The sequence below is a fragment of the Floridaenema flaviceps BLCC-F50 genome (assembly GCF_041929275.2).
GTDB lineage: Bacteria > Cyanobacteriota > Cyanobacteriia > Cyanobacteriales > Aerosakkonemataceae > Floridanema > Floridanema flaviceps.
The window spans coordinates 288,358-344,952 of record NZ_JBHFNR020000003.1; the positions used below are offsets into that span (position 1 = coordinate 288,358).

The following is a 56,595-nucleotide window of genomic DNA, read 5'->3' on the forward strand; positions in this document are numbered from 1 at the left end:
TAGTTGACTTAACTGTGAAGCAAACTTACCATGAACTAGCTAAGATTGCTAAAGATTGTGCAGCGGGTGCTGTGCTAGTTTCCGCTCTGGCAGCTATTTTAGTGGCAGGTTCGTTGTTGTTGCCGCCTCTGTTTGCGCTGGTGGTGCAATCAAATCTGTTTTCGATTTTTAATTAACTGTTTTAGGTAGGAAAATCTAAAATTGTCTCTGTTTTCTCGATCTCTAGCTTTAGCGATCGGGTCAATCTAAAATTGGAAGTCGGAAATGGAAAATTGCTTGGCTAAAGGAGTATAAAAATTTGATTCTAGTAATTGATAATTACGATAGCTTTACTTACAATCTGGTGCAGTATTTGGGAGAGTTAGCTTCTGAGTTCCCTGTAGCTGCTGATATTCAGGTTTACCGCAATGACCAAATTACTTTAGAGCAAATTCGCGAACTCAAACCAGATGGAGTGGTAATTTCTCCAGGACCCGGAAGACCTGAAGATGCGGGAATTTCTCCAGATTTGATTCGAGATTTGGGTACAACTTTACCAATTCTCGGCGTTTGTTTGGGACATCAGGCAATGGGTCTGGTGTTCGGTGGTAAAATCGTTTCTGCGCCTGAGTTAATGCACGGTAAGACTTCTCCGGTTTATCACAAGGGCGTGGGAGTTTTTCAAGATGTGGAAACTCCGATGACTGCTACTCGTTATCACAGTTTAGTTATTGAGAAAGAAACTTGCCCGGAAGTTTTGGAAATTACTGCTTGGGTAGAAGATGGCACAATTATGGGTGTACGCCATCGTGATTATCCTCATATTCAAGGAGTTCAGTTTCACCCAGAAAGCATTCTCACCAATTCGGGAAAGCAACTGTTGCGGAATTTCCTAAAGTCTCTTTAGCGACAGAGCAAGGCTATTACTTCATTTGTCGATCGTTTCTCATTGCTTCAGGACTTACGCAAAGCCTAATTCTGTAGGGTGCGTTAATGCTAATGTAACGCACCATTCCACCATATTTAGCCTTAGTGCGTAAGTCCTGTGCTTGTTTGTTTGACCAAATTGTTTCACAATCTAAAACCATTTAGAACAGAGGAAAGGGCACAATGCAAGTTCAAGGCGCGATCGCATTAGTAACAGGTGCAAATGGCGGGATTGGGCAGTACTACATTCAAGGCTTACAGGCTGCTGGGGCTACTCGCATTTATGCAGGCGCACGTAATCCTGATAGCTTGAAGGAAATTGCTGCCACAGACCCCGATCGCATTATTCCAATTTCACTGGATATCACTGATGAAGTTTCGGTGAAAGCGGCGGCTCAGGCATATTCAGATGTCAATCTTCTCATTAACAATGCCGGAGTTGGATTTAATCAGCGATTGGTGGCAGATGTGAATTTTGACAAAATGCGATCGGAGATTGAGGTAAATTACTTTGGTACTTTGCGGATGTGTCTAGCTTTTGCTCCAGTTCTGAAAGCCAACGGAGGAGGAGCGATCGTCAATATGCTAACCATTCTGGCAAAAGTCAATTTTCCACTCAACGCCTCTTACTGTGCCTCTAAAGCAGCGGCTCTATTGGCAACGCAGGGCATTCGAGCCGAGCTTGCCTCACAAAAAACCCTGGTGGTTGGAGTGATGCCTGGAACAGTTGACACGGGCATGAGTAAACATTTCCCGCCCCCAAAAGTAGCTCCTGAAGAAGTGGTGCGGGTCGCACTTCAAGCAGTTGTAGATGAAGTTGAGGATGTTTATCCAGGGGAGCAGGCACAGCAGATGCAGGAACAATTATTGCGTGACCCGAAAGCTTTGGAAAAGTCGATCGCAAGTACTTTATCAAGTTAAACCTGTGTTAATCTGACAGCTTATTTCTGCCACCCTGCACTAGATTGTCCGATGTCCCTTAAAATCACTATGGTTGTGTAAAAAATAGGGAATCATGAAACGGCGAAAGTTGCTACGTTATACGGGGGCGAGTTTGCTTACAGCTTTTGGTACTGCTATTGCTTCGGGATGGCAAGCAACGCAAGCCCAAACGGGTAATTCGCTGTCAATTAGATGGCTGGGGCACACTTGTTTTTTGTTTACTGGTAGTAATCAGCGTGTATTAGTGAATCCTTTTCGCCCAATTGGTTGTACTGCTGGTTATCGTTTGCCAAATGTACAGGCAGATTTGGTTTTAATTAGTAGTCAATTGTTTGATGAAGGTGCGGTCGAAGGATTACCAGGTAATCCTAAAATACTTTATGAACCGGGAGTTTATCAGTTTAACGGTATTCAGTATCAAGGTATTCGTACTTATCATGATACGTTAGGTGGACGCAGGTTTGGGACGAATGTAGCTTGGCGTTGGACTCAAGGTGGTCTGAATATTTTGCATTTAGGAGGGGCGGCAGCACCAATTGAAATTGAGCAAAAAATTCTCATGGGAAAACCAGATTTGTTGCTGGTTCCTGTAGGTGGTGGCGCGAAAGCTTATAATCCAAATCAAGCAATGGATGCGATTAAATCTTTGAATCCAAGGTTGGTAATTCCTACTCATTACCGGACTCAGGCTGCTGATGCTAATAGTTGCGATATTGTGGGTGTGGAGGAGTTTTTGAAGTTGACGGATGGTAGTGGTATGCCTATCCGCAATATTAATAGCGATTCTGTAACTATTAGTGCTGCTGATTTGCCTCCTAATGGTTCTACTGTTAAGATTTTGAGTTATCAGTTTAATTCTGTTCCTATTGAGCCTAGAAGGAGTAGTTAAGCGATTTACGAATTAATCCAATTTTTGAGTTTGTAGTAAAAAAACGACTAAAGTCGTTACTACAAACTTAGTATTTATCGTTTGAGTTTGATTGCTGGTAGTTCGATTAGGTAATAGGTTGCTATGGCTAGTAATGTTGATAAGGTTAGGGTTTCTATGAATCTTAGGAAGAAAGCTTGTAGAGGATTGTTTGAGGTAAATAAAATCCGTGTTAGTTTCGTAACTATTGGGTAATGCCAAATGTAAATGCCGTAAGAGAAGTTGCCTATGTAACCCAAGATTATGAAGGGCAATTCCCAATAGGATTTTTGCGGAAAGTGATAAGATTTTGGGTAACGATCGCATTCTATTAAGTAAAGGAATGTTGATGTTAATATTGCGGTTATCGTGGGAGCAATAAATAATAATTGGAATTGATTGTAATATCTATAATAAGCTGTGAAGAGATAAAGAAGTAAAATTAATAAAAATGCTAATTTTGGTTGGGATATGAATCGCATTTTGGGCTGATTGACTGGTTGTTTAGATTTTTGATTGATAATTAGGGAATTGACTAAAAATCCACAAAGGAAAGAGTCTAAGTTGGTAATTAGGGGGATGTAAATATAGCTGACAAAACTGTTAATTTGTTGTTGGGTTATGGAAGTTTGAGTGGTGATAAATGTCCAGATTAATACTCGCAGACAAAAGGAAAGGAGGATGAAACTGAAAAATGCGGTGATTATTTGGTTGAGGTTGGTTAGGCGATCGCGCAAGAAAATATAAATAAACGGAATTACTAAATAAAACTGTACTTCTGTTGATATGTACCAAAATGCTCCATGAAAATCTACAGGTAAGTTATAATCGTAAGTAAAAGTTAAAATTCTGAATAAATATTGTCTGTTTTCTGATTGCCAAATTTGGGGATAAAAAATTAAACCTAAAATTATTACAGAAAGGTAGTACAGGGGAAGAATTCTGAGGGCACGGTTGCGCCAAAATTTAATTAATCCACTTAATTGGGTGGTGTAACGTTGATTATAAAACGCTTTTCCGATTAAATAACCTGAAAGACAAAAGAAAATTCTGACTGCTACACCTCCAGCGCTAAATATTAACCAAGTTAAATCATAATTATGATAGTAAATTGTGGATTTAGGTGGGATAGAATGTGCCATAACCACCATTAAACAGGCAAAACCTCGCAGTGCAAGTAAAGGATCTACGAGTAATCTTGGTTTGATTTGCCAAGCAAAAAGTACCATTGTTGTTTGGTCTAAATAAATACAGAGTTTGGTTGATGAAAGTCAGGGAAAATCTGGAAAGGCTAAATGTATTTAAAGTTTCTCTGGTTAATTAGCTAAAGTTAGAATATCATAGTAGTTTTTAGATAGTCAGCACTTATGCAAACAGAGTACCAAAAGCGTCGGGAAGAGTTAATGGCGAAAATTGGCAATGGTACAGCTATTTTTCGCAGTGCGCCTGTGGCAGTGATGCACAATGATGTAGAGTATGCTTACCGACAGGATAGCGATTTTTATTATTTGACGGGGTTTAATGAGGCGGATGCGGTAGCAGTTTTAGCACCTCATCATGCGGAACATCGGTTTATTTTGTTTGTGCAACCAAAAGATAAAGAAAAGGAAGTTTGGACGGGATATCGGGTAGGTGTGGATGCGGCGAAGGAAAAGTATGGTGCTGATGAAGCTTATCCTATTACTGAATTAGATGAGAAGTTACCACAATATTTAGAAAAAGCTGACAAAATTTATTATCATTTGGGACGCGATCGCAAATTTAATGAAACTATCCTTTCCCTTTGGCAAAGGTTAATTGCTACTTATTCTAAACGGGGTACAGGTCCGATCGCAATTGAAGATTCTAATTTTATACTTCATCCGATGCGCTTGATTAAAAGTGAGGCGGAATTAGAATTGATGAGAAAGGCGATCGCAATTTCTGTAGAAGCACATAATCACGCTAGAGAATTCGCTAAACCAGGACGTTACGAATACGAAATTCAAGCAGAAATGGAACATATTTTTCGCTTGCGCGGTGGCATGGGCCCAGCTTATCCTTCGATCGTCGCTTCGGGTGCGAATGCTTGCATTTTACATTATATTGAGAACGATCGGCAATTACAAGAAAATGATTTGCTGTTAATTGATGCAGGTTGTTGCTATCAATATTATAACGGCGATATTACCCGCACATTTCCGGTAAATGGCAAATTTACACCCGAACAAAAGATAATATACGATTTAGTTTTGACTGCACAGTTAGCTGCGATCGACCAAGTAAAACCGGGAAATCCTTGGAACTTAGGACATGATACCGCCGTGCGAATTTTGACCGAAGGTTTAGTTGAGTTGGGATTGTTAACAGGTGACATCGAAGAAATAATTAAAGAGGAAAAATACAAGGCATTTTATATGCACAAAACAGGACATTGGTTAGGTTTAGATGTGCATGATGCAGGCATTTATAAACATGGTGAAGAGACTTGGCAAACTTTACAACCGGGACAAATTTTAACTGTAGAACCAGGAATTTATATTTCACCTGATTACCAACCAGCAGAAGGACAACCTGAGATAGATGACAAATGGCGCGGTATTGGAGTTCGTATAGAAGATGATGTGTTAGTCACCGAGTCAGGAAATGAAATTTTGACTGCTGGTGTACCCAAATAAAACCACTTTCTATGATGGATTTACTGTTTAAGATTGATTGGTATAAGGTATTCGTTCCCAGTACCTCAATTGCCGAACTTTTTGTGCGTGGAACGCTAGTTTATTTGATGTTATTTGCGATTCTGCGCTTTCTTCCTAACCGTCAAATTGGTACGGTGGGAATTTCCGATTTGCTAGTAGTAGTGTTGTTTGCTGAAGCGGCCCAAAATGCAATGGCAAGCAATTATACGGCGATTTCTGATGGTGTAATTTTAGTAAGTACAATTATTTTCTGGAGTTACACATTAAATTGGTTAGGTTTCAAATTTCGACCGTTTCAACGTTTTTTAAATCCTCCGCCAACACCATTGGTAGTTAATGGCAGAATGATGCGGCAAAATTTGGAACAACAATTAATTAGTCAAGATGAATTAATGAGTATGCTGCGGAAACATGGAGTGCAAAAAATGAGTGAAGTAAAATTAGCATTTATGGAATCGGATGGCAACATTAGTGTAATTACTAACGTACCAAAATCTACTATTCCTAAAGTATCAAATGATGAATCTGAAGCTTATGCGACAGAATAAATAACTAGATGTGCCAGAATTTTGAGCGATCGGGCTTTTTCGGTTGCTACTGAAGCAGGGTAAGTTGAGTAAAAGTACTTAACTTCTCTGCTAAACTATTAATTTACTATCTTTTAGATAGATGCGGAAAAGTTAGATAAGTTCATAAAATTAATTATTGTTACTACTGTTAATCGCTGATATGGCTAGAGATAATAATTTTTTTTACTGTTTCGGTAAAATAGTTTGCAACGGACGGAAAATTAAGTAACGCAAGTTGCTAGTTATTTACATAAAGGTACGTTGTTGGGCTTTAGCCCTATAATGCCACGTTTCCTAAGAGGGCTAAAGCCCAACAACGTACAAAGAATCAGACTAATCTTATAACTAGCAACTTGGGTTAAGTAAATTACTGTTATTGAAACTTGGGTGGGGCTGGGGCAATGCAAGTTGTAGATTTCTCTGTAGATTCTCATGGGGAAAAGTTTCGGTTTCTGCAAGGTCAATTGCGCGATCGCTGGCAGAGTATTGAAGGTACTAACCTGGGAGATTATGATATTTTAGTGATTCCTTCTGTGAGTTTAGATCAGCAGGAACTACAGAAAGTGGAAGGATTTTTGAATTACGAAGAACGATTACTTTTTTCGTTAATACGGTTGCGAAATCCGCGAACCAGAGTAATTTACGTAACTTCACAACCTTTGCCACCAATAGTAATAGATTATTACTTACAATTGCTGCCGGGAATTCCATTTTCTCATGCACGCGATCGCTTAATGTTATTTTCCACTTATGATTCTTCTGCCAAACCTTTAACCCAAAAAATATTAGAACGTCCCCGGTTAATGCAGCGGATTCGTCAAGCATTAAGACCAGATAAATCTTTTATGATTTGTTATAACGCTACTCAATTAGAAAAAGATTTATCTTTGCAGTTAGAAGTACCTTTATTAGCCGCAGATCCAGACTTACTTTACTGGGGAAGTAAAAGTGGAAGTCGGCAAATTTTTGCTGAGAGTGGCGTACCTTATCCTGATGGAAGCGAACTGGTAAATAATGCTGATGATTTAGCAGAAGCAGCTGCGGAACTTTGGGAACGTCAACCACATTTACTAAGGATGGTAGTTAAGCTAAATGAGGGTTTTTCGGGGGAAGGAAATGCCGTTTTGGACTTGAGAGAAATAGCTAATATGGCACCTGGTACTGTTTCCCATCGAGAAAGAGTGGGGGTGATTAGCGATCGCTTTTCTTCCATGAGTTTCCAAGCTAAAAATGAAACATGGGAAAACTTTTCTAGTCGCATTCCTGAACTAGGCGCAATTGTCGAAGCGTTTGTAGAAGGTGAAAAAAAGCACAGTCCTAGTGTTCAAGGTAGAATTACCCCCGAAGGCGAAGTAGAAATTCTCTCAACTCATGACCAAATTTTAGGCGGTTCTGACGGTCAAATTTACTTAGGTTGCTATTTCCCTGCCCAAGAATCTTATCGCTTAAAGTTGCAAGAATTAGGATTAAGAGTAGGGCAAAATCTCGCCGAAAAAGGCGCATTAGAAAGGTTCGGCGTTGACTTTATTGCTGTACGCCAACCTGATGTAGCAGGTATACCACAATGGGATTTACAAGCAATTGAAATTAACCTGAGAAAAGGTGGTACTACTCATCCATTTATGACGCTGAAATTCTTGACAACTGGGCGTTATGATATGGCGACTGGCGTTTTTTATAGTCAGCAAGGTAGCCCGAAATATTATATGGCTACTGATAACTTACAAAAAGAACGTTATCGCGGGTTATTACCAAATGATTTGATGGATATTATTGCCGATCATCGATTACATTTTGATACGAGTACGGAAACAGGAACAGTATTTCATTTAATGGGTTGTCTCTCAGAATTTGGTAAATTAGGATTAACTTGTATTGGTAATTCTCCGCAACAAGCTAAAGATATTTACAACAAAGTAGTCAATGTCTTGGATGGAGAAACAAAAGAGACAGGGATTGACGCTTATGCTTTATCTTAAGTGTCACAATTCATCTCCCGGTAAGCTGCGCTGTACCGGGAGATGAATTGTGACAAATTAACTCAGACTGAGCGCAGCGAATCAATATAATTTGACAGTGGCATCTAACGGAGATATCAATCCAGGGCGATGGTTGCGCCCCAACGGTCTTGGGGTAAAAATGCCCGATCGATCGGAATAGGGGCAACTCTTTCGGTTAAGGTGAATTTTCCAGCACCGATCCACTGTTTGAGTTCGGCGGCGACTTGCCGGGACAGATAAATGCTGGCGAGGGGAGCAGTTCTTATTTGTTTGCCTTCAATGGTGATCCGACCGGATTTTAGTTGGGCGTAGGTGACTAGTCCAAAGGTGGGACGCACGCGCCGGGGAATGGAGAAATCAACTACTGGTGCGACTAGTTCTTTGTCTTGAACGGCACATTTTTGGATGACTTCTTCGTGTAAAACTGGGATGGGGACACCGACTCCGAGCATTAGGGAAGGGCCGTAGTTTTTAAAGTAGCAACCGCGCACCCATCGTCGCTCCATTTGTTTGGCATCGCCGATTAAGGCGAGGGTGGCAGCAGGACCGATCGGGGTTTGATTAGGTAAGCGTTTTTGTAAGGTAAAGTTTTGTGTGCCTTCCCAGGCTATGTATCCAATGCCACCACCGAGGAAAATGCGGGTGCCGATGCCAATAATTTCTAAGTTGGGGTCGTTGAATAGGGGAGATATGGCTCCCGGGTTGGAATAGACGGCGTTACCCAGTCGGGGTTGTAGTGGGCCAAGGTAGGTGTAAAGTGGTCGATCGCCTCCGTTAACTCCGACAATAAAATTTTGGTAGATATTTCGCGGATTATATAGATAAAATTGGTTGATTGTATCGCGGGTGATTGTGGTTTCAAAGGAAGCGCGGGGATAACAGTCGGTGACTTGTCCGATCGCTCTTAAATGTACAGTTTTTCCGGCAATTAAATCTTCAATTACATGACCACCACCCCGTTCTTTTGATTCTTCTTCAGGACCATCACCACGTTCGTAATCAACGCTTTGGGTGGCTCCTAAATACAAATCTACTGCTCCAAAACCAGAATAAGCCAAAATTCCATCTAACCAACAGGAGCGAATTTTAATCGGTGGATCGGTATGACCTAAGTTGATAATCGCCCCTGATGATTCCATTGGTTCAAAGGTGCCAGTGGTAATTACATCCACTTCTTTTGCGGCTTGGGTGACACCAACTTCTGCAACTCGGACTTTTAATTCTTCTGCTGTCCACACCACTACAGTTTGATTGTTTATTTTCTCGTTAATCTCAGCAATAGTTCGCATAAAATACCAATTATCTAACTTTTCAATCAGGAGCGAAACTTCATCAGAGAGAATCTTTTTTAAGGAAGGCGATCGTCTTTTGTACCGCTGCATTTCTCTGTTTTACTTTTGCATATTTGAATTATCGCTGAATCGCCATAAATAGCAAAAACCTCAGCTGTTAAGCTGAGGCTCATATAGGAGAATTCCGATAATCGACGCGATTCACTTTGGTTCAAATCTTTTTAATCCTTAGCTAACCCCAAAAGCAGTCAAAACTAACAGGCTAACCAACAGAACTGCTACCGCACCTTGGAAAAGGTAACGTTGCTGTTGCTCTTGTGAAGGGTACTCAGCATAGTAAACGGTGGGTTCAACAGCGTAGTTGTTCAAAATCCCTCTGTCATCAGTAGTGTACATTTGTTTCTCTCTCTCTCTTTTATTACCTTATGTAAATAAGTGTAACGAATTGTTTAGGATATGTCAACAAATTAAACGAGTTATGGTATATGTCTTGCTGACAGTGGAGATAAGTTTTGGCTATGGTCAGTTGACCTGTGGGGGTTCCAGAAGTAGGAATTAGAGTTGTGAAAGGTGTAGATTATTTACGATCGCTTATGTTCTTGGGTTATCGCCTAACCGGATATGAAGGTTTGTATGGAACAACTGCACATCAATCAGCTAATTAAGACTATTCACACTGAACTACTACCTGGACTACAAATTGAGAGCATCGATCCCCACGATCCAGTAGTAGTGAATCATTTGCCTGCACCCTGGCAACTTATTGGTACGGGGAACTATGCCGCAGTCGTCTGTCATCCCAATTATCCAGAAGTAGTGGTCAAGATTTACGCACCTTCGCGTCCGGGTTTTGAAGAAGAGTTAGAAGTCTACCGTCGCTTAGGTTCTCATCCAGCATTTTCTGAGTGTTTCTATGGGGAAAATGGCGTTTTAGTCCTCAAGCGGTTGTATGGAGTCACGCTCTACGATTGCCTTCACAAAGGTATCCCAATTCCCAAACAAGTGATACAAGATATTGATGCAGCCTTGGACTATGCTAGGAGTCGCGGACTTTACCCACATGATGTTCATGGTCGCAATGTGATGCTGTATGAAGGAAGAGGATTAGTTGTAGATATTTCTGACTTCTTGCATCTGGAAACTTGTACTAAGTGGGACGATCTCAAACGAGCATACTATTGGCTATACCTTCCCCTGTTCTATCCACTGCGGTTAAGAGTGCCTTATTTTCTGCTAGATGTTATGCGTAAAACTTATCGTCTGGCAACTTCTGGCATAATTTTCATCTCTCGGTTAGTGGGTCAGGCTTTTGCTAAGAGGAAATTTATCAAAGCGGTGAAAAAATAAATGAGTTTCAATTTTTCCAACGCTAAAGACTCAGTAACTAACCCTTTGAGTTACTTTTGTAATTTGGGTGAAGATTACGAAAAATATCGTCCTCTTTACCCAAGTTCAGCAATTGACAAAATTTTGTCAGGTTTAAACCCTCCGAATCAATTATTAGCTGCTGATATTGGTGCTGGTACAGGAATTGGTTCGAGGTTGCTGGCAAATCGAGGTGTTCGGGTGTTGGCGATCGAACCTAATGCTGATATGCTTAACGCTGCAACATCTCATGAAAGGCTGGAGTTTTTGACTGGAACTGCCGAAGAAATTCCTCTTAAAACGGCATCTGTAGATTTAGTAGTTTCTTTTCAAGCATTCCATTGGTTTGATTTGATGAAAAGCCTTGAGGAGTTTCATCGAATTCTTAAACCTGGGGGAAGATTGGCTTTAGTTTGGAACTTTTGGGAACAAAAAGATATTACTTCTAAAGCTTATACTGAGTTACTGTTTGCGGCAAGTAGCGATCGCCAAAAGCAAACCTCATCTCCACCATCAATAAAAGCTCTATTCAAAACTTTACGCTATCAACTATTTTGGCAAGGATTGTGGCTTCCCTATTTTAAAGATCTGCATCGTTACACTTTTACTTTTGAGCAGCATTTGCACTTAGCCGGATTAGTTGGGTTAGCGAGAAGTCAAGGTTTTACTCCTCAAGGGGGTACTGCTTTGGAAAAGTTGATTTTACAGTTGGGGGAATTTCGCGATCGGTTTTGTGACAATCAAGGTCGAGTTCGCCTCATTTACTCCACAAAATTGTACTTAGCAACTTCAGCTAAAAACTAAGCCACAAATGATAAAGATAAGTAAAAGCTCCCGGTTGAGCGAAATAATCGATTTTTTGACCTATGCGATCGAGTCGAGGTTCAACTATCTCTTTTCTTTTATCTTTTAACCCAATTCCAGAGAACAAAAACCACACTCGCGGTTGATTTTGTAGTTGACTAAATTGCCGTCGGTAGTCTGTCCAAACTTGGTCAGATATTGCCTCTTTTTTCAAAAAGTCATTATACCCAAGCACATATTGAGATTTAGAATACCCATATTTCCCTGCATAATATTCCAACTGCGCTGAAGTTCCTCCCCCATCAGCAAACAGCACATCTTTCGGTTTTTGATGTTCTTTGATATAGGCAATGACTGAACGAACTTCGTATTTAGTTTCTGGTTTAATTAAGAATCCTCCAGCTTCAAATACAGGGGTTAAAATTAGTAAACAACTAATAATTATACCGCAGATTCCCACATACTTTCGTCTCAGGTTTTGGTTAAATGTGGCAAAATTCACCTGAGACAAAAGAAAAGCCGCACCTTCAGCAATAATTAAGATAAAATATGGTGTTAAAAACAAAATTAAGCGAGTCCGAAAGGGATATTTATGTAAATAAGTAGCAGTTAAAGTAGCCAGTATAGGAGAAATTAAAATTAACAACTTAATCCGGTTTTTTCTATATAAAATAATGCCACCAATAACCAAGGTGAAAATAGCAATTCCATCTGCTATGCCAGCAAAACCTAATGGTTTATGAAAGAATCTGCCGAAAGAGTCTAGCAACCAAAGGATATCAAAAATACTTTTGGGATATTCTGGACTCCAAGAGGATTGTAGCGACTCATTTTTCATCGATTTGGAGATGATGAAAAAGTAGTAAAGTGCAAAACCAATTAGCCAAATTAAATAAGCTGGTAAGCGATTAATTACGATCGCTTTTCGTTTTTGAGCAGAACTAGTAATTAGACAGGCTAACTCAACTCCTCCTAATGGGAAAATAGCAGTATGAGAAAACCACATCGCAAGTATTCCCAGGAATCCGAGTAAGAAAACTTTACTTTTTTTCAGAATCCGATCGCGCAACGGAATCAACAACAAACAAAGCAACAATCCTACCATGAGATCGCTAGAATATTGCTTAACTTCGGTAGCATAGTAAAGCGGATATTTCAAACAAGCGAACAAAATTAAGGCAATGGGTAGAGCGATCGCAGATACAGTCCATTTTCCTAGTTGATAAAGCGCCAATAAAGAAACTATTCCTGCAATCAAAGGAAACAATCGCAGTGAATATTCATTATTACCAAATAACTGCACTACCAACTTTTCTACCCACAAAAATCCCGGAGGGGCTGCTTGATCGTAATCCAAAGGTTGCAGTAATTCTAAGTAAGAGCGATTGACGATGTTTAGAGCGATATATGCTTCGTCTCCCCATAAAGAACGGTTGCTGATGTACTGCGCTAAACGGATAATGATGCCATAAGCGATCGCAAAGAAAGCCAGTAGATTAATAACTTTCCAGGTTTTCGGCTGCAACTTGTTGGTGTCTGCGTAGTTGTCAGGTAAAGTATCCACTATTTTCAATTTTCCTGGTAAAAATAGAAATTAATGGAAGACATGATACCACAAAGCGATCGCTTCTTTTTTTGCTGAAGTATTAACTATAGGAATAAAATTAGTTACTCAATCCTCCAACCATAGATCTTACTCTCTTGTCCAGACTGATTATCGATCGTTGTTACAAAAAGATTTTGACCTTTAGCATTCCTAAATTGAAACAAACAAAGCCCTAATCCTGTTCCTGAACAATCAACAATTTCGGTATAGCCTTTTTTGATTAAAGAATCGATCGTGCTGTTCGGAACTCGATTATTCACTTGTTCGGAATTAACTACAGGTTGCCAGCCACGCTGAATTAACATAGTTCTGACTTGAGCATAATTCATATTTCGCCGCAATCTAGGCAATGATTGGGCAAATGATGAATTTTGAACTGAACAAATTATAGCTAGAAGTACGCTGGAAAAAAATAGTTTATTCATATCTGATCTTTTACTTGGTTATTTTAGCCCTTTTGCCTTTAGCTGATATTAATTTGTGATATAAATTTGGCTCGTCCTGTTGGAAAGGTTGAGGCATAGCATCAAATGTTGCCTCTCCGATACTCTACATAGACCTTAGCTTCTACAACTGACATAGTTTGATTTTGTTGGCTCTAGGTGGATTATAGGCGATCGCCTTTTTTATTGGTGAAGTTATGGAAGTGCGATCGCTAAAACTGACTGTCAATATCTCTTGCTTGATGTAAAACCCTGACAATTTCGATACCATCTGCAATTTTATTGTAAAAAATAATGTATGGCTTAACAGGAAAACTCCTGAGTCCTGTCATCAAATCGTCTCGTTGCTTACCCATATTAGGAAATTGAGACAGCATAGGGAATCGATCCAAAATTTGGGCAATTTGTTTGTCAGCTAAGAGTTCATCTTGCTGTGTTATATAAACCCAAATATCTTCTAAGTCTTGCTCTGCTTGTCGTGACAAACGATAACGGTTCACTGGGATTGCTCCTGCTGAAGTCGCTGCTTGCCCCGCATTTTGATGTTATCAAGTAAATTGGGTAAAGTGGAATCATCATACTCAGTGTATTCTCCATTCTTAAGTTGTTTCACACCTAGAGCAATGTCACGCTGTAAAACTTCCCTTTTATTTTGAAGTTCCTCATTAGATAAAGATGGATACTGAATTTTTTGGGCTAAAAGTTGCTGTTCCTCGTCGGTAAGAGAGAGGATAATTTGAGCAAGAGAGTCAATCAATTTTGTGTTGATCGAGTTAGTAGTTTGGCTCATGATCCGAATTTTTAACTTGTTTTCTTATTGTACTGAAAGCGGAAATCCCTGACCTGAAACTTCCAAGTCAGGGGTTAGCTTTTCTACTTCCGCTTGAGAAAAATCAATTCCAGCGAATTTACCGCTTGCTGGCATTACTGTTTTTTCTGTTGCTTACGACGATCGGCAATTCGTTTTGCTGTGGCTATAGCTGCATCGTTAGCTACATAACCACTTGATTTAATAGCATCAGCTATTTTTTTAGCCTCACTACCCACAACTGGTTGTGAGATCGTGTTGAGGGGATACTGCTTAATAATAAGATTTTTTTACTCATTTTTATTATAGTATCGCCTTTTTTTGGGTGAATTTAGGGAAGTGCGATCGTTATCGCTATTTCCTCGATAACGATTACTGAGGCGATGGACACCTACCCATATACCGCATAAAGTCGGCTGGGTTTGCTACTAATTACACCAACATTAGGTACTCTGTAATAACTTTGGTATTCGTTATATGCGTCAGGGTTCCTAAAACCACAGAATTTACCATCCCCAGCAGTATAAAACACTGAACCTCCTTGTGCAAAATACGATGCTGGAGTTGGACAATGCCCGATATACCTGTAAGAAGTAAAGTTTGTTATATTTATATCTGGTGCTGGTGGATTTGCTCTTCTATAAATTTCAAGATGTCCTGGTTTTTTAAATCCGCAAATTATACCACCCGATCTAGCATAAACTGAGCCTTGACGGGCAAAATAACCATCAGGAATACCCATTCTTTGAGCAAGACTGGGTTGTTGTAGCAAACCAAATGTTGTAGTGGTAATAACAACTGTGGCAAAAAATTGAATGTTTATCTGCTTCATACTCTGGATTTAAGTTAATACTGAAAGGTTCGATCAAGTAATCTTTTTTACTTTATTCTCAGCAACTCAAAGGTGTCATCACTTATGGCTGGCGGAAAAAGACGGAAAAAGACGGGAGTTATATTAAATATGTTTACAAGGGGCGGATTGTAGCGGATAATGGCGGATAAATTAGGTTTTAATGCTCAGACTATGGACGTAACAGAGGTGTTGAAATATTTGGATGAACTGATGTTCGCTCAAACTGGTAAACATCTTGATAGTCTGCAAAGAGCAATTATTAAAGGCGTTCTCAACAATCAGAAATATGCTGAGATTGCTAAAGAATATCAGTGTACGCGAGGTCATGCAAAAGATGAGGCTTATGCACTTTGGGAAATTCTTTCTGAAGCTTTGGGAGAAGAGGTGAATAAGTCGAATTTTCGGGCTTCTGTTGAAAGATTAGGAATTGATAAATATCAATATAAAATTATTGGAAATTCACTTATTGGTGGTAACATTAATCTTTGTCGTAATACTTCACAAGTTAACGAAAAATCAGAAAACTTAGAAAATTTAGAATCAATTATTTCAGAAAGTCCTACAAATATTAATGGCACATCTAACAATATTGAAACTGGACGAAAACTAGCTAAATTGGAAACGATACCGAAATTAGTAAAAGTTGGGTTAACAGCAGAGCAAATTGCCCAAGTTCTCGATTTGCCTTTGGAGGAAGTAGAAAAAAAGTTATGATAATAGAGGTATAAATTGAGTTAAGAGATATCCTAAAGCCATGAAGACATCAACTCAGGTAAATGATATTTTGCAAGCTATATCTAATCTGGATTTTGAGGAGCAGTCTTATATCGCTGAAATTCTTAGCAAAAGGATGATCGAATTACGAAGGAGTCAAATTGCATCAAGAGCTAAAGAAGCTGAAGAGAATTATAGATTGGGTAATGTTTTTACTTATACTGTTGAAAATTTGATTAAAATTATAATATAATTATATATATCGGCTATCAAGATTTGAATAAAAGTATGAATATTAGTATCCCACCAGAACGAGAAAATTTTATTCAGTCTCAGTTGGCAACAGGTAAGTATAAAAGTGCCGAAGAAATCGTAGATGAGGCACTTAAGCTACTCGAAAGACGAAATGAACAAGCAAAACTTTTAGCAGAGATACGCCAACACCAATGGCAACCTCTGGAAGAAATTCCAGATAGCGTCACTTTGCTAAGAAAGCTGCGGGGATATGATGACTGAATACTCATTTGAATGTGTTCTTGATGCTAATGTTGCAGTGAAACTTTATATTAATCAGCCTTTTTCCGATAAAGCGATCGCATTACTCGATTTACTACAAGCCAATAAACCAGCTAAGTTTTATATTCCAGAATTTTTTTATGCAGAATGTGCCAACGTTCTTTGGCAGTACGTTCGCCTTGCTGCGTATCCTCCGCAAGAAGCGAAAAATAGCTTAGAGAATTTGAAACAACTTGATTTACAAGTTATCGATACTTTCAGTTTAATTTCAGAATCTATGGAAATAGCAATATCTTGTGGAATTGCTGTTTATGATGCTTGCTATGTAGAACTAGCAAATCGTTTAAATATTCCCCTAGTGACTGCCGATCAAAAGCTGATTAATGCTTTGTCGTCTAGATCGTACATAATTCAATCGCTAGAAACACTGGTTATCCCATCTTTTTAAAGAAGATGAAGCAGACTATAACTGAATATAAATCATAAATTAAGTTGAAGAGGTGAAAAAATATGACACAAGAACTGATAGATTTAAGAACCAGTATTTTAGAGGGGCGTTACAGCGATGCTTTGGCGATCGTAGATGAGTTAGAAGGCATGAGTAAACAAGCAATTTTGCGGACAATTCAATCTCATCTAGTCATTTTGTTAATTCATTTGATTAAAAATCAAATTGAACAACGCTTAACAGGTTCTTGGGCGAATTCAATTCGTAACTCAATCCGCGAAATTAAAAAGTTGAATCTTAAAGATAATAAAACTTCTTACTATATTAATGAAGATGAATGGGAGAATTTGATTGAGGAAGAAGTGTTGGAAAATGCGATCGCAGATGCCAGCGAAGAAGTACTCGAAGGAAAATATACCCGCTCTCAACTTTCGGAAATGTTAAATAAATCGCAACTGCTGGAAAGAGCGATCGAACTACTCACCCTCACCTATACCCATTCTGCCAAAGAACTACCAGCCCTAATTGAAGAAAAATTAGCACAGCTACCAGGTGGCGACGACTGGCTCAACCGGAGAAAATAAAAATCAACGTTTGCTCACCAACTTAGGTTAGCACTCTGACGCTGAGAGTGCTAAATTGACTAATGGAAGTGAGAATGAAATAAATATGGCAAAAATCGTAGCATTCAATGAAGAATCAAGACGGGCATTAGAACGGGGTGTGAACGCCCTGGCAGATGCTGTGAAGATTACCTTGGGGCCAAAAGGTCGTAACGTTGTATTAGAGAAGAAGTTTGGCGCACCCGATATCGTTAACGACGGGATTACCATTGCTAAGGAAATTGAATTAGAAGATCCCTTAGAAAATACTGGTGCTCAACTGATTCGGGAAGTTGCCTCCAAAACCAAAGACACTGCTGGAGATGGTACCACAACCGCGACTGTTTTGGCACAGGCGATGATTCGTGAAGGCTTGAAAAACGTTGCTGCTGGGGCAAATCCGGTGGCGATTCGTCGCGGAATTGACAAAACTGTTGCTAAATTAGTTGACGAAATCGCTGCTGTTGCTAAACCTGTAGAAGGAACTGCGATCGCACAAGTTGCCACCGTTTCCGCAGGTAACGACACCGAAGTTGGGGAAATGATTGCTTCAGCGATGGAAAGAGTCACCAAAGATGGCGTGATTACCGTTGAAGAATCCAAATCTTTGACTACAGAATTAGAAGTAGTAGAAGGGATGCAACTCGATCGCGGTTATATGTCTCCCTACTTCGTCACCAACGGCGAAAGAATGATGGTGGAATATGACGATGTTCGCATCTTAATCACCGATAAAAAAATTAATTCCATTCAGGAATTAGTGCCTGTTTTGGAAAAAATTGCTCGCTTAGGTAAACCATTATTGGTAATCGCTGAAGATGTGGAAGGTGAAGCTTTAGCAACTTTAGTGGTAAACAAAGCTAGAGGTGTTTTGAGTGCAGTAGCAATTAAAGCACCGGGATTTGGCGATCGCCGCAAAGCAATGTTACAAGATATCGCCGTTCTCACTGGCGGACAAATGATTTCCGAAGAAGTAGGATTAAGCTTAGATACTGTTACTTTGGAAATGCTGGGAACTGCCCGCAAAATCACCTGTGATAAAGACAGCACTACGATCGTTGCTGGAACAGAAACCAAAGACGACGTACAAAAACGCATCGGGCAAATTAGAAAACAACTAGCAGAAACCGACTCCGAATACGACAAAGAAAAACTACAAGAACGGATTGCTAAATTAGCAGGTGGTGTAGCAGTAATTAAAGTCGGTGCTCCTACCGAAACTGAATTGAAAAACCGCAAATTACGCATTGAAGATGCTTTGAATGCTACCAAAGCGGCGGTAGATGAAGGCATTGTTCCCGGAGGCGGAACCACCTTAATTCATTTGGCTAAAAAAGTCCATGAATTTAAAAATGGTTTGGATACCGAAGAAAAAATTGGCGCAGAAATTATTGCCAAAGCATTAGAAGCACCTTTGCGTCAAATTGCTGATAATGCTGGTGTTGAAGGTTCAGTAATTGTCGAAAAAGTGCGCGAAACCGAATTTAATGTTGGTTACAATGCACTGGATGACAAATTTGAAGATATGATTGCTGCTGGAATTATCGATCCGGCAAAAGTAGTTCGTTCTTCTGTGCAAAATGCCGCTTCTATTGCAGGCATGGTGTTAACAACTGAAGCTTTAGTTGTAGAAAAACCTGAGAAAAAACCTGCTGGTGGTGCGCCTGACATGGGCGGCATGGGCGGCATGGGCGGCATGGGTGGCATGGGCGGCATGGGCGGCATGGGCATGATGTAATGTCGCCAATGTTTGAGTAAAATCGCTACTCCTCAGATCCCCGACTTCTTGAAGAAGTCGGGGATCTAGTCTCCTCAGATCCCCGACTTCTTCAAGAAGTCGGGGATCTAGTTGTAAGATTACGGTCAGGTACTATTTATTTGATCTGAACCGATATGGTAGAAAGAACCTTTGCATCAGCAACGCTGAATATAAATCCTGATATAGAAGAGGAAGAGGAAGAAGATTACTTTGATTACAACTATGATGAACCAGGTAGTCTGCCGGGAACGATCGATCTACCCTCCGATGCACCACCGCCAGATATTGTGTTAATAGATTACAGTGAAGCTTCAGCCACTAGGTTAAAAATTAACAACCCAGAAGAATGTGCGCCTTATTTAGATACTCATTCTGTTTCTTGGGTAGATGTATTAGGATTAGGCAATGAAGAAACTTGGTTGAAACTAAGTAAAGTTTTTCATCTACACGCCTTAGTTTTGGAAGATGTAGTTAATGTTCCCGAACGTCCGAAAGTTGATGATTTTGACTCGCAAATAGTGATCATTGCTTGGATGGTAATGCTCAAGGATAACAGTCATGGGTTTTATATTGAGCAAGTGAGTTTTGTGTTAGGAGAAGATTATTTACTTACTGTACAGGAAGAACCAGAACGAGATTGTTTTGCTAAAGTGCGCGATCGCATTCGTTACAACAAAGGCATCATTCGCCAAAGAAAAGCCGATTATTTAACATACGCCCTTTTAGATGCAATTATTGATGGTTATTTCCCCGTTTTAGAAGCTTACGGGGAACGTATTGAAGAATTAGAAGATGAAGTAGTTAGCAATCCATCTCGACAAACTTTACAAGAAATCTACAAAATTAGGCGAGAATTATTAGCGCTGCGTCGCGCCATCTGGCCCCAAAGAGATGCACTCAACACTCTAATTCGAGATGGTAGCAACTTAATTAGTCCAGAAGTGAGGATTTACCTGCGAGACTGTTACGATCACGCAGTCCAAGTCATCGATATTGTAGAAACATACCGAGAATTAAGTTCAGGACTCATGGACGTTTATCTCTCCTCCATTAGCAACAAAATGAATGAAATCATGAAATTATTAACCGTAATTTCTACGATCTTTATTCCCCTAACTTTTATTGCTGGAGTCTACGGGATGAACTTTAATCCAGACAAATCTCCCTGGAATATGCCAGAGTTAAATTGGTATTGGGGTTATCCAGCTTGCTGGGCTGTAATGATAGCGATCGGTGCTGGTTTAGTTTACTTCTTCTGGCGCAGGGGTTGGTTCGAGAATTTCTCCACAATTAAAGATGACTCAGAAACAGAAATAAACAGTTCAGTTCCCATACCCAAAATGCAACGAGTTGTTGGCAATAGATATGGAAGTGGGGAGATGGGGAGGTAGGGAGGTGGGGAGGTGGGGAGATGAGGAGATTGGGGAGAGTTTTGAGTTCATTAATTTCCCAAAAGTCCCAAAAGTCCCAAAAGTCCCAAAAGTCCCAAAAGTCCCCCCATCTCCCCATCCCCCCATCCCCCCATCCCCCCATCTCCCCATCTCCCCATCTCTTCTTCCCCGTTCCCCAGTAAACTAGATAAAGGAGAGAGTAGGGGTAGGCGGTTGCGGAATAGCGAAAGCTATGCTGAGGAAAGTCCGGGCTCCCGAAAGACCGAACTTGCTGGGTAACGCCCAGTGCGAGCGATCGTGAGGATAGTGCCACAGAAAGATACCGCCAAGAATAGGGACTGGGGGCTAGGGACTGGGTGCTAGGGAAGAATTTTCCCAATCCCCTATCCCCAATACCCAATCCCCTATCTTTGGTAAGGGTGCAAAGGTGCGGTAAGAGCGCACCAGCAACGTCGAGAGGCGTTGGCTCGGTAAACCCCGGTTGGGAGCAAGGTGGAAGGAACTATGGTTGGTCTTTTACCAGTTCCGTCATTAAGTACCGCTAGAGGCATCTGGTAACAGGTGTCCCAGATAGATAACTGCCCTCTTAGCTTGTATAGTTAAGAGAACAGAACCCGGCTTATGACTTGCTCTCTCCATTTTTTTTTGGAAAGGAAACAACAAACAGTAGTAATGAATCTCAGCTATCCCCGTCGCCAAAGTCAATTAGAAAGCTTGGTGCAAAAACTGGGAATACCTGAAACTGCACCAGTTAAATGGCAGTTATTGGACTTGGCGCTGACTCATCCGACTTTCTCAGCGGAAGCTAATTATGAGCAATTAGAGTTTGTGGGTGATGCGGTGGTGCGGTTAGCAGCGGCAGAGTTTTTGTGGGAGAATTACCCGCAATCTTCTGTAGGTGATTTTTCTGGTATTCGTGCGGAACTGGTGAGCGATCGCATCTTAGCAAAAATCGCTGACAGTTACGGATTAGAACGGCATTTACTATTAGATAAAAGTGCCTCTGGCGATGTCGCCGGAAGGGAAACTAGATTAGCAGATGCTCTGGAAGCAGTAATGGGTGCTCTCTATTTGAGTACACAAAATTTACAATTAGTTCGTCCTTGGATCGATATTCATTTCAAAGATTTAGCCGCAGAAATTATCTCCGATCCGGCTCGTCATAATTATAAAGCTGCATTGCAAGAACTTACCCAAAGTGTTTACAAAGTTTTGCCTATATATGAAGTTATGGAAATGAAACGAATTAAGGGTAATGCTCAAATGTTTAAAGCAGTGGTGAAAGTGAATAACAAAGCTTATGGAAGAGGAGAAGGACATTCCAAAAAAGCGGCGGAACAAGCTGCTGCTAAAGTAGCTTTTGAGCAATTAAAGGAAGCAAATGACCATTAACATTGCGATTTTAGGTGCTGGACGTTGGGGCGTACATTTGGTGCGAAATTTTTTGGCGCTTCCTGAAGTCCGTTTAGCTGCTGTAGTCGATCCGAATTTGGATAGATTGGAGGAATTGCGATCGCGCCATCAATTCGACGATAGCGTAGTTTTAGCAACCCAATGGTCACAAGTGCGACAATTACCCCAATTAAATGCTGTAGTAATTGCAACTCCTGCCGTTACCCATTATGAATTAGTAGCAGATGCTCTCAATTTAGGCTATCACGTTTTAGCCGAAAAACCCTTAACTCTTAATCCTCAAGAATCTTTAGAACTTTGCCGTTTAGCAGAACAGCAACAACGCCAACTTGTAGTCGATCAAACTTACCTGTTTCATCCCGTAGTAGCTGAAGGTAGAAAAGTGATGGAACAAGGAATTTTAGGAGACTTACGCTATGGTTATGCTACCAGAACTAATTTAGGCCCTGTGCGTTACGATGTTGATGCCATGTGGGATTTAGCAATTCATGATATCGCCATTTTAAACAATTGGTTATCAGAAACTCCCTCTCAAGTGCAAGCTACTGGTAAACTTTGGTTGCAACCAACAGAGGCAACAGAAAATCCACTTTATGATTTAGTTTGGGTAACTCTTACTTATCCTAGCGGTTTCCAAGCATTTATCCATGTTAGTTGGCTGAATACTGATAAACAGCGGCGTTTAGGTGTAGCTGGTAGTCAAGGTACATTAATTTTTGACGAGTTATCTACAACAGCACCTTTGTCAATTCAAAAGGGAAACTTTGCCGTAGTTGGTAACAAATTTAATCCAGAGAATCTTAGTTTTGAAGTTGTTGATGTCCCTAAAGTAGAACCCCTAAAACAAGTGTGCCAACATTTTATTACTTGTGTTCAAAACAATCAGCCTTCTTCCGTTTCCTCTGGCTGGATAGGAACAAAATTAGTAGAAATTCTCTATGCTTTAACCCAATCATTACAGCAAGGAGGACAACCAATTAAATTATCGTAAGTCTGGTTCGTTGTCGCGACTTTAGTCGTTTTATGCCCGGAATGTACGACTAAAGTCGTCACAACAAACCAGGTTCGTTGTCGCGACTTTAGTCGTTTTATGCCCGGAATGTACGACTAAAGTCGTCACAACAAACCAGGTTCGTTGTCGCGACTTTAGTCGTTTTATGCCCAGAATGTACGAATAAAGTCGTCACTACAAACCAGGTTCGTTGTCGCGACTTTAGTCGTTTTATGCCAAGAATGTACGACTAAAGTCGTCACTACAAACCAGGTTCGTTGTCGCGACTTTAGTCGTTTTATGCCCGGAATGTACGACTAAAGTCGTCACAACAAACCAGGTTCGTTGTCGCGACTTTAGTCGTTTTATGCCCGGAATGTACGACTAAAGTCGTCACAACAAACCAGGTTCGTTGTCGCGACTTTAGTCGTTTTATGCCCGGAATGTACGACTAAAGTCGTCACAACAAACCAGGTTCGTTGTCGCGACTTTAGTCGTTTTATGCCCGGAATGTACGACTAAAGTCATCACAACAAACCAGGTTCGTTGTTGCGACTTTAGTCGTTTTATGCCCGGAATGTACGACTAAAGTCGTCACAACAAACCTTGTAACTTACCTTTCGCCTACGGAAGGAACTTCTGCTTTATTATCAGTTAAGGATTCAGTTCCAGTTGCAAAAAAGCCAGAACTAACTATTGGCATAGAAATTTCTACTGTAGTACCCAAATCTACACCGGGACTGTGCAAATTAATTGTACCTTCCATTAGTGCCATAATTTTGCGGGAAATTGCTAAACCTAACCCAGTTCCGCCATACTTACGAGTTCTAGTTCCATCAGCCATAACAAAGGGACGGAATAATTTTTTTTGTTCTTCTATTGGTATACCAATTCCTGTGTCTTTGACTTTTACCAATACCCAATAGTTGTTATTATTGGTTTGTTTACTGGGAACTGCTTCTAAGGTAGTAGTAATAATAATGCTACCCTTTTCGGTAAATTTTACAGCGTTACCAATTACATTGAGAAAAACTTGTTTTAATTTTGCTGGATCGGCTTGGACGATAATTGGTTGTTCTGGTACGGTAAATAATAATTGTAAGCCTTTTTGATTAATATGAACCATTTGTAAATCAACTACTTCTTTGAGGATCGATCGCACATCCACAGTTTGCATAACTACAGAAAGTGTACCAGATTCAATCTTCGATAAATCCAGAATGTCGTTGATAATATGTAATAGGTGAATCGCCGCATCATCAGCTTTTTGGAGTAAGTCTAATTCTTCTTCGCGATCGTCACAACAACCATCACGCACCAAGCGAATACAACCAATAATCGCGTTTAAAGGCGTTCTTAATTCATGGGAAGTATTAGCGAGAAATTCACTTTTTAATTTGTTCGCTGTTTGCGCTTCTTTCCAAGCATTTTCTAACTCTTCTGCCCAAATTGTTAATCGCCCAACCATACTGTCGAGAGATTCACTTAAGTGATTTAATTCCATAATTTTAAATGTTGGGGTAAGTTTCACTGTTGAGCGATCTTTGCCAACATTTAAAGCATAATCACCTAATTGTTCTAGAGGGCGTGCTAAGTCACGGGATAAATATAAAGTTGCTAATAAAATAGCAGCGATTAATCCTAGAGTGAGAATTAATAACACTTGCTTAATCTCTTCTAGGCGATACAAAGCACTATCGATGTTAGCAACTGCTAAGATTACCCATTTCCTATTTTTTTGTTGACTTAAAGGACTAGGAATAGCTGAATAACCAACTACTGATTCTACTCCCTCATCTTGAAAGTCTGATAAGTGAAGAAAATATTGTTGTCCGTTAATCGCATTTTTGATGATTGCTTCTAACCTAGAAGCATCTCTCTCTTGAGAAATATTTTTTCCTTGTCGCTCTTTTTGCGGATGTTCTAAAATTGTACCATCTTGGTCAATTACTACTGTATTGCCGTAAAGAGAGCCGGAGAGATCGCGTTGTTGTTGGTTGATTATAGATTTTACAGTTAGTACATTTTGGAGTTGACCAGCACTATTATAAACAGGTGCGCTTAAAATCAGTTTTAACTGATTTGTATTACTGGGAGTGTTGACATTATTTATGGCTTTTTTGCTAACCTGAGTCGTCACATATACATTTGACAAATCTGGCAGTAATTCAGTTTGTTTTTTTGCCCATAAATTAGGAGGTAGAGAAACAATTGGACTCTCCCCACAAGTACCAGCGATAACTTGACCAGTCTGAAAATTACTTAATTGTATACACTGTATTCTAGTTGGTAACTGAGTGGCTAATTCAGAAATAAATTTTTGATTGCTGGGAATGGATGAATTAGACTTGAGAACAGCCGATTGACTTGCTGCCATTAAGTTAGACTTCAAAGCAGCAATTAATTCTTCAATTCTTTCCCCCTTTCTCACAGCACTCTCTGTTAAGTTTTGGCGGGCAGTTTCTAACAAAGCAGAACGAGCTTTTTTGTATGTTACATACTCCCCTACTAATAATATTGGTACACTTAAGAGTAGGATACGGGATAGTAAAATGCGGCGAAAAGAAGATTGACCTAGCTTACCCATTGCGAGTCTCTAAAAAATTATAGTTAAAGGGAAGTAGTAACTTAGTAGCAGACAACCAGACAAGTACTAAGGGTTATGTCGCCACGTAGGAAGAAGAGTACAATGCCTGAAACTAGATAACTGGTATACGCTAATGATAGTTCACTGCGTAGCGATCGATAACGACCATTATAAGAAACTTGTCTGCTATTCTTCTGGCGAAAACGAGTGAGACATCCCAAAGATAAATTGCAAAAGAGAGAGGTTTTAAGTTTTGCAAACAAATCGCCCTCATACCATTGTAGTTCTAGCGATGAGTGCTGACGGCAAAATTGCTGACTCTCAGGCATCTCCGGCGAGATTTGGTTCTGCGGTTGATCGAGCGCACTTAGAAAAACAGATTGCTTTAGTCGATGGGGTTTTATTTGGTGCTGGTACACTACGAGCATACGGTACAACCTTAATGATTACCGATCCTGTGTTACTTAAACAACGCGAACTGCAAGGTAAAAGAAGTCAACCCATTCATATTGTGTGTTCGGGTTCGGGAAAAATAGACCCCCAGTTGCGCTTCTTTCAACAGCAAGTTCCTCGTTGGTTATTCACTACTATTAAGGGTTCCCAATTTTGGCAGCAAAAAATAGAGTTTCACAAAGTCTTTGCAATTGAAATGGTAGAGGGGGGGATTAACTGGGTAGCCGCTGGGGAAAAACTCACGGAAATGGGTTTGCAAAAGGTGGCGGTTTTGGGTGGTGGGACACTGGTGGCTTCCCTGCTAGCGGCAGATTTAGTGGATGAATTTTGGCTTACGGTTTGTCCGCTAATCTTAGGGGGAGAAAATGCGCCAACTCCAGTGGCAGGTGCGGGTTTTTTGGCAAATTTGGCTCCTAAGTTGCAACTTTTGTCTGTGGAAACTGTAGGGCAAGAGGTATTCTTGCATTATCGGCTGCAACGTTAGCAGAATTGGATTAATTTAAAGAAAGTTTGAACTTTTGCTCCCTATTGGGCCAGATGGTAGAACAAATTAAGCCTTGGTATTCGGTTTCTTGGATTAACAACATTGCCGAAATCCCCCAATCTGAATGGGATGCTTTGGCAATGCCTTTAAAAACTCCCTTTTTGGAGTGGGAGTGGCTGCACAATATGGAAAGTTCGGGTAGTGCTAAGGGACAAACTGGATGGCTACCTAACCATTTAACTGTGTGGCGCGATCGACAATTAATTGCGGCTGCCCCGCTTTATGTTAAAAGTCACAGTTATGGCGAGTTTGTCTTCGATCATCAATGGGCAGATTTGGCAAACCGTTTGGGGATTCAATATTATCCGAAATTGTTGGGGATGACTCCGTTTACTCCAGCCCAAGGGTATCGGTTTTTGATTGCGCCGGGGGAAGATGAGGATGAGTTAACTGCGATGATGGTAAATGCGATCGATCATTTTTGCGATCGCAATCAAATTTCCGGTTGTAATTTCCTCTATGTCGATCCAGAATGGCGATCGGTAATGGAACGTCACGGTTTCTTTAGTTGGTTACACCACAGTTACATCTGGAAAAACGAAGGCTTTAAAACTTTCGATGATTATTTAGGGGTGTTTAATGCCAATCAGCGGCGCAATATTAAAAGAGAACGCAAAGCTGTAGAAAAGGAAGGTTTACAAATTCGTACTTTAACAGGTGAGGAAATTTCTAAACCTTTGTTGACGCAAATGTACAATTTCTACAGTCATCATTGTGATAAGTTTGGCTGGTGGGGAAGTAAATATTTAACGAAAAAGTTCTTTGAGCAACTTTATTCTAGTTATCGCGATCGCGTTCTGTTGGTTGCTGCTTATAACGAACAAAATACTCATCAACCAATGGCAATGTCTTTTTGTGTTTATAAGGGCGATCGACTTTACGGACGTTATTGGGGTTGCTTTCAAGAAATCGATTGTTTACACTTTGATGCTTGTTACTATACCCCAATTGAATGGGGAATTGCTCATGGCGTGCAAGTGTTCGATCCGGGCGCAGGTGGACAACATAAAAAACGGCGTGGTTTTCCCGCAACTCCTAACCACAGTTTGCACCGCTTTTATCACCCCCGCTTAAGCAAAATTCTCAAATCTTACATTAGCGAAGTCAACCAAATTGAACAGCAACAAATCGAGGCAATTAATTTAGATATTCCTTTTAGTCAGCGTCAACCTGAGTTGAAGATGGAATTGGAAAACGAATAGTATCTTTTGGGGTTCCCAGAATATTTTTTAGGGAACCGCGAAGACGCGAAGGACGCAAAGAAGAAACGGAGAAAAACGGTAGTTTTAGTCGAAATTACTGGTAAATTTGATATGATCGTTAAGATTGTGTTTTGCGATCGTTTTCAGATTCGGAGTTGATTAAATTTTTGGAATTATGCCATCTAGTTCGCCCAAAATGACTTTAACTAAAGAAGACCTTGCCTTAATTGACGATCGACTTTCCCAACGGGATATTAAGCTTGACCCTGCCGGATATTTTATTATCTATTTAGATAGAGAAGCCGGACTGATCTGCGCCAAACATTACACTAATGTAATTGATGAACGTGGTTTAGCTGTCGATCCAGAAACCGGAAAAGTAATTCCAGCAAAAGGTAAGGTGGAACGGACACACACCACTTTATATACTGGCAGAACTGCAAAGGAACTTTGTGTAAAAATTTTGGAAGAAACTCAGCCCTGTCCCGTCACTTATTTAGATCATGCTGGCTATTTAGGGCGGGAGTTTGTCCGGGCTGAGTTGGCTTTAATTACTAGTCAAGAGTATGTTCAGGATTAAGAACCCATAGACTGATACCAGTAGTAGGTTGCCATTGGAATTACGGTGGCAGCAATTAACAAGCCAATAACCCAAATAGTTGAACCGCCAGTATCAGTTTCTTCGGCTTTTTTAAAGGTACTTTCTACTTTTAAAGTGTCGGCAACTACAGGCGCACCAGGATCGGGTTTACCAGATAGTACTGCGGAAATACGATCGCTAGCATCCACAAAAGCTTGGTTGTATTTGTCACCTTGTCGCAAAGGCACCACTACCGTTTCGGAAGCAACACTTTGGGCAATCTCATCCGACATCAAAGATTTTACTTTTTCCCCTGTGCGAATTCCTGTGGTGTTAGTTACAGTATCGATCGCTAACAAAGTTTGATTAGCTTGCGTTTCCGGTGTGGGAAACCATCTTTCAAATAGTTTATCGGTAAAACTTTGGGCGGTTTCGTCATAATCTAAGCGGTGAATGGTGACAAATCTCACCTCATTCCCAGTTTCCTTCGCCAAATTCGCTAAAGTGTTGTTAATTTGCCCCTCACTAATACGGCTGAGAACTTCTGCTTGGTCGATAATCCAAGTTTTTTCTCCCGCTACTAAATTGGGCAGATCGTAAGCACCTGTGGCATTAGCTGGTGTAGCAAAACTCTGCATTGCCAGTAACACTAACGCTAAGGACAAAAACAGACGTTGGAGATATTTTCTCCCAGAATAAATGTGATATAAGAACTGTTGCATGGGATAAAACCTTAAAAAACTTCCCCCAAAAATACTTTATATCTTTTCGGGCAGAGGGGCAGAGGCGTTAACTATTAACGCAAGTTGCTAGTTATTTACATAAAGGCACGTTGTTGGGCTTTAGCCCTATAATGCCACCTTTCCTAAGAGGGCTAAAGCCCAACAACGTACAAAGAATCAGACTAATCTTATAACTAGCAACTTACGTTATTAGCAATTGTCTGTTGAAATGCTTTGAGTGCTTCAAGTTTAGAAACCATCATCACGCAACGAGCCAGCAGGTCAATATCCAAATCTGGTAAAATTTCCGATCGCTCTATCTGCTCATATCCAGATTCTTGCAAACGGTAGAGCTTGAATAAACCATCTTCCCAAAACCAAACTTCAGGGACACCTAAAACTTTGTAGCGGGTCAATTTACGATCGTATTCCCCCATCTCTATCATCTTCCCAACTATAGATAAGTCTATATACCTATGGGAGGAAAAGTTTTATCAAAAAATGTTACTAAATTGTTACGAAGTTTAATACAATATAAACATCGATTAAATAAGTATTTTTGCTCAAGGCCATGATAGAAGCTCAATTTCCCTGGCTGACTGCGATCGTCCTGCTGCCCCTGGTAGCTTCCCTGCTGATTCCCGTATTGCCCGACAAAGATGGCAAGCGCGTGCGGTGGTATGCTCTCGGCGTAGGTATTGCAGATTTTGTGTTGATGTGCTATGCCTTCTGGAAGCATTACGATCCAACCACTGCTACTTTTCAACTCGCGGAAAAGTATGCTTGGGTGCCACAGTTAGGTCTTAACTGGTCAGTTTCAGTTGATGGATTATCTGTACCGCTGGTGCTTCTGGCAGGTTTAGTTACTACTTTAGCGATTTTGGCAGCTTGGCAGGTCGATCGCAAACCCCGCCTGTTCTACTTCCTGATGCTGGTACTCTACTCGGCACAGATTGGGGTTTTCGTCGCTCAAGATTTGTTACTACTTTTCATCATGTGGGAAGTAGAACTAGTTCCCGTTTACTTGCTCGTCTCCATCTGGGGTGGCCCAAAACGTCGTTACGCAGCTACAAAATTCATCCTTTATACTGCACTAGCTTCTATATTTATCCTCGTAGCAGCCTTAGCAATGGGGCTTTATGGCGGTGGCAATCTCACCTTTGATATGGCAGAACTCGCCACCAGGAATTACCCATTAGTTCTAGAACTGTTACTATATGCTGGTTTACTGATTGCTTTCGGTGTCAAACTCGCGATTTTCCCGATGCACACCTGGCTACCTGACGCTCATGGTGAAGCTTCGGCTCCTGTATCGATGATTTTGGCTGGTGTGTTGCTAAAAATGGGCGGATATGGATTAATTCGCCTGAACATGGAAATGCTCAATGATGCTCATGTTTACTTTGCTCCAGTTTTAGCAATCTTAGGTGTTGTTAACATTGTCTATGGTGCGTTGACTTCTTTTGGTCAAACTAACATGAAGCGCCGCCTCGCTTATTCTTCCGTTTCTCACATGGGTTTCGTGTTGCTGGGTATTGCTTCCTACACTGATTTAGGTGTGAGTGGCGCAATGCTGCAAATGATTTCTCACGGTTTGATTGCTGCGGTGTTGTTCTTCTTGGCTGGTGTAACTTACGATCGCACCCATACACTAGCATTAGACGAAATGGGCGGAATTGGTCGAGCAATGCCAAAAGTTTTTGCTCTGTTCACCGCAGGCGCAATGGCATCTTTAGCACTCCCTGGAATGAGCGGTTTTGCTAGCGAACTCTCGGTTTTCGTGGGTGTAACTACTGGCGATATCTACAGTTCTACTTTCCGCACTGTGACAGTTTTCCTCGCCGCAGTGGGTGTGATTCTTACTCCTATCTACTTGCTCTCGATGTTGCGACAAGTGTTCTTTAACTCTGGTGCAGCACCTACTTGCAACTTGGGTAATGGAACTGTAAAAGCTTCGGGAGATCAAGAAGCTGTGTGTTTTGGTACTAGCTGCGTGTTACCTGCAAATGCTCACTTTAGAGATGCAAGTCCCCGCGAAATCTTCATCGCCGCTAGCTTTTTGATTCTAATCATCGGTATTGGTTTCTATCCAAAATTAGCTACCAAGTTGTACGATGTAAAAACTGTGGCAGTAAACGCTGAAATCCGTCAATCTTACACCCAAATTGCCCAAAGCAATCGGCAAATTTATGCCAAAGGGTTGTTAAGTTCTCCGCAAATTGTCGAAACAGAAATCGCTACAGTTTCGGGATTGGTGAAATAAGTTTCTCAGTTTCTACTTGTGTTGAATTGTGTTGAATTTTTGGGCGATCGTTCTTTCTTGATTGTGGGGAGAGGGCGATCGTTTTTTTTGTTAATTGGGCGCTTACGTCAGTTACTCATCCACATCGTTTTCAAGTATTGATAGATTTTGCATAAAAAGACTTACTAGGTAATCATCTGGAGGCAAAGCATTATCTCCTGTTGTACCTAACTCGTCAGGCATAAACTTTTGTTCAGGAAAAATGCCGAAAAAAGGAAAAACTCCCTCGATAATTTCTGTAATACTTTTACCAAAATCATCATCAGCATTTTCACCTTTATTTATCCACATAACAGAGCGCATAAAAGCACCTGCAAGAATATCGACTAGTTGTAATCCAGCCCACTTCTTTGAATCTTCTGGGCAAGTCTTGACAACTCGTATTGGGAATTGTATTCTTCTCCTGTCGTAGCCCACTTCATCTGATGGAAGATTAGGATCGACAATTACATCCCAAATCTTTCTCTCTTTAGCCATAGCAGAAGAGTTATCGTGTATTAGAAGAATATCATCATTTAGATCTTGTCGCCAAAGAGACATTAGAGTGAACGTACAAGTTACAGCAATATCAAGATGTTGACTAGTATTTAATAACTCGTATCCAAATAAAGAGTGACTCTCTCGAAAACAATTAAGAAGTTCATTAATATCTTCAGAAGAGTTATTAGTTAGAATAGAATCGAAAAAAGCTTGGTAAGCTTTTTCAGTTCTTGAACGCATCATTTCTTGAAAGTTTATTAATAGATTTTTGAAAAATTCTATTCCTCCAACAACTGGCAAACTATAGAACAAAAGATTAGCAAGACCGATATTAGCTCCCTTATCGTAGAAATCTATTCCACCTTCATAAAAAACAGGTTCAACCAGTATTTCCACCATCTTAATAACTAATACAAATTGTTTGTGAGCATATAAAAACTTAACTATTTCAGGCTTTTTAGAAAGTTCTTTTAAGAACTCAAGGATCATTTGTTGCTGTCTAGGTCTTCTTGATAAGGAGGAGTATTTAAGCTCAGTTGATTGAACATTGCTGAAAAATGTACGCTTTAATTCTTGGCAATCTGACTCAGGTAAATTGAGTGATGCCAAAGTAAATATAGGCTGTTCTGGATTCAATAAATCTTCACCTGTATAGCCGCATTCATCTAGAAATATGGTACTCACAGCTAACTATCTCCGTAGCTTTACAATAATCTTTACCAAGAATTAGTGTATATTTAATCACCTATTATTACATATTGCTACTAAAATATACCTTTCTTAACTTAACCTGAGTCAAAAAGATCACCCATACTAGGCTGTTACACAAGCTTTTATTAGACTGCTATTCACTTATTAACTTAAAGAACTTTACCTCGCTCAGTTTTTAAGACCAAGTTGTAATTGAAACGACATTCGGAAAAGTACCACTTACAGCATTAACAAGCTTCTCATCAGCAGTTACGAACTGGCATTGTCGTCGAAGGCTGAGAGCAACATAAAGTGAATCATATACAGTTCTTTGATGAGTAACAGCAAGATGATAAGCATCACCAAGTAGTGAAGCTGATGGAGTGACTATAAATTTTATTAATTGGAAAGAGTCAAGGATAGCTTGTCCATCTGCCTCAGATATACCTTGAAATCTCTGGAGTTTCCAAACGATGTTGCCTATTTCTGCATAGATTAAATCTGGCACAAGTAGCACCAGACTACCATTTTGGTAAGCATCAAGTATCTCGCGTGCTTTTATTGAGTAAGGTTGTGGTACAAACCACTTAATAGCTACGCTACTATCAACTACAATTTCTGTCACTGCTACCTAGACCTGTCTTCACGCACTAACTCAACACTATCAGGAAACTCACCATAGGTTTCTAGTAATCTTGTGCGTAACTCATCTGCTTGAAGAATAGCATTTTGACGATCGCAATTTTCCTCTTCTAATAGTTGTTGTTCATCCTTCTCTAATGGTTGAAACATCATCTTGTAAAAAGCAATTACGTCATTATCTCTGCTAAATTCTGAGTCCGGGATTCTATCTAGAATCGCATTAACCATCGCTGAAGCTGTATCGCAAGCCCATTTAGCAGCCGGAGCAGTGCTGATTAGTAATGTTATTGATTTAATTGAAGTGTTTGTTTGAACAATATTCTTACTACGCAAATGGTCAATTAGCTTTCTGCCTGAATAAAGCCAATTTCTATTTTCATCAATTTCTATGCAATCCTGTGGTTTGAGATGTACCAGACAATCTCGCAATCTAAAAAGATCGGCAAAATCCTGATATGGGTATCTTCCCCGATCAAACTTATTAGATAAGGCTTCACTAGCCAACATAAATTTGTCTTGTGTGCGCTTATTTCTTTGAGACTCATCGATCGCATCGATTAAATTATCGAGAAAATTTTCGTTATATCCGTCAGCTTTTGCATCCGTAGCAATAGCACCAAGCTCATTAATAAACGCCTCAAGAGATAAGGCTGCAAAAACGATCGCTACTAAAGCATCATTTTGTCTGTGAATAGAAAAAGTCTGCCTAGACTTGTAGTATGAGTCTTTAGCAATTTGGTAGAAATGATAAGAGTCTAATATAAACCCTTGGCTTGGTTGTGTATCTGATAGGGGCATATTAGTTAAAAATTGGAAACTTCTATCTATAACTTTACTAGCTAACTCTCAAAGATGTCTAGAGTATATGATAATCTTGCTATCAAGAAGCACTTTTCACCGTCCTGGTAATGAACGGTCTTCACGGATTTCTCTCTGCCATAAAACTGGATCTAGATCGGACATTGATTGAATCATAGAAAGATTTTCTAAGATCTCAGCCATTTTTCGACCGCGTGCCTTTGCCTCTAAATCTGTCTCATTTTCTAGCAGTGTAACCTGTACTTGAATAGTGCGATCGCCAAACTCAGGTTTCTCGCCAATCCACTCTAAATGATTACCTTTTAACCAAGCTTTAAATTTTTGTAACATTGTTAGATCGCCTTCCAGAAACAGGATATTGAATTGATTGAGACAAGGCTTAAAAGAGCGAAAGAAACTCATTTTCTTAATCTTGCTGACAAGTTCTTAAACTGTTAAACCGTGTTCGTCATATCATCTTCAAACGGATTCAACAATTCTAATTGAGTAATCCAACGAAAATCTTCTGTATTTCTAGTTATCAAGATTAAGCCATGCACTAACGCAGTTCCAGCAATAATCGCATCTCCTAAAGTCATTCGTCTTTGTTGTCGCAAGATTACTGCCTGTTCTAACACAGCTTGAGATATTGGTAGAACCTGAGCTACTTGGAAGAACTGCTCAAAATACTCACGCTGTTGCTCCGAAAGTAGATGGTAGCCTAGCACCTCAACATAACTCAATGCAGATACCGCAGGTGCATACTCAGCAATCAATTTCCTAAGTTGAGGATACTCTGGTTGAGCAGAGTATATGATGATATTGCTATCAAGAAGCACTTTTTACCGTCCTGGTAATGAACGGTCTTGACGGGTTTCTCTCTGCCATAAAACCGGATCTAGATCGGACATTGATTGAATCATAGAAAGATTTTCTAATATCTCAGCCATTTTACGACCGCGTGCCTTTGCCTCTAAATCTGTCTCATTTTCTAGCAGTGTAACCTGTACTTGGATAGTGCGATCGCCAAACTCAGGTTTCTCATCAATCCACTCTAAATGATTACCTTTTAACCAAGCTTTAAATTTTTGTAACATTACTAATAGATAAATGGAATCAGCTTCCAAGTTTTCTCTTGGTAGACTTTGTATTGCTCTTTGAATGCAGTTTCTAACATTTCTTCCTCTGCTTGAATCCGGTAAATACGCCATAGCATTCCTATAACTACGATCGCCAATAGTACAACCCAATTCCTCACTGCTAAACTTGCTCCAATTTCCATCAGAAATGTACCAAGATAACCAGGATGTCGAATGATGCTATAAGGAGCTTGATTAAATATTTGCTGTCCTTCCACAATTTGCAATGTTCTTGTATAAAACTCGCCGAGGGTTTTAGCAGCCCAATATCGTATACTAAGTCCAGCAAGCATGAGTACTAATCCTATCCAGCCAACATATACATTATTCCAATTTCCAATTTGATAGGCATTCAAAATTGGCGCAAGCAGAACAAGTAAGAGGCTGCATAAACCACTAATCCAGATGATTTGGGAACTGCCTCGATCGGATGCACCAGTTTGAAGGCTGAGAGCGTTTTTTCCTTTTCTTAACAAACGCTCGCTCGCGAAATAGCAAATGATTAAGAAATATGCCAGAATTGTCGTAGTTGTCATACTTGTAAGATACGAATTCGATCGCAAATTTGCCATACTAAAAATATTAAATCACCCTTGCCTTTGGGCGTTCTCAGATTTGATTACTATGATCGCTACTTACAAATGGACAATTGAACGGTATCATCGGGCGATCGATGCAGGGCTATTTGACGATCAGCCAGTTGAGTTATTGCGCGGAGATATTGTAGTTATGCCACCAGAACGAGAAACCCACGCTTACTACAATAGCGAAGTTGGGGATTATTTACGGGTATTGCTGGGAAATCGAGTAAAAATCCGTGAAGCGCACCCCATCACTTTACCCAATGACTCGGAACCAATTCCAGATTTAGCAATTGTAAAACCTCTGGGAGCAGTTTATCTAGAACATCATCCCTATCCCGATGACATTTTTTGGCTGATTGAGTTTTCTAACACTACTCTTGACAAAGATTTAAACGAAAAAAAAGCAGTTTATGGTGAAGCTGGTATTGCTGAATATTGGGTAGTAAATCTTCTGGATAGGGAACTTAAAGTTTTTCGAGATTTAGAGAACGGGCGCTACACTACTGAACGAACTTTTAAAACTGGGTTGGTGTCTTCGCTGGCTTTTTCAGATGTACAAATTCAAGTGCAACGATTGATGAATCCATAGAACGATCGCACCCAATTGCCTATTAGTTTAGAATGCGATCGCTTTTTTCTTTTGAAACTCGATTTACTAATAATTAAGCCTATCTCTGACTTTAGAGATAGGCTCTTTGGTTTCATATAGAGTTAAGGAATAGAAGCAGATAAATCTTTAACCTTGATTCCATTATTAACAACTGAGACTGAAAGCTAATCACCCAAAAGGGTGGTTTTTCATCTGTCGGAAGAGATAATCGCTTCGGTTAACTCTAAGATTAAATCGAGGCGGAAGTTATTGACTAAATCTGTAAGGGTATTAGCCAAAGCAACTTCAGTATCAGGAATTTGTTCAACTAACCTCAAGATAATATCATCGTTAGCGCCGAGTACTGCTTGATGTAGTTTTACTATCCACTCAGCAGGCATTACTTTTAAATTTTCTGGACTCAATTTTTTAGGTGTTGCTGAATGTATTGAACTCGGTTGATTTTCATCTGCATAAATATAGCGCACGCCTAAGTATTGAGCCATTTTTTCAAACAACTCTGGCTCTTGGAAAGGTTTACGCACCAAGTCATCACAACCAGATGAAAAAATACTCGATTGTTCTTCTTCAAAAGCACTAGCTGTTAGGGCAATAATTACAGTGGGAATAGTTTCCCCTGTTAATCTTTGTTGCTGCAAAGCTTTAATTTGTTTAGTCGCTTCATAACCATCCATGATTGGCATTCGCATATCCATCCAAATTAGGTGAGGTTGCCAAGTTGTCCATAAAGCGATCGCTTCTTGTCCATTAACAGCTTCCTGTAGTTCAAATCCCAAAGGTTTCAGTAACTTAACTAGCAGCTGACGATTTTCTTCGATATCTTCAACTATTAAAATCCGATAAGTAGGCTGATTAGGTTGTAATCCAATCACTCGTTTAGGAGTCGATAAACTCTTTTCTTGAATAGCAGCAATTTCTTTAACTCGAATCTCAAAAGTAAAAATTGTCCCTTTACCCAACTGGCTATTAACTGTAATATCTCCCCCCATTAAGCGCACAAATTGTCGGCTAATCGGTAAACCTAATCCGGTTCCTTGCATGGATTGGCGACCTGTTTCTGTTTGCACAAATGGATCGAACATTGTGGGTATTTCTTCAGGTGCTATCCCAGCGCCAGTGTCTTCTACTTCAAAGATAATTAAAGATTGATTTTGCTCTCTATTTCCCAACCTCGCCCTTAAATAAATCCTACCTTCATTGGTAAATTTAACGGCATTTCCTAACAAGTTAATTAAAATTTGCCGCAACTTGCTTTCGTCTGTTTCAATGTATTGGGGAACATTTGTCGATCGTTCAAAGATTAGCTCTAAGCCTTTACCAGCAGCTTTAAATCTTAACATTTGTTCGATGTCTTGGAGTAATTGGTAGAGATCGAAGCGATTTTCGTTGAGCGCGATTTGACCTGCTTCAATTTTAGACATTGATAAAATGTCGTTGATCAAATTTAACAAATGTTCGCCACTGCGATTAATAATTTTTAGCTGTTCTTTTTGTTCAGCAGAAAGAGAACTATTCCTTGCCATTACCTGACTAAAACCGAGAATTGCATTCAGCGGTGTCCGCAGTTCGTGGCTCATGTGAGAGAGAAAGCGGCTTTTAGAAATCGATGCTGCTTGTGCTGCTGCAAGTGCTTTTTGTAGTGCTTCTTCTGCTTGTTTGCGTTCTGTAATATCAAAAAATGAAGTGACAACTGCGTAAGGTAGAGAATCGCCAGATTTAAATAGAGGCTGGGAGTTAATGGAAATCCAAGTTAAAGTATCATCGGGCTTATGTATTCCCATCACTACATCAACGCAAGGTTTACCAGTTTTTAGTGTTACCATTGCTGGGTGTTCTTCCCCTGGAAAAGGCGATCCGTCTTCTTTGATGGCTCGCCAATGAGGATCGACGGAAGTTTTTCCCATCATTTGTTCACTGTTTAAACCGAGTATTCTTTCGGCACTTTTGTTACAGGTATCAATGACACCGTTAGCATTTTGCAAAACGATGCCTTCTGCCATTGCTGTGACTACAGAGCGATAGCGTTCTTCGCTTTCCTGCAAGGCTCTTTGGACTAGTTTCCGTTCTGTAATATCGCGGACAATACAAACAATTTCATCAACACCACTTTTAATAATTCGAGCTTCATAAGTATACATTCCATCAGGTTTTTTTAGGTCATGTTCGTAGGTTTGTAATTTTCCGGTGGTGACTGCGGCTTGAAAATTTTCTAGTAATCCTTTTTTAATGTCTTCCGGCATTTGCAAGTCTAATAAATTTTTGCCAATGAGAGCTGACGCTGGTACGAGTAAGGTATTTTCATTTGCTTGTACATCTAAATAAGTGCCATCTACTCGGTGACGAAACATTGTGTCGGGTATGGCTTTTAATAGTGCTTGCATTCGTTCTTCGTTCTGTCGCAAGGCAATTTCTGCTTCTACTCGATCGCTAATATCACGAGCGATCGCTAATATTGACTGCACAGAACCATCATTAGCAAATTCTGGCACAATCCGGGTAGCATAATAAAGCATTCCTTTAATTGATGGAGATTGAAATTCAATTTCTTGCTCTTTACCTGTGTCAAATACTTGTTGAATAGTTGTTTGCCACAGCTTAACTAATGATTCATCTGCGCCAAATTCTGCTATGGTTTTCCCGATAAATTCTCTAGCCGGAACGCCTAAATGTTTTTCTACTGTTGGATTGATGTAAATATAGCGCAATTCCCGATCGATTCGCATGATAATATCGGGAGCATTTTCCACTAAAGCGCGAAATTCTTGTTCTCTTCGTTGTAAAGCTGCTTCCGCTTCTTTGCGATCGCTAATATCACGAGCACAAGCAAAGTTATATTCTTTGCCATTAAATTCTAAATAATTCAAGGTAACTTCTACAGGAAGAATTTTGCCATCGTTAGCATGATGTTCTGAGGTAAAGCACAAACTTTTTTGCTGTTTCAATTGTTCCCAATGTGAAAACCATGCTTCTTGCGGAAAGTTAGGATCGGAATCCCAAACGTACATTGATAACAACTCTTCACGGGAAAAACCCTGTTGTTCACAAGCTTTTTTATTAACACGTATAATTTTGGCGTTGCGATCGATCCAGACTGTAGCTAGAGAGGAGTGTTCTACAGAAAAGTCTGCTAATTGTAGTTGTTCTTCAATACGTTTGCGTTCAGTGATATCTTCAAATATATAGAGTCTGCCGAAATAGCGATCGTCTGAGTCGCGAATTTGTGTGGAAAACCGCCGAATAATCCTGCCATCCCTAAAAGGAATTTCATCTTCAACAACTATGCGGTTATCTTCACTTTGTAATGGGTTAAAACTTTCAGCAAATGCCGGGATATCTGCTAGCTTTTCTCTACAATAGGGAATAATATCATGGTTTTTTAGTTCACCGCCTTGCAGTTGTGATTCTAAATGTTCAATCCCCCAAATTTGGCAAAACTGAGGAGTAAAGTAAAGAATTTCATCGGTGCGATTATCTACTACATAAAAAGCTAAAGGGGAAGCATTAGTCATCGATCGCAATAATGTTTCTTTCCAACGTAATCTCTCTTCAATCTGCTTCAATGCGGTGATATCATGTTCATTCACCAACAGCATATTGCAACCACTTATGGGATCTTTCGTTTGGCGAATTTCTACAGAATGCCAACGCACTCCCTGTTTAGTTATAACTTGAGTATCAGCATTAAATATGCCTTTAGCAATCAATTCTTGTTCAGCTTGCAACCACAGATTTTGATCTAAAAACCGCTGCTTTAGACTATGATTTTCTGGGTTTGATATATGATTACCATAACAAGTAATAGCAGCCGGATTTTGAAATAGCAACTCCCCTGAAGCATTGCATAAAGAAATTACTACTGTTGTGTGACGTAGCGCTTCTACAGAACGAAGAGTATCTTGTTCAGTGTTAGTAATTTTTTCTGCTTCTACTAACATTGCTAAACAACCCTTCTCAATCAAAATTCCCGAACAAGTGCAACGAACAGAAACAGCATTTCCTTGCGGGTAAAATGTCCATTGCTCAATTACTGTTTCACCCAGATCAAAAAGCTCCAAGTAACTTTGCAAGCGGGTATGCGTTGCCTGCGAAACTTGACTAAAATCGCGACTAAGCAATTCTTCTAAACTTGCTGCATTCCAGAGGAGTAAAGCGGCGCGATTCGCCCACCTCATTTTAAGATTTTGGATATCATAAATCCAAATTGGCGTTTGCAGTCGTTCATATCCGGCTAACTGATAGCAGATAATTGGGTTATCGATCGCGAACATACTCCACTTTTTTAGTAAGTATTTTAACTTAAAATAATAACGGTTACAGTCAAATTTTGCTATTCTAACTTTAACGTTTTGCCACTGCTACTTCATATTAATTTCACAGTATTTATTTTGACAAGTTTCTCACTAACAATATTGATTCTTAAACAAGCTCAAATATATAAAAGAAATACGTAAATCTACGGCCTTGTTTTCACTTAATTATTTATATTATTAGATAATTAATAATTTTTCTTAAAAGTAAAATTATTCCAAATTAATCTATCTTTGTGCAGATGACTAATGATTATTTCGCTCTTGCTGCTCTAGTAGCTGATTGCACAGTCAGTTTGAATATTTCTTAACAACTCTTTTTGAACTTAAATATTTAGAAAAATTAGTTTATTGAGTAAAACATAAAGAGTTGCTAAGAATTGTATTCATTTAAAGTTTGAGTCCAAGAGTGTACCTATACTGATTTCTATAAATCTCGATCGTTTACAAGCAAACGAGGAGGCACCCAAAATGAATCACACTTATGAGGTTTTGGTTGATATCAAAGAATATCTTGAACCAACAACCGATAACTGTCGCAGGGAAACAACACGCTACGAGATTGATGCACAATCTAGACAAACAGCCGATAACTTAGCAAGGTTACAAGCTAGAACCGACCATCCACAAGGTATTGAATACGACGTGCGCGTAACTAGACTACTAAAATAAAAGAAACAGTACATGGAATGGTAGAAAATCTTTCCCATCATGATTTATTCCCTCAAACCTGTTCACATCTGTTTAAGCCATATTGAAATATTAGAATGTCTGCATTCATTAGCGGTTTTGGCTACAACTCCGGCGAGTTCCGGGAAGTCATGGTCGGAAAATTTGTTCACCTGCTCGCATCATTAAAGCCAACTCCAAAAATCTGAGTTGGCTTTGTCGATATGTGTATAAAAAAGTAGATTTTATAGTTAGGGTCTTTATATAAGCTGACCCCAATTGATTGACAATAATTAAGATAACTGGAAATTAAAAGACTAACATCAATCTCAAGCATTAAAACTTAAGGTACAGAAGGCAATAAAATCAGAATAGGCGGGCAAAATGCCCACCCCACAAGGTTTACTCAGATCTTGCAACAGGGGAGGTTCTACCTCCCACATCTCGTTCCCAGGTTCAACAAATGGAACGAAAAATAGAGGCTCTGCCTCAGCAGTGCTCTTATCTCAATTTAAGTAATTTTATTGATGCAAATTGCTGAGTGAATAGCTGATATTTGACTCAGCGAATATTGGCTGCAACTGTTTGGAAAATTGCTGGTTGACTAATTTGTTTGTAAAACTAAATCAATTATCAGCGATGCGTGATCGGAATTAGCATTTCTGCCTGTATAAATTTGCCTCACCCGAAACTGCTGACTAACTAAACAGTGATCGATCGGAATATTCACTAGGGGAATTAGCCAAGAGGGTAAACGGACATGAGTTGCCGATCTAGGCCAACTGGGTAAAATACCAAACCCTAACCGAGTATTATATAACTTAGTTTTCTTGATTAACTCCCGATAGTAAGGCGACCAAGGTGTAATGTTGAAATCTCCAACTAAAATTAATGGCTGATTCTGTTTTTGAATGTAATTACTCAGTGCGGCTAACTGACTATTACGACGGTGAAAATTATTCCGAGTTATAGGTACTAAGGGATGAATTCCCATAAATTTAATTAGTTGTTTGTTGACTTTCAGATTGGCGATGATGTTATGATTTCCTTGACTACTTAAGCGATCGGCCTTAATATCTGCAAAGGGAAAGCGACTGAAGACAGCCAAACCTCCACCGGGACTTTTAAAAGTATAGGGTAAAGTGTCTTTCAAACTATTTTTTAATATTATAAATGTGCTTTCGTCAACTTCTGCTAATAAAGCTAAATCAGGGCGATTACTTTGGATTAAATTAACTACTTTGTTGTCCTGATTGTTTTGAATATTCAAGTTAAAAGATAAAAGCCTCATTGCTTTACCTGGAGCACTAACTACCTGTTGTGAATGAGGCAAATACCAGGGAATTACATCAACTGCGTTTAACCCTACAATTAATAAAGCCGTGAAAATTAACGCTTTGTTTTTAAGTTGACCAATGCTCTTGAGAATAATTAAAACAAAAAAAAGAATTATTGATAACATTAAATATTGAACTCGGAAATGGGCTAGTAGTTCTAAGGGCCAAAACCAAGCTATGTAAACCAATGAGGATAGTAGCCCTAAAAGTATTAAGGTGGCAGTGGAGATAATTAAAATAACTCGTTGAGGCATAATGTCAGTCGAACTAAATTATACTTGTTGGAATCAAGTAAGTAGGTAGATATAAATAAAGTGAAAATAAAGGCGGGCAGGATGCCCACCCCACAAGAAAGCTGCAACTCTTGTGGGGTGGGCATCCTGCCCGCCCCATCCTTAAATAACTATTATCACTTTATTTATTTACACCTACTTATAGTTTAGTATTTTTCGGATAAGCTGTTTGGACAACCCCCTTTTTCCCAGGGATTGAAACCAGGGGCTACACAAACTAAGCTTGCCGGAAGCAGATGGCATTTGGATGTTAGCTGCGATTATTTTTGTTCTGTATCTAGCAAAGGTAAAAATTTGCGAATTAGCCCAATAGTCACAGAGGGAAGTTCTAATTGCGGAGTAAAACCGACATCATCTAAATGATAAAAGAAACGAATTGCTTGCGGGTTCATTTCTGCCAAACGACGACCGATTTCTGGCCCAGTAAATTCTGATTCTCTCCCCCAAATAATTGCGGTGGGAACACTCAGTTGAGTGATATATTCTGCTAAATCAAAAGATAAATCACCGCTGACAAATGAGAGGGCAGCGTACTCAGCATTTGGTTGTTGAGCAGATGCTAAATAAGCGTCAACAATTTCTGGATAAACTCGTTCTGGATGAGCAAATTGCCGCTGTTCTAAGTAGCTACGAACACCAACACTTGATGCAACTCCAGTACTGTAAAGTACTTGATTTAATACAGGGATTTTAACAACTTTTGCAGAAATACTTTGGCTGTAATCTGTTCCGAATTCTGCTAAACCTGCGGGAGTAACTAAAATTAATGATTTGAATAGTTCAGGACGATTAATGGCGGCACGAATTGTAAAAGCAGCAGTTAATCCAGAGGCAATTACTGTTACTGGTTTATCGCAAGTTTTCTCGATAAACTCCTGAATAATTTTAATGTATTCGTCAGTATGATAACGTTTAGCTGGATGATTAGAACGTCCCCAACCAATCAAATCAGGTGCTAAAATTCGATATTCGGCGGCAAATGCGGGGTAAACTTTAGACCACTCGTAAGCGGAAGAACCACCGCCAAAAGCGTGTAAAAAAACTAGTGTGTTTTCGCTTTCTTTGGTGCCATTTTTATCCCAAGGTTCGCCAACCGCAGTATAGTAAACCATTTCGCCTAAAAAGGTATTGACCGATCGCTCTCCAAAACCGATTGGTATTAACATCGATAAACCTCTTCTTCTGTGTTCACTATCTATATTTTGTGAGTAACACTGAAGAATTTGCATCACTCTAAGGTGCAATTTTAGGAAATCAATCGGTTAAAAAAAGTTGATTCGTAGGGTGCGTCAGACTTTGATTATTGCGATTTAACCAGTTTTTGGATGGCGACGCACCTTACAAACTTGTACCTTACTTTTTAGGCGGCGACTGCGGGTGCGTCAGACTTTGATTATTGTGATTTAACCAGTTTTTGGATGGCGACGCACCTTACAAACTTGTACCTTAATTTTTAGGCAGCGACTGCTACAGCTTCTTGTCCATGTTTACGTAATAATTCCATTAGTTCATCTCGGTAGTCATGAAAAACACTTTGGCGTTTAACATTGTGGGTGCGATCGGGTAATTTAATGGTAATTTCTTTTCTGACTGTACCAGGACGCGCCCCTAAAGCGTAAATTCGATTGGAGAGAAATACAGCTTCTTCCACATCATGAGTAATCATAAAAATGGTGATGTTTGTTCTTTGCCAAAGGTCTAACATAAATTCGTGCATTGACTCTTTGGTATGAATATCTAATGCGCCGAAAGGTTCATCCATTAACAACACTTTTGGTTCGGAAGCTAGGGCGCGGGCGATCGCTGCACGTTGTTTCATTCCCCCCGATAATTCTTTAGGCAATGACTTAGCAAAATTAGCCAATCCAACTACACTTAAATAATAGCTTGCTTGCTCTCTTCTGATCTTTTTTGGTACGCCTTGCAGCTTCAATCCAAATTCAGTGTTTTCCTGCACGTTCATCCAAGGATAAAGTGTATAGTGTTGGAATACCATTCCGCGATCGGGCCCTGGCCCTGTAATCACTTCACCATCAATTCTTACTTCCCCAGAAGTAGGCATATCAAGTCCAGCTATTTGCCGTAATAAGGTAGATTTACCTGACCCTGATGCGCCAACTGCACAAATAAATTCTCCTCGTTTAATCGTCATATTAATGTCTTTCAGGACGACTAAATTACCGTTCTTGGTTTGAAAATGTTTGTTCAGATTGTTAATTTGCAAATACATAGATTTAGCCTCACTAATTTTTTTGTCATTAATTCGCTTTTTTTAACCGCAAAGGACGCAAAGAACGCGAAGGAAAGAAAGAGAAGTATTTACAATTTAGTTAGAATTTTTATCTTTAAATTGCAGAATCTGTTGGGACAAAAACTTTTAGTTCCTCCCCCCTGCCTATCTCAGCGTTTTTGACTTGCCCATTTACAGGAAACTCTTAAGAGATACTGGAAAAATAGGTCGAAAGATAATCCAATTACTCCAATTACTATTAGTCCGACGAATATTTCATCGGTTCTGAGAAATCTACCTGCTACACTAATGCGACGACCTAAACCTTCTGTGGCGGCAATTAGTTCGGAAACAATTACTAATTGCCACGCTGCTGCTAAGTTGATGCGACAAGCGTCAATGATTCCCGGTAAGACGTGGGGAAAAATTACTTGCAGGAGGGCTTGTTTGCGATCGCCTCCTAAAATATAAGTCGCTTCAATCAAATCTTTTGATACAAACTTTACAGTATCCATCACCATCAAGGAATTGAAGAAGAAAACTCCGATGAAAATCAGGGTAATTTTCGGTTCTTCTCCGATTCCCAAATATAAAATTAGCAGGGGAATAAAAGCAGGTGCAGGCATATAGCGCATTAAGCCAAACAGCGGTTCTAATAATGCCCGAATACTGGCAAAACTCCCCATTAATACGCCAATGGGAATCGAAAGTGCTGCTGCGAAAATAAACCCGACACCGACGCGCCACAGACTCGCCACTGTATCTTTTAGCAGTTCGCGAGTACTCCATAATCTGCCAAATGCTTCCATGACTTTGGCAGGGGAAGGCAAAAATTTGGGGTCAATGTTTCCGAAGGTAGTTACTAACCACCACAGTAACAAAGGCGCACCAATTGAGGTAATAATTAATGCTGTGTTTAGAGGTTTCGGAATATCTTCAGCAATCCGCCAAAAAACTGTGGGTTGGAGTTTTTTCGGTCGGATATAGTCTCTAATCGATCCAGGGCTTTCATTCATGGTTAAATTTCCAGTTTTAGGAATAGTTAATTTAAGATTTTTTCACTTGTTCAGCGTAGGCTTTGACAAAGCGATCGTCAAATATTTTACTAATGTCCGGTTGAGTTTTTGCTAGCCCTACTTCCATCAGAAATTTGCTCATTTCTTGGGCGGCGAATTGCAAAGAATTCAAATTATTTCCTGGTTGAAAAGCTTTTAGGTTTTCTTCAATAGTAAAAATGCGAGTACCATCAGCGTATGCTTTGTATTCTGATACCGGAACACCCGCTCTTTTTGCCATGATTTCATAAGCTTTTTCGGGATTTTTTTGCATATAATCTAAAGTGGCAAACCAGGAATTAACTAATGCTTGGATTTCTTCCGGTTTTTCTTGCAAAAACTTGCGCGAAACTACTAAATGGTCAGAAATTGCTCCCGGAAAGTCTTTAGAACTGAACAATTCTTTACTACCAGGACGTTTCAATGCTTGAGTTGTAAAAGGCGCAAATACTGCCACTGCATCAACTTGTCCACCGACAAATGCTGCTGCTGCTTGACCTGTTTCTAAAGGAACAAACTGAATATCTTTTGGTGATAAACCTGCTTTTTTTAGTCCTAAAAGTAACAGAAAATGATCGACTGTTCCTTCTTCAGCAGCAACCTTTTTTCCTTTTAAATCAGCAACCGAATTAATCCCTTCTCTGACTATTACTTTATCATTACCAGTAGAGTTATCATTTACCAGCACAATTACTTTATCTGCGCCACCGGAAATCGAGTTAACTGTATCTCCTAAAGTTTGACTATTCGCATCTATTTGTCCGGCAGTTAAAGTATTGATAGATTCTAAATATCCATCGAACCATTTCAGGTCTACAGGAACATTATTTGCTTTAAAAATACCTTGTTCTTGGGCAATTTGCCAAGGAAACCAACCGGGCCAAGCACTAAATCCTAAACGGACGGCATCAACACCAGTCGAGGAGGCAGTGGAGTCTGTTTCGTTAGTTGTTTTGATGTAAACTGCTGGGTTAACGCAACCTACGGCTAGGCTGAAGGTAACGAAAAAAAGGATGCAGTAGGAAAGGAGCGATCGCACTTTCATAACATCTACCTTAAGACAGATTTCGTCATTTAGTCATTGATACTTTTTGATAGCGGTGAATTAGGTGTAGCAGATTAAGTAGTCACCGCTTTGTTATTTGTGCTACAAATTAGTTAATTAATTCAAGATTCGGAAAACTTTTTAGAAGCAGGAAAGATTGAGCCTGTGCAACAGACTAAAATCTCTCTCCAGATCCCCGACTTCTTCAAGAAGTCGGGGATCTAAAGGTGGTGATTAATGAACAACTGATAATTGCTGTTTTGCAGATTTAGTTAACTGAGAACGTACCCAATCAAACCAAATATCTAACCCTTCTCCAGTTTTGGCAGAAACAGGAATTATCGTCACATAAGGATTCATTTGGCGGACATTGGCGATGATTTGATTGACATCAACATCTAAATGGGGTGCTAAGTCCATTTTGGTGATTAACAAACAATTTGCTTCTTGAAACATCACCGGATATTTCAGAGGTTTATCTTCACCTTCAGTCACACTTAATAAGGCAACTTTGGCGTGTTCTCCTACTTCAAATTCGGCAGGACAAACTAAGTTACCAACGTTTTCGACTAAGACTAAATCGAATTCTGAAGGGTTATATTCATGAGCTAAACGATGAATTCCGCCTGAAACCATTTTAGAATCCAAGTGACAGGAACGACCTGTATTAATGGCAATTACCGGAACGTTGTATTTGCGGAGGCGATCGGCATCTAATTCCGTTGTCATATCGCCTTCAATCACCGCAATTTTATATTCATTTGTTAATACAGCTAAAGTCTTTTCTAGCAAAGCTGTTTTCCCGGCACCGGGACTACTCATCACATTAAAACAAGTAATTCCCCACTCATCAAAATGTTCCCGGTTATGATCGGCCCCTTCTTGATTAGCATGAAGCAAATTAATTCCTAAAGCAGCGTCAAATGTTTGGTGCATAATTACTTTCCACAGAATCAGAACTATATTCAACTCGATCGATTTTTAATTCCCGACCCGATCGAATGTCTTCCATTGGCGATCGACAAGTCGGGCAAGCATATTGAATCCCAATTTCCGGGCTATATTCTTGTTGGCAATGATGACAAAAAGCAATTAAAGGAGTCTCTTGAATGACTAATTTTGCTCCTTCTAAAAAAGTTCCGCGAGTCTGAACTTCAAAGGCGAATTGTAAACTCACAGGTTCCACACAAGTAAACTTGCCAACCGTGAGATGAACCTGGGAAATTTGGGGTTTTTCTGGTTGTTCTGACCACCATTTCCGCACAGTCACAATTAACGCCTTGGTCATGTCTGTTTCGTGCATAGTTTTGGGGATTGGGGATTGGGGACTAGGGACTGGGGATTGGGGCGGGGTTAGGTGTTAGGGGTTAGGGAGGTGGGGAGAGTATTGCCTCTCTGCTCCTCTGCCCCTCTGCCCCTCTGCCCCTCTGCCCCTCTGCCCCTCTGCCCCTCTGCCTCATTAAGTCCAGGCGACAAGCTGAGGTTGTGCTTCGGGATGAATATAGGCGGGTTTTTGTTTCCGGGGTAGTTGACCTGAGACGATTAAATGTGCCATTGTGTCGCAAATTACGCGAGTTGCCATGAGTGAGGTCATGTCGCTGATGTCGTAGGGAGGGGAAACTTCCACTACTTCTAAACCGCACACAGGGGCTTTTTGCACAATTTTTCCTAGCAAACTTAAGGCTTCACGGGGTAATAAACCGCCTGGTTCCGGCCAACCTGTACCAGGAACAAATCCCGCATCGATGCAATCAATATCGAAGCTGATGTAAACGCAGTCAGTTCCATCGAGTGCTCTTTCTAAGGCAAAGTCAACTGCGGCATCGATTCCTTTTTCCACAATGTCCGTAACGGTGAGGATGTTGGTAGAACGTTCCCGGCAAACTTTCACGCCTTGACGGGGAACTTGCCAACCTCCGATTCCCAACTGCACTAAGTTTTTCGCTGGGGCGTTTGCCATGTTGGTGGCGTGGAACCAAGGACAGGTGTGCATCCTTTCGTCGAGGTCGGTTTCTTGGGTGTCGGCGTGGCGATCGAAGTGAATAATACCAACTTTTTTGTCTCCCAAGTGGCGACAAATACCTCTGACTGTGGGGAAACCGATCGAATGGTCGCCGCCTAAAATAATCGGAAATGCCCCAGAACTGAAAATGTGAGCAATACCTTTAGAAATTTGGTCAAATGACTTTTCGTTATTGGCAGGAATGGTGAAAATATCGCCAACATCGCACAGAGTAATTTGTTCGCGCAAATCCACCCCTAACTCAAAGTTGTAAGGAGTGTACAATGCAGAAATCCGGCGAATCCCCTGTGGCCCGAAACGAGTACCGGGACGATAAGTAGTTCCTGAGTCGTGCGGCACACCGACTATTGCCACATCGTACTCCCCAACTCTCCGCACATCTTCTAAATAAGGTGCTTTCATGAAGGTGTTGATGCCTGCGTAGTGGGGCAGTTCGCCGCGAGAGAAAGTGGGAATAGTGCGATCGCGAATACTATCTGCTGCTTCTAATCCATATTCCAGCCCTTTCGACACTTCCATCTGCCAACCTGTTAAAGGCAACCGCGCTTCCAATTCTAAAGCGCGTTCTGCTTCGCTTGGTCTGTGACCGTTATTGGAGTTGGGACTCTGAAATAAAGGATTTTCTGAAGGATTCTCAGTCATTGGGACACCTTGAATTTTTGCAAAACAACTAGATTTTCTAGCTTGTCTCCTGAAAGCCAAAGAGAAAGCCCAGGAGAACAAAGCCGCAGCCTCTTTGACTGGTGCATTTCTCCCGGGCTTTTCTCCCGCCGTGTGGCTAGCTAATCCTTCCAAACAAATAAAAAATTCTGAGGTTTGCCAGCTGCTTCTCTCGGACCTGCGTTTGGCAATACTTTCTCGGAGTTGTGTCCAAACCGGAACCCTAGAAGCTACTAATTTTTGGTTTCTCTACTCCTGTAACTGTATACCAAACTTTTTAAGCTTCTGTAGCACAAGTTACAAAATGATGATTTTTTGTGAACTTCTTCTCTTTCCTTCGCGCTCTTCGTGTCTTCGTGGTTCAAAAAATCTTTTTTATTGAACCACGAAGACACGAAGGAAGAACACAAAGAAAGAAACTGAATTTAGAAGTACTATATATATAGAGAATTTGAACGATCGAATGCTAATTAATTCTGATAACTGGCTAGATTGGGTCACTGTTTTTGGTTATTTAAGTTTTACTGTCTTTATTATGTGGCGGGTATTCACTAGTAAATGAAGTCAAGAAAACACACTACTTAAATAATGATAGGCAATCGGATTTTAGTATACCTTTAGTAACTTTGATATTGCGAAAGCTTTTAGCAATAATTTCTTCGCAACTTAAGTCAATTTGGGGAACTCCTAACTCAATTAAATCTTTAATGGAAGCGCCAATAATAATTTCAGAAATGCCAGCCCAAATGCTAGCTGTAGTACACATTGGGCAAGGTTCGCAGGTGGTATACAAAGTGTAACCTTCCAAAGAGGTGCTGTTGAGCTTTTTAGTTAAAAGTCGAATGGCGTTAACTTCGGCGTGGGCGGAAGGATCATAATCGCGTTTGACAGTATTGTGGGCGGCGATCGCAATTTCCCCATCCTTCACTATTACCGCCCCAAAGGGTGTATTGCCTTGCTTCGCCTCTGCTAAAGCTACTCTCATCAACTCTTCTGGGCTCATGTTTTCACCTCAATAAACGGTTTGTGATCGCGATCGCTTTTACCACTATATGACTATCACAAGCCTGTCATCAGTGTAATCACCGAGGTTGGCTTTATTTGTTTCCATAATAAAAGCATAGAGTTCAGCTAAAACCAATGACTAACCAACTTAACCTCCTCCCCTGTGCCCTTTCTGACTTATTCGCCGACGTTACCAGTTCTGGACGGATTACCCTTGCCGATCGCTACGGGCTAAAAGCCGCTATTCTGCAAGGTTGCTTGAGTGAAGAAGAACAAAGCATTTTAGACAGATTGCTTTATGGTGTACGTCGGGGACGTTTGCAAATGGTTAATGAAATCTCTGCTGTAATGTAAATTCCTTTGCACAGCGAACTCTGGTCAAATTATTAAGTTTAAAAATTTACTGAACTCTCCAGAAACAAACTGGGCTAATCTAGCTCAGTTTTTACTTTTTAAGTTTGTTGTAAGCGCTTGAGCGCTTGAGCACTGAAGTGCTCACAACGAACCTTATATTTGTTTGTTGTCAGCGCTTGAGCGCTTGAGCACTGAAGTGCTCACAACGAACCTTGTATTTACGAAATTATTCGCTGTAATTTAAGAAGTAGTTTTACCCAAAAATTTTCAGAAATGGAAGATTCAACTTTTGTAATTTTTCTTGCCTTTGGAGTTATTTGGGCAATTATGGGCACAGCAGCTTGGATTGCACTCCTTAAGTCTGAAGGTGAAGAAATTCGTTTTGGCAAATGGGGATTGATTGTAATTATCCCCATTTTGATTCCCTTTATTGCTGCTTTAGTTATTGCCGCACTTTCTCGCAGTTAATTATGTTACATAATTCATGGTTAAGTAGGTAGATCTAAATAAAGTAAAACAAGGGCGGGCAAGATGCCCACCCCACAAGAAAGCTGAAAATCTTGTGGGGTGGGCATCTTGCCCGCCCCATTGATAGATAACTATTTTCACTTTATTTATTTACACCTACTTAATAGAAAATTTTATTTCTCTTAATTAACCATGAATCATCACCAAAATTATTGGGGTTTATTTAATGGTTCAAATCTGGAAAATACACTTTTTGGTTGGGGAGAAGTTCCCACTGAATTTACTACAATTTCAACTTGGTTAGGATTGCCGTTAGTAATCACTGGATAGGAAGTTGTATTAATGAAACGCACTCGATTATCAACAATAATTCTTGCTTGAACTGTATATGTGTTTTGTGCGTTAATCCTGTCTTGGTTATAGACAATTTCAAAGGGAAAGGGAACTTGGCGACGTTGAGTAGGAATTATTTGTTGCCCAATCACAGCTGCGGCAGCATCTTGTTTAGATGTGTCTTGTAGTTGTACAATCACTAAGGCATCTGTTGGTAAAGCTATTCTTTCTCGATAGGTTACAGTACCACTGACGCTGGAAAACTGAGTTGTTGTAGTGGGAGTTTGCGCGATCGCAGTTGTACTATTAATTAAGGCTGTGGTACTTAGGGCGATCGCCAAAACCGAACCGATCGTTTTCATTTTCAGTCCTGCTTACAATAAAAATTACTTACAGATTTAGACTTATTCTCCCATCACTCAGTTCCATTTTTTTCAAAATTAGAAAATTTCACCCTAACCAAGTTAGAAACAGGGAAAAGGAATAATCCCATCCTTTCCCCTCTAGTTAACTTTTAAGCTGTTGTTGTTTCTGGAAAACAAACTTTTGTCCCGCCTAAACCACAATACCCACCAGGATTTTTAGCGAGATACTGTTGGTGATAAGCTTCAGCATAATAAAATTCTGGTGCATCAAGAATTTCCGTGCTAATCTGTCCATAACCCGAAGCATTCAGCGCTTTTTGATAAGCTGCTTTTGCAGCTTCTGCTATTTGCTTTTGGGTTTGGGAATAAACATAAATTCCTGAACGGTACTGAGTTCCAACATCGTTACCTTGACGCATTCCTTGAGTCGGATCGTGACTTTCCCAAAAAACTTTCAGAAGTGATTCGTAACTAATTACTTTGGGGTCAAAAACAACCAAAACAACTTCATTATGACCCGTCATTCCGGTGCAAACTTCTTGATAAGTTGGGTTAGGAGTTATACCAGCTGCATAACCAACTGCTGTGCTAAATACGCCTTCTTGTTGCCAAAATTTGCGTTCTGCGCCCCAAAAACAACCCATGCCAAATATTGCCTTTTCCATTCCTTCTGGAAAGGGCGGTTTTAGAGGATTACCATTAACAAAATGACGCGCAGGTACAGCCATAGCTTCCTCACGTCCAGGTAATGCTTGATCTGGAGTAGGTAAGCTCAGTTTTTTGCCAAATCCGAATATTCCCATAAATTCCTAACTTTGCTTTTTAATGAAAGTCTTTACATTTCTTAATTTAACGCACTTGGCAAAAATTTGTATATAGTTCAGAGATTTTTAGCCACTATACAGACTTTTAATTAGGACTTACGCAAAGCCTTTATCCGTAGGGTGCGTTAGTCCTAACGTAACGCACCATCCCACCACCTGATAGCGTCACTGCGTAAGTCCTGTTAATGCTTCGCTTATGCCAATATTCTCGGAGTCAGGGGTCATCAGGGCTTGTATCCGATTATTTTTGGTCAAAAAAAGCGGCTACTTTAGCACAGTTAAAAACTGCCCTAAGTTTGTAATTTTCCCTATGTTCGCCAAAACAGTTTCAACCTAGTAAATAAACTGACAATATAGCCAACAGTCAAAGTGTAAAAAACTCCTTTGAGAAACCCATGCAGAGGAGTTTGCACATTGGCAATTACAAATGTTTCAATTCCCAAGCCAATAAAAATCGGCCAAACTAAATTGGCAAATCCTACATAACCAATCATCGGGTTTTGTCCGTTGTCAATTAACAAATGTAGGGGTTTTTGCCATTTAAAAACCTCTATCAATATAGTAAAAATAATCAATACAAAAAAGGAGATTCCTGTAGTTAAAAAGAAGTAACTGTAAGTAGCCGGATCTTTCTTAATTCCCCCTTGGTAAGGTTCAAAGAGTAAACCCAACGCCAACCAATAAACGCCCCAATAATACAATTTTTGCATGAAAATTTCAGTTTCATTTTTTGGGTTAACGAATAGAAACCCAGCTAAACAGGAAATAGCTGCACTAACTAATGTTGTTTGCCATACCCATCTAGCTTGTAACCCGATAAGTAAGATTAAAATATTAGCTAACAAGACCAATGTTATTGCTAATAATTTATAATTATGTTTGCTGTTTAAATAATTATCTAAATTCGGTTTTTGTAGCCAATTTAAAATTATATCTCCGGCAATAGTTCCGGGAATTACGATAAACAAATAAGATAAATAATGAAATTTAAATATCCAAGGTACAGGAGAATATGCCCACAATGCAGCAGTCCAAGTTTTAGCAACTGTGGAAGATAAGCGGAGGGCAAATAATAAGCCGAGGATTCCCACTCGCAATTTGAAATTAAATCTGGTAAATAACCAAATTATTGAACCAAAAACAGCCGTATTTGTGAGAACAATTAAAATAATATCGCTGCGGGCTAAAGAAAAACCTATGCCATTAGTATAACGGATTCCAGAAATAATAATAACTGCTAAGATCCAAGCGCCAATTGTAGTTGCTGGTTGGGGAATTTTTCTCCAGCTACTTGGCAAGCGAACAAACATGAAAAATAAGATAACAAATCCAATTACAGCAATTAACCATTTGTCTGGGAATGAATTATCAGCGATTTCACTTGGTCGAAAATGTTCTAAAAATATAGCGAATGCGCCCAAAAAAAAGCCTCTTTTGAGAATATAAAGAATCACCTTAATTTGGTTAGTTATTCCTGATTTAATCCGATGAGAAAGGGCTAAGGGAATAGATGCACCCATCGCAAATAAAAACAAAGGAAAAACTAAATCAACCCAGGTTAAACCGGGCAAATTGGGATTATAAGTGTGAGTTGGTGGGGGTTCTTGGGCGTGATACATCCAAGCGGGTAAAATTCGGTAAGAAATTGTCCCCGATAGCACCATTGTTAAAACCGCGAATCCGCGCAACGCATCTAATGAGTAGGCGCGTTTTTGATCGGAAATAGAAATCGTATTTTCCCCTTGTTGATTTGAACTCAAATTTTAACCCCAAGTAAACAAATCAGCTGTAGTTTTCCGGCAACAATAAAGCCTGGTTTGAATTTCATGCTTAACAATGGCATAACGCCAACCCAAGAGTACTCCTTTTTGATAAGGTGTGGGATAAGCATTAATTTTTGGTGATTCTTCGCAAGGTGTACGACAAAGAACTTTGCCTTCGGCGTATCCCTGCCAAAATTCGGTGGCGTTTTTGCCGGAGTTATGTAATTGTAATCGGTAATCAGCCATGAGTAATTCAATTTGCATTAAGTGTTGCTGAATTACTTCTCCTTGGTGCAACCATTTCCATAATTGGTATGATTTCTGTCCCCAGGATTTGTTGCGCCGAATTGCTTGCCAAACTTTTTCCCAATTTAAGGGATATGTTTGTTCTAATACAGCGATCGCCATTCCATCAGCTATTGCTTCCTTGATCCCTTTGGTAGCTTGTTGATATTGTTTCCAAGCTGCTTCTAAACAGATTAATGATGCTTCACAAGTTTTCAGTTTTTGATCTGCCCAACGGTTTTGCATAGTTATTTTTCTTTAAGTTTTTTGGATGTTTACAGGTAATGTGCTCAGATGTTTTCTATAATTATTGCGGTTCATGTTTCGTACTCCTTCACTGTTATGTCTCCTCACTGTTCTACTCAGAGCGAAGAATCTGCTATTACCTAATATATGACTATTCCGACCTGGATCACTCTGTCTCGTCTTTTGGGGTTGCCCTTTTTACTCTATGGTTTACATTATCCAAGTACTTCAAGTCGTTGGATATGTTTGGTAATCTTTCTTATAGCTGCTGGTACGGACTGGCTGGATGGTTATTTAGCAAGAAAACTTAACCAAGTGACCGATCTGGGGAAGTTTCTCGATCCTTTGGTGGATAAGCTGCTGGTATTAGGGCCATTATTAGCGCTGATAGAATTAGGTCAAATACCAGCTTGGGGTGTGTTTTTAATTTTGGCGCGAGAATTAGCGATCGCAGGTTGGCGCGTCAATCAAACTAAAATTTCTGGCGCAAATATTTGGGGTAAACTAAAAACTGTCAGTCAAATTTTGGCGATCGCCCTTCTGATCGCACCTTTACCTGCAAATTGGCAAGTATATTCTGTAGTTGCTTTTTGGATTTGTGTTGTTCTCACCTTGATTTCGGGAATTATCTATGTTCTGCCACAAAATCCAACTAGCAATGATTTTTCTCAGTAGAATTTTACATAAAAATTTAATATTTGCAGAAAAACCTAGTTTCTTGGACTTACTAGTTCTCTGGCTAAAAATATCCGCAGAAACCAAGTTTTTTAGTTGTTATTTTTAACGTCTAAAGTCGATGGTGAACGGTTGACCGTCTAGTTTTCCACCACCAAAAATTGACTGAAGTTGACCATTGCGATAAGTCACTACTATGATTCCTGAAGCATCTGCATTACCGGAGTTAGTTAAGGTGACTAATAGCTGACTTTGGGGGCCATTTTCCCATTTTCCACCAAAGTTAATTTGATTTCCGTTACTAGCCCTCAGTTGTAT

The 56,595-nt window shown here is 39.9% G+C and carries 62 protein-coding genes, 1 other RNA gene and 1 riboswitch (2 of these 64 cut by a window edge); of the genes, 28 read left to right on the forward strand and 35 right to left on the reverse strand.

Annotated elements, in window-relative coordinates; translation table 11 throughout:
- Positions 1-176, forward strand: partial view of a diacylglycerol kinase gene (locus ACE1CI_RS30355; protein WP_459564077.1) — the 3' end only. It extends 295 nt beyond the left edge of the window; the window shows 176 of its 471 coding nt (coding positions 296-471); the start codon falls outside the window, past its left edge; its stop codon occupies positions 174-176.
- A gap of 122 nt (positions 177-298) precedes the next feature.
- Positions 299-886, forward strand: a complete 588-nt coding sequence (locus tag ACE1CI_RS30360; RefSeq protein WP_413265208.1) for an anthranilate synthase component II — start codon at positions 299-301, stop codon at positions 884-886.
- 16 nt (positions 887-902) lie between these two features.
- Here ACE1CI_RS30360 and ACE1CI_RS30365 read toward each other — a convergent pair whose 3' ends face one another.
- On the reverse strand, positions 903-1,067 hold the full coding sequence (locus tag ACE1CI_RS30365) for a hypothetical protein (protein ID WP_413265207.1): 165 nt from the start codon (positions 1,065-1,067) through the stop codon (positions 903-905).
- Positions 1,068-1,089: 22 nt separating this feature from the next.
- Here ACE1CI_RS30365 and ACE1CI_RS30370 point away from each other — a divergent pair, with 22 nt between their 5' ends.
- Both ACE1CI_RS30370 and ACE1CI_RS30375 read left to right on the forward strand, forming a co-directional pair.
- The gene (locus tag ACE1CI_RS30370; RefSeq protein ID WP_413265206.1) at positions 1,090-1,827 is read left to right on the forward strand and encodes an SDR family oxidoreductase; all 738 of its coding nucleotides are present in this window, start codon (positions 1,090-1,092) and stop codon (positions 1,825-1,827) included.
- Between the two features lie 94 nt (positions 1,828-1,921).
- Positions 1,922-2,737 carry an MBL fold metallo-hydrolase gene (locus tag ACE1CI_RS30375; RefSeq protein ID WP_413265205.1) on the forward strand — a complete coding sequence of 272 codons (816 nt, stop codon included), beginning with the start codon at positions 1,922-1,924 and terminating at the stop codon, positions 2,735-2,737.
- 74 nt (positions 2,738-2,811) lie between these two features.
- Here the strand turns inward: ACE1CI_RS30375 and ACE1CI_RS30380 are convergent, their stop codons facing one another.
- A complete protein-coding gene (locus tag ACE1CI_RS30380) occupies positions 2,812-3,984 on the reverse strand; it encodes an acyltransferase family protein (protein ID WP_413265204.1) in 1,173 nt (390 codons plus the stop codon).
- Between the two features lie 138 nt (positions 3,985-4,122).
- On the opposite strand from ACE1CI_RS30380, the gene ACE1CI_RS30385 reads away from it, so the two are divergent.
- The 3 genes from ACE1CI_RS30385 to ACE1CI_RS30395 all read left to right on the forward strand — a co-directional run bounded on the left by ACE1CI_RS30385 (position 4,123) and on the right by ACE1CI_RS30395 (position 7,981).
- Complete coding sequence (locus tag ACE1CI_RS30385; RefSeq protein ID WP_413265203.1) at positions 4,123-5,412, forward strand: aminopeptidase P N-terminal domain-containing protein; 1,290 nt, start codon at positions 4,123-4,125, stop codon at positions 5,410-5,412.
- A gap of 14 nt (positions 5,413-5,426) precedes the next feature.
- Positions 5,427-5,981, forward strand: coding sequence for a DUF421 domain-containing protein (locus tag ACE1CI_RS30390; RefSeq protein WP_459564076.1), 555 nt, complete (start codon positions 5,427-5,429; stop codon positions 5,979-5,981).
- A gap of 422 nt (positions 5,982-6,403) precedes the next feature.
- Positions 6,404-7,981 carry a peptide ligase PGM1-related protein gene (locus ACE1CI_RS30395; RefSeq protein ID WP_413265201.1) on the forward strand — a complete coding sequence of 526 codons (1,578 nt, stop codon included), beginning with the start codon at positions 6,404-6,406 and terminating at the stop codon, positions 7,979-7,981.
- A 116-nt stretch (positions 7,982-8,097) separates the two neighbouring features.
- Here the strand turns inward: ACE1CI_RS30395 and ACE1CI_RS30400 are convergent, their stop codons facing one another.
- The gene (locus ACE1CI_RS30400; RefSeq protein WP_413265224.1) at positions 8,098-9,291 is read right to left on the reverse strand and encodes a homocysteine biosynthesis protein; all 1,194 of its coding nucleotides are present in this window, start codon (positions 9,289-9,291) and stop codon (positions 8,098-8,100) included.
- Between the two features lie 231 nt (positions 9,292-9,522).
- On the reverse strand, positions 9,523-9,690 hold the full coding sequence (gene psb34 / locus ACE1CI_RS30405; RefSeq protein ID WP_413265200.1) for a photosystem II assembly protein Psb34: 168 nt from the start codon (positions 9,688-9,690) through the stop codon (positions 9,523-9,525).
- Positions 9,691-9,927: 237 nt separating this feature from the next.
- Here psb34 and ACE1CI_RS30410 point away from each other — a divergent pair, with 237 nt between their 5' ends.
- Both ACE1CI_RS30410 and ACE1CI_RS30415 read left to right on the forward strand, forming a co-directional pair.
- The gene (locus tag ACE1CI_RS30410) at positions 9,928-10,641 is read left to right on the forward strand and encodes a serine/threonine-protein kinase (protein ID WP_413265198.1); all 714 of its coding nucleotides are present in this window, start codon (positions 9,928-9,930) and stop codon (positions 10,639-10,641) included.
- On the forward strand, positions 10,642-11,463 hold the full coding sequence (locus tag ACE1CI_RS30415) for a class I SAM-dependent methyltransferase (protein WP_413265197.1): 822 nt from the start codon (positions 10,642-10,644) through the stop codon (positions 11,461-11,463). It abuts the gene before it with no gap.
- Here the strand turns inward: ACE1CI_RS30415 and ACE1CI_RS30420 are convergent.
- The 6 genes from ACE1CI_RS30420 to ACE1CI_RS30445 form a co-directional block, all read right to left on the reverse strand.
- Entirely contained in the window at positions 11,453-13,027 is a 1,575-nt protein-coding gene (locus tag ACE1CI_RS30420) for a glycosyltransferase family 39 protein (RefSeq protein WP_413265196.1), read from the reverse strand. The genes ACE1CI_RS30415 and ACE1CI_RS30420 overlap by 11 nt on opposite strands.
- A 104-nt stretch (positions 13,028-13,131) precedes the next feature.
- Positions 13,132-13,494, reverse strand: a complete 363-nt coding sequence (locus ACE1CI_RS30425) for a hypothetical protein (RefSeq protein ID WP_413265195.1) — start codon at positions 13,492-13,494, stop codon at positions 13,132-13,134.
- A gap of 230 nt (positions 13,495-13,724) precedes the next feature.
- Positions 13,725-14,012: a type II toxin-antitoxin system RelE/ParE family toxin gene (locus tag ACE1CI_RS30430; protein ID WP_413265194.1), complete on the reverse strand. Its 288-nt coding sequence runs from the start codon at positions 14,010-14,012 to the stop codon at positions 13,725-13,727.
- Positions 14,009-14,302 (reverse strand): hypothetical protein, encoded by a 294-nt coding sequence (locus tag ACE1CI_RS30435; protein ID WP_413265193.1) that lies wholly within the window; start codon positions 14,300-14,302, stop codon positions 14,009-14,011. The genes ACE1CI_RS30430 and ACE1CI_RS30435 overlap by 4 nt, the downstream gene beginning before the upstream one ends.
- 134 nt (positions 14,303-14,436) lie before the next feature.
- Entirely contained in the window at positions 14,437-14,559 is a 123-nt protein-coding gene (locus ACE1CI_RS30440) for a hypothetical protein (RefSeq protein ID WP_413265192.1), read from the reverse strand.
- A 152-nt stretch (positions 14,560-14,711) separates the two neighbouring features.
- Complete coding sequence (locus tag ACE1CI_RS30445; RefSeq protein ID WP_496615929.1) at positions 14,712-15,152, reverse strand: hypothetical protein; 441 nt, start codon at positions 15,150-15,152, stop codon at positions 14,712-14,714.
- A gap of 192 nt (positions 15,153-15,344) precedes the next feature.
- Between ACE1CI_RS30445 and ACE1CI_RS30450 the strand changes: the two genes are divergently transcribed.
- From ACE1CI_RS30450 to ACE1CI_RS30495, 10 genes are all read left to right on the forward strand, one after another.
- The gene (locus ACE1CI_RS30450) at positions 15,345-15,887 is read left to right on the forward strand and encodes a helix-turn-helix domain-containing protein (protein WP_459564075.1); all 543 of its coding nucleotides are present in this window, start codon (positions 15,345-15,347) and stop codon (positions 15,885-15,887) included.
- 40 nt (positions 15,888-15,927) lie between these two features.
- Positions 15,928-16,140 (forward strand): hypothetical protein, encoded by a 213-nt coding sequence (locus ACE1CI_RS30455; RefSeq protein WP_413265189.1) that lies wholly within the window; start codon positions 15,928-15,930, stop codon positions 16,138-16,140.
- 35 nt (positions 16,141-16,175) lie between these two features.
- A complete protein-coding gene (locus tag ACE1CI_RS30460; protein WP_413265188.1) occupies positions 16,176-16,403 on the forward strand; it encodes a ribbon-helix-helix domain-containing protein in 228 nt (75 codons plus the stop codon).
- Positions 16,393-16,851, forward strand: coding sequence for a type II toxin-antitoxin system VapC family toxin (locus ACE1CI_RS30465; protein WP_413265187.1), 459 nt, complete (start codon positions 16,393-16,395; stop codon positions 16,849-16,851). Before ACE1CI_RS30460 ends, ACE1CI_RS30465 begins: the two co-directional genes overlap by 11 nt.
- Before the next feature lie 62 nt (positions 16,852-16,913).
- Entirely contained in the window at positions 16,914-17,435 is a 522-nt protein-coding gene (locus ACE1CI_RS30470) for a DUF29 family protein (protein WP_413265186.1), read from the forward strand.
- Positions 17,436-17,520: 85 nt separating this feature from the next.
- Positions 17,521-19,191, forward strand: a complete 1,671-nt coding sequence (gene groL / locus ACE1CI_RS30475; protein WP_413265185.1) for a chaperonin GroEL — start codon at positions 17,521-17,523, stop codon at positions 19,189-19,191.
- 155 nt (positions 19,192-19,346) lie between these two features.
- On the forward strand, positions 19,347-20,603 hold the full coding sequence (gene corA / locus ACE1CI_RS30480; RefSeq protein ID WP_413265184.1) for a magnesium/cobalt transporter CorA: 1,257 nt from the start codon (positions 19,347-19,349) through the stop codon (positions 20,601-20,603).
- Positions 20,604-20,799: 196 nt separating this feature from the next.
- Positions 20,800-21,240, forward strand: an RNA gene (rnpB, locus tag ACE1CI_RS30485) — RNase P RNA component class A.
- A gap of 35 nt (positions 21,241-21,275) precedes the next feature.
- Entirely contained in the window at positions 21,276-21,995 is a 720-nt protein-coding gene (gene rnc / locus ACE1CI_RS30490) for a ribonuclease III (protein WP_413266781.1), read from the forward strand.
- Positions 21,985-23,007: a Gfo/Idh/MocA family protein gene (locus ACE1CI_RS30495; RefSeq protein WP_413266782.1), complete on the forward strand. Its 1,023-nt coding sequence runs from the start codon at positions 21,985-21,987 to the stop codon at positions 23,005-23,007. Before rnc ends, ACE1CI_RS30495 begins: the two co-directional genes overlap by 11 nt.
- A 613-nt stretch (positions 23,008-23,620) precedes the next feature.
- Here ACE1CI_RS30495 and ACE1CI_RS30500 read toward each other — a convergent pair.
- Positions 23,621-25,594, reverse strand: a complete 1,974-nt coding sequence (locus tag ACE1CI_RS30500) for a sensor histidine kinase (protein ID WP_413266783.1) — start codon at positions 25,592-25,594, stop codon at positions 23,621-23,623.
- A 253-nt stretch (positions 25,595-25,847) separates the two neighbouring features.
- On the opposite strand from ACE1CI_RS30500, the gene ACE1CI_RS30505 reads away from it, so the two are divergent.
- From ACE1CI_RS30505 to ACE1CI_RS30515, 3 genes are all read left to right on the forward strand, one after another.
- Positions 25,848-26,531 (forward strand): RibD family protein, encoded by a 684-nt coding sequence (locus ACE1CI_RS30505; protein WP_459564129.1) that lies wholly within the window; start codon positions 25,848-25,850, stop codon positions 26,529-26,531.
- Between the two features lie 53 nt (positions 26,532-26,584).
- On the forward strand, positions 26,585-27,793 hold the full coding sequence (locus ACE1CI_RS30510; RefSeq protein ID WP_413266784.1) for a GNAT family N-acetyltransferase: 1,209 nt from the start codon (positions 26,585-26,587) through the stop codon (positions 27,791-27,793).
- A 196-nt stretch (positions 27,794-27,989) separates the two neighbouring features.
- Entirely contained in the window at positions 27,990-28,373 is a 384-nt protein-coding gene (locus ACE1CI_RS30515) for a DUF4346 domain-containing protein (protein WP_413266836.1), read from the forward strand.
- Here the strand turns inward: ACE1CI_RS30515 and psb32 are convergent.
- Complete coding sequence (psb32, locus tag ACE1CI_RS30520; RefSeq protein WP_413266785.1) at positions 28,370-29,095, reverse strand: photosystem II repair protein Psb32; 726 nt, start codon at positions 29,093-29,095, stop codon at positions 28,370-28,372. The genes ACE1CI_RS30515 and psb32 overlap by 4 nt on opposite strands.
- A 194-nt stretch (positions 29,096-29,289) precedes the next feature.
- Positions 29,290-29,532: a hypothetical protein gene (locus ACE1CI_RS30525; RefSeq protein WP_496615930.1), complete on the reverse strand. Its 243-nt coding sequence runs from the start codon at positions 29,530-29,532 to the stop codon at positions 29,290-29,292.
- A gap of 134 nt (positions 29,533-29,666) precedes the next feature.
- On the opposite strand from ACE1CI_RS30525, the gene ACE1CI_RS30530 reads away from it, so the two are divergent.
- The gene (locus tag ACE1CI_RS30530; RefSeq protein WP_413266787.1) at positions 29,667-31,358 is read left to right on the forward strand and encodes an NAD(P)H-quinone oxidoreductase subunit 4; all 1,692 of its coding nucleotides are present in this window, start codon (positions 29,667-29,669) and stop codon (positions 31,356-31,358) included.
- A gap of 111 nt (positions 31,359-31,469) precedes the next feature.
- On the opposite strand, the gene ACE1CI_RS30535 is transcribed toward ACE1CI_RS30530, so the two are convergent.
- The 7 genes from ACE1CI_RS30535 to ACE1CI_RS30565 form a co-directional block, all read right to left on the reverse strand.
- A complete protein-coding gene (locus tag ACE1CI_RS30535; RefSeq protein WP_413266788.1) occupies positions 31,470-32,561 on the reverse strand; it encodes a DUF3800 domain-containing protein in 1,092 nt (363 codons plus the stop codon).
- Between the two features lie 202 nt (positions 32,562-32,763).
- Positions 32,764-33,192 carry a type II toxin-antitoxin system VapC family toxin gene (locus ACE1CI_RS30540; protein ID WP_413266789.1) on the reverse strand — a complete coding sequence of 143 codons (429 nt, stop codon included), beginning with the start codon at positions 33,190-33,192 and terminating at the stop codon, positions 32,764-32,766.
- A gap of 2 nt (positions 33,193-33,194) precedes the next feature.
- Positions 33,195-34,007, reverse strand: coding sequence for a hypothetical protein (locus ACE1CI_RS30545; protein ID WP_413266790.1), 813 nt, complete (start codon positions 34,005-34,007; stop codon positions 33,195-33,197).
- A 96-nt stretch (positions 34,008-34,103) separates the two neighbouring features.
- Positions 34,104-34,430 carry a hypothetical protein gene (locus ACE1CI_RS30550; RefSeq protein ID WP_413266791.1) on the reverse strand — a complete coding sequence of 109 codons (327 nt, stop codon included), beginning with the start codon at positions 34,428-34,430 and terminating at the stop codon, positions 34,104-34,106.
- A gap of 32 nt (positions 34,431-34,462) precedes the next feature.
- Positions 34,463-34,846 carry a type II toxin-antitoxin system VapC family toxin gene (locus tag ACE1CI_RS30555; RefSeq protein WP_413266792.1) on the reverse strand — a complete coding sequence of 128 codons (384 nt, stop codon included), beginning with the start codon at positions 34,844-34,846 and terminating at the stop codon, positions 34,463-34,465.
- A gap of 3 nt (positions 34,847-34,849) precedes the next feature.
- On the reverse strand, positions 34,850-35,104 hold the full coding sequence (locus tag ACE1CI_RS30560) for a hypothetical protein (protein ID WP_413266793.1): 255 nt from the start codon (positions 35,102-35,104) through the stop codon (positions 34,850-34,852).
- Positions 35,105-35,106: 2 nt separating this feature from the next.
- Entirely contained in the window at positions 35,107-35,622 is a 516-nt protein-coding gene (locus ACE1CI_RS30565; protein WP_413266794.1) for a methyltransferase family protein, read from the reverse strand.
- A gap of 148 nt (positions 35,623-35,770) precedes the next feature.
- On the opposite strand from ACE1CI_RS30565, the gene ACE1CI_RS30570 reads away from it, so the two are divergent.
- Positions 35,771-36,319, forward strand: a complete 549-nt coding sequence (locus ACE1CI_RS30570; protein ID WP_459564130.1) for a Uma2 family endonuclease — start codon at positions 35,771-35,773, stop codon at positions 36,317-36,319.
- Between the two features lie 209 nt (positions 36,320-36,528).
- Here the strand turns inward: ACE1CI_RS30570 and ACE1CI_RS30575 are convergent, their stop codons facing one another.
- The gene (locus tag ACE1CI_RS30575; protein WP_496615931.1) at positions 36,529-40,608 is read right to left on the reverse strand and encodes a PAS domain S-box protein; all 4,080 of its coding nucleotides are present in this window, start codon (positions 40,606-40,608) and stop codon (positions 36,529-36,531) included.
- 510 nt (positions 40,609-41,118) lie between these two features.
- Between ACE1CI_RS30575 and ACE1CI_RS30580 the strand changes: the two genes are divergently transcribed.
- Positions 41,119-41,319: a hypothetical protein gene (locus tag ACE1CI_RS30580; RefSeq protein ID WP_413266797.1), complete on the forward strand. Its 201-nt coding sequence runs from the start codon at positions 41,119-41,121 to the stop codon at positions 41,317-41,319.
- A 601-nt stretch (positions 41,320-41,920) separates the two neighbouring features.
- On the opposite strand, the gene ACE1CI_RS30585 is transcribed toward ACE1CI_RS30580, so the two are convergent.
- The 9 genes from ACE1CI_RS30585 to ACE1CI_RS30625 form a co-directional block, all read right to left on the reverse strand.
- On the reverse strand, positions 41,921-42,907 hold the full coding sequence (locus ACE1CI_RS30585; protein WP_413266798.1) for an endonuclease/exonuclease/phosphatase family protein: 987 nt from the start codon (positions 42,905-42,907) through the stop codon (positions 41,921-41,923).
- A 299-nt stretch (positions 42,908-43,206) separates the two neighbouring features.
- Positions 43,207-44,112 carry an alpha/beta fold hydrolase gene (locus ACE1CI_RS30590; RefSeq protein WP_413266799.1) on the reverse strand — a complete coding sequence of 302 codons (906 nt, stop codon included), beginning with the start codon at positions 44,110-44,112 and terminating at the stop codon, positions 43,207-43,209.
- A gap of 287 nt (positions 44,113-44,399) precedes the next feature.
- Positions 44,400-45,176 (reverse strand): ABC transporter ATP-binding protein, encoded by a 777-nt coding sequence (locus ACE1CI_RS30595; RefSeq protein WP_413266800.1) that lies wholly within the window; start codon positions 45,174-45,176, stop codon positions 44,400-44,402.
- Between the two features lie 170 nt (positions 45,177-45,346).
- The gene (locus tag ACE1CI_RS30600; RefSeq protein ID WP_413266801.1) at positions 45,347-46,192 is read right to left on the reverse strand and encodes an ABC transporter permease; all 846 of its coding nucleotides are present in this window, start codon (positions 46,190-46,192) and stop codon (positions 45,347-45,349) included.
- A gap of 31 nt (positions 46,193-46,223) precedes the next feature.
- Positions 46,224-47,276, reverse strand: coding sequence for an ABC transporter substrate-binding protein (locus ACE1CI_RS30605; RefSeq protein ID WP_413266802.1), 1,053 nt, complete (start codon positions 47,274-47,276; stop codon positions 46,224-46,226).
- Between the two features lie 234 nt (positions 47,277-47,510).
- On the reverse strand, positions 47,511-48,212 hold the full coding sequence (gene hypB, locus ACE1CI_RS30610) for a hydrogenase nickel incorporation protein HypB (RefSeq protein ID WP_413266803.1): 702 nt from the start codon (positions 48,210-48,212) through the stop codon (positions 47,511-47,513).
- Complete coding sequence (hypA, locus tag ACE1CI_RS30615; protein WP_413266804.1) at positions 48,196-48,579, reverse strand: hydrogenase maturation nickel metallochaperone HypA; 384 nt, start codon at positions 48,577-48,579, stop codon at positions 48,196-48,198. Before hypA ends, hypB begins: the two co-directional genes overlap by 17 nt.
- 156 nt (positions 48,580-48,735) lie before the next feature.
- Complete coding sequence (locus ACE1CI_RS30620) at positions 48,736-49,941, reverse strand: agmatinase family protein (RefSeq protein ID WP_413266805.1); 1,206 nt, start codon at positions 49,939-49,941, stop codon at positions 48,736-48,738.
- Positions 49,942-50,048: 107 nt separating this feature from the next.
- Positions 50,049-50,197, reverse strand: a riboswitch (guanidine-I (ykkC/yxkD leader).
- A 339-nt stretch (positions 50,198-50,536) separates the two neighbouring features.
- Entirely contained in the window at positions 50,537-50,962 is a 426-nt protein-coding gene (locus ACE1CI_RS30625; protein WP_413266806.1) for a nucleoside deaminase, read from the reverse strand.
- A gap of 137 nt (positions 50,963-51,099) precedes the next feature.
- Between ACE1CI_RS30625 and ACE1CI_RS30630 the strand changes: the two genes are divergently transcribed.
- Positions 51,100-51,318, forward strand: coding sequence for a hypothetical protein (locus ACE1CI_RS30630; RefSeq protein ID WP_413266807.1), 219 nt, complete (start codon positions 51,100-51,102; stop codon positions 51,316-51,318).
- A gap of 273 nt (positions 51,319-51,591) precedes the next feature.
- Positions 51,592-51,786 carry a hypothetical protein gene (locus ACE1CI_RS30635; RefSeq protein WP_413266808.1) on the forward strand — a complete coding sequence of 65 codons (195 nt, stop codon included), beginning with the start codon at positions 51,592-51,594 and terminating at the stop codon, positions 51,784-51,786.
- A gap of 209 nt (positions 51,787-51,995) precedes the next feature.
- On the opposite strand, the gene ACE1CI_RS30640 is transcribed toward ACE1CI_RS30635, so the two are convergent.
- The 4 genes from ACE1CI_RS30640 to ACE1CI_RS30655 all read right to left on the reverse strand — a co-directional run bounded on the left by ACE1CI_RS30640 (position 51,996) and on the right by ACE1CI_RS30655 (position 55,602).
- Complete coding sequence (locus ACE1CI_RS30640) at positions 51,996-52,481, reverse strand: YbaY family lipoprotein (RefSeq protein ID WP_413266809.1); 486 nt, start codon at positions 52,479-52,481, stop codon at positions 51,996-51,998.
- 152 nt (positions 52,482-52,633) lie between these two features.
- Positions 52,634-53,287, reverse strand: coding sequence for a peptide-methionine (S)-S-oxide reductase MsrA (gene msrA / locus ACE1CI_RS30645; RefSeq protein ID WP_413266810.1), 654 nt, complete (start codon positions 53,285-53,287; stop codon positions 52,634-52,636).
- A gap of 329 nt (positions 53,288-53,616) precedes the next feature.
- Complete coding sequence (locus ACE1CI_RS30650) at positions 53,617-55,068, reverse strand: DUF5009 domain-containing protein (RefSeq protein ID WP_413266811.1); 1,452 nt, start codon at positions 55,066-55,068, stop codon at positions 53,617-53,619.
- 3 nt (positions 55,069-55,071) lie between these two features.
- Positions 55,072-55,602, reverse strand: a complete 531-nt coding sequence (locus ACE1CI_RS30655; RefSeq protein WP_413266812.1) for a hypothetical protein — start codon at positions 55,600-55,602, stop codon at positions 55,072-55,074.
- Positions 55,603-55,749: 147 nt separating this feature from the next.
- Here ACE1CI_RS30655 and pgsA point away from each other — a divergent pair, with 147 nt between their 5' ends.
- Entirely contained in the window at positions 55,750-56,277 is a 528-nt protein-coding gene (gene pgsA / locus ACE1CI_RS30660) for a CDP-diacylglycerol--glycerol-3-phosphate 3-phosphatidyltransferase (protein ID WP_413266813.1), read from the forward strand.
- A 105-nt stretch (positions 56,278-56,382) separates the two neighbouring features.
- Here pgsA and ACE1CI_RS30665 read toward each other — a convergent pair whose 3' ends face one another.
- On the reverse strand, positions 56,383-56,595 hold the 3' portion of the coding sequence (locus tag ACE1CI_RS30665; protein WP_413266814.1) for a hypothetical protein. The gene runs 207 nt beyond the window's last position; 213 of the gene's 420 nt are visible here — the last part of the coding sequence; its start codon lies off the right edge, out of view; the stop codon is at positions 56,383-56,385.

Excerpts from the sequence above, each read along its gene's own strand:
- ACE1CI_RS30365 (WP_413265207.1), bottom strand. The coding sequence starts at position 1,067 with ATGGTTTTAGATTGTGAAACAATTTGGTCAAACAAACAAGCACAGGAC.
- ACE1CI_RS30370 (WP_413265206.1), top strand. The coding sequence starts at position 1,090 with ATGCAAGTTCAAGGCGCGATCGCATTAGTAACAGGTGCAAATGGCGGG.
- ACE1CI_RS30375 (WP_413265205.1), top strand. The coding sequence starts at position 1,922 with ATGAAACGGCGAAAGTTGCTACGTTATACGGGGGCGAGTTTGCTTACA.
- ACE1CI_RS30380 (WP_413265204.1), bottom strand. The coding sequence starts at position 3,984 with ATGGTACTTTTTGCTTGGCAAATCAAACCAAGATTACTCGTAGATCCT.
- ACE1CI_RS30385 (WP_413265203.1), top strand. The coding sequence starts at position 4,123 with ATGCAAACAGAGTACCAAAAGCGTCGGGAAGAGTTAATGGCGAAAATT.
- ACE1CI_RS30390 (WP_459564076.1), top strand. The coding sequence starts at position 5,427 with ATGGATTTACTGTTTAAGATTGATTGGTATAAGGTATTCGTTCCCAGT.
- ACE1CI_RS30395 (WP_413265201.1), top strand. The coding sequence starts at position 6,404 with ATGCAAGTTGTAGATTTCTCTGTAGATTCTCATGGGGAAAAGTTTCGG.
- ACE1CI_RS30400 (WP_413265224.1), bottom strand. The coding sequence starts at position 9,291 with ATGCGAACTATTGCTGAGATTAACGAGAAAATAAACAATCAAACTGTA.
- psb34 (WP_413265200.1), bottom strand. The coding sequence starts at position 9,690 with ATGTACACTACTGATGACAGAGGGATTTTGAACAACTACGCTGTTGAA.
- ACE1CI_RS30410 (WP_413265198.1), top strand. The coding sequence starts at position 9,928 with ATGGAACAACTGCACATCAATCAGCTAATTAAGACTATTCACACTGAA.
- ACE1CI_RS30415 (WP_413265197.1), top strand. The coding sequence starts at position 10,642 with ATGAGTTTCAATTTTTCCAACGCTAAAGACTCAGTAACTAACCCTTTG.
- ACE1CI_RS30425 (WP_413265195.1), bottom strand. The coding sequence starts at position 13,494 with ATGAATAAACTATTTTTTTCCAGCGTACTTCTAGCTATAATTTGTTCA.
- ACE1CI_RS30435 (WP_413265193.1), bottom strand. The coding sequence starts at position 14,302 with ATGAGCCAAACTACTAACTCGATCAACACAAAATTGATTGACTCTCTT.
- ACE1CI_RS30445 (WP_496615929.1), bottom strand. The coding sequence starts at position 15,152 with ATGAAGCAGATAAACATTCAATTTTTTGCCACAGTTGTTATTACCACT.
- ACE1CI_RS30450 (WP_459564075.1), top strand. The coding sequence starts at position 15,345 with ATGGACGTAACAGAGGTGTTGAAATATTTGGATGAACTGATGTTCGCT.
- ACE1CI_RS30455 (WP_413265189.1), top strand. The coding sequence starts at position 15,928 with ATGAAGACATCAACTCAGGTAAATGATATTTTGCAAGCTATATCTAAT.
- ACE1CI_RS30460 (WP_413265188.1), top strand. The coding sequence starts at position 16,176 with ATGAATATTAGTATCCCACCAGAACGAGAAAATTTTATTCAGTCTCAG.
- ACE1CI_RS30465 (WP_413265187.1), top strand. The coding sequence starts at position 16,393 with ATGATGACTGAATACTCATTTGAATGTGTTCTTGATGCTAATGTTGCA.
- ACE1CI_RS30470 (WP_413265186.1), top strand. The coding sequence starts at position 16,914 with ATGACACAAGAACTGATAGATTTAAGAACCAGTATTTTAGAGGGGCGT.
- groL (WP_413265185.1), top strand. The coding sequence starts at position 17,521 with ATGGCAAAAATCGTAGCATTCAATGAAGAATCAAGACGGGCATTAGAA.
- corA (WP_413265184.1), top strand. The coding sequence starts at position 19,347 with ATGGTAGAAAGAACCTTTGCATCAGCAACGCTGAATATAAATCCTGAT.
- rnc (WP_413266781.1), top strand. The coding sequence starts at position 21,276 with ATGAATCTCAGCTATCCCCGTCGCCAAAGTCAATTAGAAAGCTTGGTG.
- ACE1CI_RS30495 (WP_413266782.1), top strand. The coding sequence starts at position 21,985 with ATGACCATTAACATTGCGATTTTAGGTGCTGGACGTTGGGGCGTACAT.
- ACE1CI_RS30500 (WP_413266783.1), bottom strand. The coding sequence starts at position 25,594 with ATGGGTAAGCTAGGTCAATCTTCTTTTCGCCGCATTTTACTATCCCGT.
- ACE1CI_RS30510 (WP_413266784.1), top strand. The coding sequence starts at position 26,585 with ATGGTAGAACAAATTAAGCCTTGGTATTCGGTTTCTTGGATTAACAAC.
- ACE1CI_RS30515 (WP_413266836.1), top strand. The coding sequence starts at position 27,990 with ATGACTTTAACTAAAGAAGACCTTGCCTTAATTGACGATCGACTTTCC.
- psb32 (WP_413266785.1), bottom strand. The coding sequence starts at position 29,095 with ATGCAACAGTTCTTATATCACATTTATTCTGGGAGAAAATATCTCCAA.
- ACE1CI_RS30525 (WP_496615930.1), bottom strand. The coding sequence starts at position 29,532 with ATGGGGGAATACGATCGTAAATTGACCCGCTACAAAGTTTTAGGTGTC.
- ACE1CI_RS30530 (WP_413266787.1), top strand. The coding sequence starts at position 29,667 with ATGATAGAAGCTCAATTTCCCTGGCTGACTGCGATCGTCCTGCTGCCC.
- ACE1CI_RS30545 (WP_413266790.1), bottom strand. The coding sequence starts at position 34,007 with ATGCCCCTATCAGATACACAACCAAGCCAAGGGTTTATATTAGACTCT.
- ACE1CI_RS30550 (WP_413266791.1), bottom strand. The coding sequence starts at position 34,430 with ATGAGTTTCTTTCGCTCTTTTAAGCCTTGTCTCAATCAATTCAATATC.
- ACE1CI_RS30560 (WP_413266793.1), bottom strand. The coding sequence starts at position 35,104 with ATGTTACAAAAATTTAAAGCTTGGTTAAAAGGTAATCATTTAGAGTGG.
- ACE1CI_RS30570 (WP_459564130.1), top strand. The coding sequence starts at position 35,771 with ATGATCGCTACTTACAAATGGACAATTGAACGGTATCATCGGGCGATC.
- ACE1CI_RS30575 (WP_496615931.1), bottom strand. The coding sequence starts at position 40,608 with ATGTTCGCGATCGATAACCCAATTATCTGCTATCAGTTAGCCGGATAT.
- ACE1CI_RS30580 (WP_413266797.1), top strand. The coding sequence starts at position 41,119 with ATGAATCACACTTATGAGGTTTTGGTTGATATCAAAGAATATCTTGAA.
- ACE1CI_RS30585 (WP_413266798.1), bottom strand. The coding sequence starts at position 42,907 with ATGCCTCAACGAGTTATTTTAATTATCTCCACTGCCACCTTAATACTT.
- ACE1CI_RS30590 (WP_413266799.1), bottom strand. The coding sequence starts at position 44,112 with ATGTTAATACCAATCGGTTTTGGAGAGCGATCGGTCAATACCTTTTTA.
- ACE1CI_RS30595 (WP_413266800.1), bottom strand. The coding sequence starts at position 45,176 with ATGTATTTGCAAATTAACAATCTGAACAAACATTTTCAAACCAAGAAC.
- ACE1CI_RS30600 (WP_413266801.1), bottom strand. The coding sequence starts at position 46,192 with ATGAATGAAAGCCCTGGATCGATTAGAGACTATATCCGACCGAAAAAA.
- ACE1CI_RS30605 (WP_413266802.1), bottom strand. The coding sequence starts at position 47,276 with ATGAAAGTGCGATCGCTCCTTTCCTACTGCATCCTTTTTTTCGTTACC.
- hypB (WP_413266803.1), bottom strand. The coding sequence starts at position 48,212 with ATGCACCAAACATTTGACGCTGCTTTAGGAATTAATTTGCTTCATGCT.
- hypA (WP_413266804.1), bottom strand. The coding sequence starts at position 48,579 with ATGCACGAAACAGACATGACCAAGGCGTTAATTGTGACTGTGCGGAAA.
- ACE1CI_RS30620 (WP_413266805.1), bottom strand. The coding sequence starts at position 49,941 with ATGACTGAGAATCCTTCAGAAAATCCTTTATTTCAGAGTCCCAACTCC.
- ACE1CI_RS30625 (WP_413266806.1), bottom strand. The coding sequence starts at position 50,962 with ATGAGCCCAGAAGAGTTGATGAGAGTAGCTTTAGCAGAGGCGAAGCAA.
- ACE1CI_RS30630 (WP_413266807.1), top strand. The coding sequence starts at position 51,100 with ATGACTAACCAACTTAACCTCCTCCCCTGTGCCCTTTCTGACTTATTC.
- ACE1CI_RS30635 (WP_413266808.1), top strand. The coding sequence starts at position 51,592 with ATGGAAGATTCAACTTTTGTAATTTTTCTTGCCTTTGGAGTTATTTGG.
- ACE1CI_RS30640 (WP_413266809.1), bottom strand. The coding sequence starts at position 52,481 with ATGAAAACGATCGGTTCGGTTTTGGCGATCGCCCTAAGTACCACAGCC.
- msrA (WP_413266810.1), bottom strand. The coding sequence starts at position 53,287 with ATGGGAATATTCGGATTTGGCAAAAAACTGAGCTTACCTACTCCAGAT.
- ACE1CI_RS30655 (WP_413266812.1), bottom strand. The coding sequence starts at position 55,602 with ATGCAAAACCGTTGGGCAGATCAAAAACTGAAAACTTGTGAAGCATCA.
- pgsA (WP_413266813.1), top strand. The coding sequence starts at position 55,750 with ATGACTATTCCGACCTGGATCACTCTGTCTCGTCTTTTGGGGTTGCCC.